This is a genomic window from Azospirillum sp. B4 (genome assembly GCF_000333275.1).
Taxonomy (GTDB): Bacteria; Pseudomonadota; Alphaproteobacteria; order Azospirillales; family Azospirillaceae; genus Nitrospirillum.
Map to the genome: position 1 here is coordinate 1 of NZ_BACU01000452.1, position 57,671 is coordinate 57,671.

Sequence of the window (57,671 nt, forward strand, 5' to 3'; positions counted from 1 at the left end):
GTTCGGGGGCGTCCAGTCCAGCACCTGGCCGTCCGCCGTCACCAGGCGGACCTTAGCACGTTGCCGTGCAGCGCCTTGAAGTCCACCCCGGTGCCATGGGTGGCGGTGGACAGGGCGCCCGCCAGCGACTGCTTGTTGATGTCGGGCAGGTTGGGCATTTCCTGGCCGATGGCGGACAGGGCGGGGCCCAGGTCGGCCAGCCGGGTGCCGGCGCGCACGCTGGCCGTCAGCGCGTCGGCGTCATGGCCGTCCAGCCCCGCCATGCGATCCAGCGTGACCAGCGTGCCGGGCGTCGGCACCAGGGGCATGAAGGAATGGCCCGCCCCGACGGCACGGATGGGCCCCGGGGCCTTGCGCACCAGATCGGCCAGTTCACCCTCGTCCGCCGGGGCGGCGCGGCTGGCGGGATAGGCCGTCTGGATGCCCGACCAGTTGCGCCACAACAGGTGGCCGCCGGCATCGGTGGCGGGCGGGGCCGGCGGCTCCGGCTGCACACCCACGCGGGATGCCGCGACGCCGCCGGCGGCCAGCGCCGTGCCGCCCATCAACAGGAACAGGGTACGCCGTGTCAGCATGGTTGGGTCCGGTTCCCCCTTGTCGTTCAGCTCGGTTTGTCCTGACCCGCCATGAAGCGGATCAGCGCCTGGTAGTCGTCAGCGGTGCAGGAGAAGCACTGGCCACCCGCCGGCATGCCGTTGAAACCCGCCAGCGTGTGTTTAAGCAGCGTGTCCGGCCCCTTGGCCCAGCGCGGCTTCCACGCGGTGGCGAATCCCACCAGTGGGGCGCCGGCGTCCGGATTGGCGTGGCAGGCCTTGCAGCTGGCCTCATACAGGCCGGCCAAGCGCCCGTCCCCCGGCCGCCGCGCCGCCAGGACCTCGGCCGGCGGCGGCGCCTCGGGCGCCTTGTCGCAGGCCGACAGGCCGGCCAGCGCCGCCAGCAGGATCAGCGTGGGCAAGCGCCCCCGTTTCGGAAATTTTCCGCGTGCCAGACCCATGAAACTCCCCGTCGCCGTCCGTCTTCGCGAATACGGCGTTAGTCATCACTAACTATGTGTTAGTGATAGCTAAAGGGGCTGCCAAGGGCAAGGGATTTCGCGGAGGGTGGCGCGTTCAGCCGGCCCCACCCAGCGCCAGCCAGATATCCGCCGTCATCTCGGCATCCGCCCGGGACTTGTGCCGGTAGTCACCGGTCACGCTGACGCTGCCGTCCGGGTGACGCCGCCGCTTGTGCCGGGTCCAGACGGCGCAGCCCAAGCGCTCCGCCACCAGCGGCAGGCGGGAGCGTTCATCCGGCCAGCGGCGGCGGGCCAGTTTCTCGGTGCAGACGACCGGGTTGGACAGGGGCGGCAGGCCGGCCGCGGCCAGTTCCTGGTTCAGCACGGCGATGTCCCCGGCGGCGCCGTGGAACACCAGCGGATCGGCGCCGATGAAGGCCAGGATCTCGCCCGCCACCTCGGCGAAGCTGGGGCAGTCGGCGATATCCTGGGGCCGGACGCCGTGCACGCCGATGGCGATGGGGTTCAGCGGACACGCCGGGTTGATGCGCCAGCTGCACGCCTCGCGCACATGCCCGCCGGTGCCGGAGGGGGAGATGGCGACGGCCGTAACCTCGATTACGCTGCGCCCGTCCACCGGCCGGAAGCCGGTCATCTCGATATCCATGGCCACCCAGCGGCCGGCAGGAAGCTTGCCCACGTTTCCGTCCCAAATCCCATGACGCCCGGCTGAACCCGGTCTTCCCCTATACAGGCCATGGCCCCCGAAAGGAAATCAGTCATACCCGCGCCCGGCCGCCCGCCAGGCCTTGGTATGGTCGATGAAGGCCCTGAGGCCGGCCGATGGCAGGCGCTGGCTGGGGTAATACAGCGCCATGCCGGGGGAGGATGGGATCCAGTCGGCCAGGACGCGCGTCAAACGGCCCGCGGCCAGGTCCGCCGCCACGGCGCGCAGGTTGACGTAGGCAAGGCCGGCGTCGGCGCGGGCGGCCCGCAGGGCCAGATCATGGTTGCCCACGATCAGACGGCCGGGGACGTCCAGGCGCGTTTCCTCCCCGCCCCGCGCGAACTCCCAGCGATAGAGGGTGCCGCTGGGCAAGCGGGCGCGGACACAATCGTGGGACAGCAGGTCAGCCGGCGACCGGGGGATGCCACGGGCCTGGAGATAGGCGGGGGTGGCGACGACGCCCCAACCCTCCTCCACCCCCAGGGCGATCGCCACCATGTCCTCCGGCACCGCCTCCAGGGTGCGGAAGCCAGCGTCGAAGCCCGCCGCGACGATGTCGACCATGCGCCCTTCCGTCACCAGGTCCACGCGCATGTCGGGATAGCGGGCCATGAAGTCCAGCACCAGGGGCAGCACCCGCTCCGCCCCGCCCTCCGACGTGTTTAGGCGCAGCAGGCCCGCAGGGGTGTCGCGGAAGCGGTTCACCGTTTCCACCGCGTCGGCGATTTCCCGCAAGGCCGGGCGCACCCTGGCCAGGAACTGCTCCCCCGCCTCGGTCAGGGCGACGCTGCGGGTGGTGCGGTTGAACAGGCGCACGCCCAGCTGCCGCTCCATCGCCGCCACCCGGTGGCTGAGCGAGGAGGGGGAGACGCCCAGCGCCGTGGCCGCCGCGCGGAAGCTGCGATGGTCGGCCACCGCCGCCAGGGCGGTCAGCTCGTTCAAGGCCAGGTTGGCCGGCGATTCCGCCACTGTCCGAAACCTTTCATCACGTCATGCGGTATTGAGCGGATTATCGCATCAATGACGGCGGCTTACATCCCGGTCTCGACACACCAAGGAGACTTCCGATGTCAGCCCCATCCCAAAGCATTCCAGGCAAGACCGTCCTCATCACCGGCTGTTCCTCCGGCTTTGGCGAGGCCACGGCGCGCCTGTTCGCCGATCGCGGCTGGAACGTCGTCGCCACCATGCGCACGCCCGATACCCACCGGCTGCCAGCCCGGGAGAACATCCTGGTCACCCGCCTGGACGTGCTGGATCCGGCCAGCATCGACGCCGCCATCGCCGCCGGCATCACCCGCTTCGGCGCCATCGACGTGCTGGTGAACAACGCCGGCTTCGGCCTGTTCGGCGTGTTCGAGGCGACCCCTCGGCCCAAGGTGATGGAGCAGTTCGCGGTCAACGTCTTCGGCGTGATGGACGTCACCCGGGCCCTGCTGCCCCATTTCCGCCAGCGCCAAACAGGCGTGGTCATCAACGTCAGCTCTGGCGCCGGAATCTTCACCCTGCCCATGATATCGCTCTACTGCGCCAGCAAGTTCGCGCTGGAAGGCTTTTCCGAAGCGTTGTCCTATGAGCTCGCCAGCGTCGGCGTGACGGTGAAGATCGTCGAGCCCGGCGGTGTCACCAGCACCCGTTTCGGGGAGCGTAGCGAAGCGGAGGCGGCGACGGCGACCGACCTGGCCGACTACCGCCCCTTCGTCGCCGCGGTACAGGAGACGTTCACCGGCCTGCGCGCCGCCCGCGCCGGTTCCACCGCGCAGGAGGTGGCGGAAACCATCTTCACCGCCGCCACAGACGGCACGGACCAGCTGCGCTATGTCGCCACGCAGGACATCAAGCCGTTGGTGGCCGCCCGCCGCGAAACCTCGGAGGAGCGATACATGGCCCTGATGCGCGGCCAATTCATGCCACGCTAAGGGCCGGGTGGCCTCCGTCGCATGGTGGGCGAAACCGAGCGGCCCGGCCGGTCAACCACGGTGGCGCAGGCCGCCCATCCACATCTGGGTCAGCGCATGACACACGGCCTCCGGCGACATGCTGGGGTCGTCCAGCGCCATTTCAACGGCGGCGTAGCCCGCGTCCACCGCGATGCGGGTGCGCAGCCGCAATTCGGCCGGGTCCATCTCCGGCACCAGCGGCATCAGGGCCCGGCAGATGCGCTCCGTCACCGCCTCGTGCGAAGCCAGGCGGATCGCGGTCATCGAGGGCACGGCGCGCAGCGCCCGCATGATCCATACCGCCCCCGGCACGGCGGCCGTGGCCTCGATGGTGGACAGCAGGAACTGGTAGTGGTTCTGCATCAGCTCATCGAAGCCGGCGGGCGCGCTACGCTCCAGCCATTCATAGAGGATGTCGTTCTGCGACTCCATCAGGGCGCCGCCGAGGGCAGCCAGCAGATCGTACTTGTCCTTGAAATGGCGGTAGAAGATGGGCGGCGTCACCCCGGCACGGCTGGCGACCTGGTTGGTGGATATGCGTTCTATCCCCACCTCGCCCAGCAATTCGGCGCCGGCCTGCATCAGCCTTAGACGCATGGCGGCGGCTCGGGCGGTGGCGGGGAGGATGGGTGCGCTTCCTGGGGCGGCGGCGGTGTCGGCGACAGTCACGGGCTAAGGCAATGGCGATGGGGTTGAACGGGGAAGCGCCGATGGCCGGAAAGCGGCGCGGCGCCTACTGCGCCCCATGACTACAGCGTCCCGCCACGGAACGCCATCGCGGATCGTGGGCGGCCTCATTCCGGGCGGCTGGTCCATCCGTATGGATAGGCCGGCAGGGTACTGGATTCCCCGCATCGGAATGTTACTCTTTGGCGACGGGAGCAGAGACAGACGGGATGCGCTATGACGAGCGTCACCGACAACGCCCCCCATGAAGATGGGGAGAGCATCAGCGTGGACACCAGCGACCCAACGGTCGCTTGCCTTTCCATCGTCAGCTGGTCCATGGCCATCGCGGCCCTGGCCGCCATCGTCCTGCTGGCCGTCATCCTGCTGCTGCTGGGCGTCTCGCAGTACACCTTCCTGATGGTGTGGTTCATCGGCGCGCCCTTCGCCGCCGCCGGCGCCGCCCTGGCCGTCCTGTTCATTCAGCTGGGCCACGCGGCGGAGCGCCGCCGTCACTGAGCGTCAGTCCGCCATCGTCGAACGGGACTGGGCGCCACCTTGTGAGGGGTCCGCCGCACGAGGGCTCATTTACGGGGGCGCAGGCCGTTCAGGAACAGGCGCACCACCTGTTCAACATAGACGCGGCGATACGCGGTATCGCCCAGGCGGGCCGGGTTGATCTGGCCTTCGAACGAATACCCGGCCGTGACCATGCCAAAGAAAATGCGGGCGGCGGTGCCCGGGTCATCCACGACAATAAGCCCCTGGCCGGCGGCCCGCCGCAGATAGTCGGCGACCTTCTCGCGCGACTGGTCGGGACCGGTGCGGAAAAAGCCCTCCAACTGGTCGGGGAACAAGCGCCCCTCGGCCACCAGGATGCGGTTCATGGCCATGACGTCGGGCTGGACCAGCGCCTCCAACAGCGAAGTGCCGAATTGCAGCAGCACCTCTTCCGGCGGGCCGCAGCTTTCGGCGATGTCGTTCATCAACTGACCGATGTGGATGGTCACCACCTCGAGCACCGCCAGGAACAGCCCTTCCTTGCCGCCGAACAGGTCGTACAGCGTGGCGCGGGAACCGCCGGACAGGGCCACGATGTCACCCAGGGTCGCGCGTTCGAATCCCTTTTCCATGAAGACCTTCAGGGCCGCGTCCAGCATGGCGGTGCGGCGCGCCTCCGCCCGCCGGCCCAGCTTGGGTGCGTCCAGCGGGGGCGGAGCCGGTTGAGACGGAGGGGCCGCGCCAGGGGTTGAGGCGGTCTCGGAAGGATAGTCGGCAACTGGTGCGCCGCGGTGTGAGGGGCTGGTCATCTTAATTTCATAGCTTAATCAATGGTCCGGTGACGGGCATCACAGGACTGTACTGTATAATACAGTACGTAACACCCATTCGGCAAGGTCAGGGCTTCCGTAGGATGCACCCTTGCCTATCTCTTTTCCCGTTCCCTTACCACTTCCGGTTTGTTCCTGATCGAGGCGCGTTTCCGCCGACATCCGGACAAGGCGGGTTGGGGCGGACTTTCGTCGAAGAGGCATTGATGACGTTCCATGTTCCTAAAGTGGCCCTGGTGGTGACGCTGACGGTGGCGGCGGTCGCGCTTGCCGGATGCGGCGAGAAGAAGCAGGCGCCGCCCGCGCCAGGCCCCATGTCGGTGGGCGTCGTCACCATGCAACCGCAGCCGGTGACCCTGTCCACCGAGTTGACCGGCCGCACCTCGGCCTTTCGCGTGGCGGAAGTGCGCCCCCAGGTCAGCGGCGTCATCCTGAAGCGGCTGTTCACCGAGGGCGGCGACGTCAAGGCCGGCCAGCAGCTGTACCAGATCGACCCCGCCCCCTATGAGGCGGCGCTGGCCAGTGCCAAGGCCAGCCTGGCCCAGGCGGAAGCGACCGTGAAGTCGGTCAAGGCCAAGGCGGAGCGCTACGCCGACCTGGTCACGGTCAACGCCGTGTCCAAGCAGGACTATGACGATATCACCGCCAGCCTGGCGACCGACCAGGCGGCGGTGGACGCCGCCCGCGCCCAGGTCAAGACCGCCCAGATCAACCTGGACTACACCCGGGTTTACGCCCCCATCTCCGGCCGTATCGGCCGTTCCAGCGTCACCGAGGGCGCGCTGGTCACCAGCGACCAGACCACGGCGATGGCCACGGTGCAACAGCTGGACCCGATGTATGTCGACGTCACCCAGTCCAGCGTCGACCTGCTGCGGCTGCGCCAGGAAATCGCCGCCGGCCATGTGAAGGGCGCCACGGCGGGCGACGCCCCCATCAGCCTGCTGATCGACGGCCTGGGCAACCAACCTTATGGTGAGCCTGGCCGTCTGCAATTCGCGGACGTGACCGTGGACCAGACCACGGGCATGGTCACCCTGCGCGCCACCGTGCCCAACCCCAGGGCGGAACTGCTGCCCGGCCTCTTCGTGCGGGCGCGGGTGGAGGAAGGCGTGCGCGAGGGCGCCATGCTGGTACCCCAACAGGCGGTGGTGCGCGGCGCCGATGGCGGCACCACCGTCTGGGTGGTGGGCCAGGACAACAAGGCGACCGTCCGGCCCGTCACCACCACCCAGGCCCAGGGCGACAAGTGGGTGGTGACCGGCGGCCTGAACGCCGGTGACCGCGTCGTGGTGGAAGGCGTTCAGCGCCTGCGTCCCGGCGCCGAGGTGAAGCCGGATGAGGTGAAGCCCCAGGCGGCCGCCTCCGCCACCCCGCAGCCGCTGTAAGGCAGGGCCCACCCCATGTCAAAATTCTTCATCGACAGGCCCGTGTTCGCCTGGGTCATCGCCATCGTCATCATGATGGCGGGCGCGCTGGCCATCAACACCCTGCCCATCGAGCAGTTCCCCCGCATCGCCCCGCCGTCGGTGGCCATCACCGCCAGCTATCCCGGCGCCTCGTCCAAGACGCTGGAGGACACGGTCACCCAGGTGATCGAGCAGAAGATGAACGGCATCGATCATCTTCGCTACATGAGCTCCACCAGCGACAGCTCGGGCAATGTCACCATCACCCTGACCTTCAACGCCGAGGCCGACCCCGACATCGCCCAGGTACAGGTGCAGAACAAGCTGCAGCTGGCCACACCGCTGCTGCCCACCGAAGTGCAGCAACAGGGCGTGCAGGTCAGCAAGTCGGCCAAGAACTTCCTGATGGTGCTGGCCTTCTACTCCCCCACCGGGCAGTTGAACGACACCGACGTCGGCGACTTCGTCGCGTCCAATCTTCAGGATCCCATCAGCCGCCTGGACGGCGTGGGCGACATCACCCTGTTCGGGCCGCAGCACGCCATGCGCGTCTGGCTGGACCCGAACAAGCTGGCGGCCGTGCAGATGACGGCGGCGGACGTGACCACCGCCATCGGCGTGCAGAACAAGGCCGTGTCGGCCGGCCAGGTCGGCGGCCTGCCCTCCGTCAAGGGACAGCAGCTGAACGCCACCATCATCGCCCAGACCCGGCTGGAAACGCCGGAGCAGTTCGCCGACATCATCCTGCGCGTGAACCAAGACGGGTCCAAGGTCCTGCTCAAGGACGTGGCGCGGGTGGAGCTGGGCAGCAACAACTACGAAACCCAGGCGCGCTACAACGGCCACCCGGGTGCCGGCCTGGCCATCAAGCTGACCACCGGCGCCAACGCGCTGCAGGTGGAAAAGGCCATCAAGGCCAAGATCGACGAACTGCGCCCCCTGTTCCCCGAGGGGTTGGAGGTCGCCTACCCCTACGACACGACGCCGTTCGTGCGCCTGTCCATCCATGACGTGGTCGAAACCCTGCTGGAAGCCATCGTCCTGGTCTTCATCGTCATGTTCGTGTTCCTGCAAAGCTGGCGGGCCACGCTGATCCCCACCATCGCCGTCCCGGTGGTGCTGCTGGGCACCTTCGGCGTGCTGTCGGTCTTCGGCTTCACCATCAACACCCTGACCATGTTCGCCATGGTGCTGGCCATCGGCCTGCTGGTCGACGATGCCATCGTGGTGGTGGAGAACGTGGAGCGCGTGATGGCGGAGGAGGGCCTGTCCCCCCGTGAGGCCACGCGCAAATCCATGGGGCAGATCACAGGCGCCCTGATCGGCATCGCCCTGGTGCTGTCCGCCGTGTTCGTGCCCATGGCCTTCTTCTCCGGCTCCACCGGCGCCATCTACCGCCAGTTCTCGCTGACCATCGTGTCGGCCATGGCCCTGTCGGTGCTGGTGGCCCTGGTCCTGACCCCGGCCTTGTGCGCCACCTTGCTGAAGCCCGCCGCCCACCATGGCAGCGGTGCCGTGGAAACCGGCGCCTTCGGCTGGTTCAACCGCGGCTTCAACCGCCTGTCCAACGGCTATGGCAACGCCGTGGGCCATGTCAGCCGCCGGACGCTGCGCTATCTGCTGGTCTATGGCGTCATCGTCGCGGGCATGGTTTTCCTGTTCATGCGCATCCCCAGCGGCTTCCTGCCGGATGAGGACCAGGGCTTCCTGTTCGTGCAGGCCGCCACGCCGCCCGGCGCCACCGCCGAGCGCACGCTGGAAGCGGCCAAGGCCATGGAAAAGCACTTCCTGGTCGACGAGAAGGACAACGTCAGCGGCCTGTTCACGGTGGTGGGCTTCAACTTCGCCGGCCGTGGCCAGAATTCCGCCTTCGCCTTCGTCAACCTGCGCGACTGGTCGCAACGGTCCCGGCCCGATCAGAAGGCCGGCGCCATCGCCCAGCGGGCGATGATGAAGCTGATGGCCTACCGTGACGCGTCCATCTACACCATCCTGCCGCCGGCGGTGATCGAGCTGGGCAACGCCTCCGGCTTCGACTTCGAACTGGTGGACCGGGCCGGCCTGGGCCATGAAAAGCTGATGGCCGCGCGCAACCAGCTGCTGGGCATGGCGGCGCAGAGCCCCGTGCTGATGCAGGTCCACCCCAACGGCCTGGAGGACGTTCCGGAGCTGCGGGTGAAGGTCGACCAGACCAAGGCCACGGCCCTGGGGCTGTCGCTGTCCGACATCAACAGCATCCTGTCCACCTCCTGGGGGTCGTCCTACGTCAACGATTTCCTCGACAAGGGCCGCGTGAAGAAGGTCTACGCCCAGGCGGACGCCCCCTTCCGCATGCTGCCCAGCGACATCAGCCGGTGGTACGTGCGGGGATCCAGCAACCAGATGGTGCCGTTCTCCTCCTTCACCACGGCCTATTGGCAGTACGGCTCACCCCAGCTGGAGCGCTACAACGGCGTGTCGTCGCGTGACATCCAGGGCGTGCCGGCCCCCGGCCACAGCACCGGCGAAGCAATGGCGGAAATGGAAAAGCTGGCGGCCAAGCTGCCCCCGGGCATCGGGTACGAATGGACCGGCCTGTCGTATGAGGAACGGCTGTCGGGCTCGCAGGCCCCCGCCCTCTACGCCATCTCGCTGGCCATCGTCTTCCTCTGCCTGGCGGCCCTGTATGAAAGCTGGTCCATCCCGGTGTCGGTCATGCTGGTGGTGCCGCTGGGCGTCATCGGCGCGGTGGCCGCCGCCTCGCTGCGCGGCCTGGACAACGACGTCTACTTCCAGGTCGGCCTGCTGACCACCATCGGCCTGTCCGCCAAGAACGCCATCCTGATCGTGGAGTTCGCCAAGGAACAGTATGAGGCCGGACACGACCTGATCACTTCCGTGGTCACCGCCGCCAAGCAGCGCCTGCGTCCCATCCTGATGACGTCCTTCGCCTTCATCCTGGGCGTGCTGCCGCTGGCCGTGGCCAACGGCGCCGGCTCCGGCGGGCAGAACGCCATCGGCGTGGGCGTGATGGGCGGCATGCTGTCGGCCACCTTCCTCGCCATCTTCTTCGTCCCCGTCTTCTTCGTCTCGGTCCTCCGGCGGTTCGGCAAGCGCCCCCCCGCTGCCACCCCGGGCAACGACACCGCAGGACATCCGTGATGACCGTGTTCCCGACCCCCAAACGCATCGCGGCCATCACCGCCCTGCTTTTGACGACAGCTTGTTCCCTGGCGCCGGACTACACCCGGCCGCAAAGTCCCGTCCCCAACGCCTGGCCCACCGGCCAGGCGTATGAACCGGCGGATGCGCCCGGCAAGCCCTCACCCCTTCAGGGTCCCGACAGCTGGAAGGCCGTGTTCCGCGGCCCCCGGCTGCAGGCCCTGATCGCCAAGTCGCTGGAGAACAGCCGCGACCTGCGCGTGGCCTTGCTGAACATCGAGGTGGCGCGGGCGACCTACCGGGTGCAGGACGCGGCCACCCTGCCGACGCTGAACGCCGGTGGCAGCACCACCCGCTCGCGCACCCCGGCCTCGCAAAGCCTCACCGGGCGGCCGGTCACGGCCAACAGCAGCCAGGCGCAGGTCAGCGTGACCTCGTACGAGCTGGACCTGTTCGGCCGGGTCCACAGCTTGTCGCAACAGGCGCTGGAACAGTACCTGGCGACGGCGGAGGCCACCGCCACCACCCGCCTGTCCCTGATCGCGGAGGTGGCGAACGCCTACCTGACCCTGGTGTCGGACCGCCAGTTGCTGGCCCTGACCCAGGACACGCTGAAGGCCCAGCAGGCGACGCTGGACCGCACCCAGCGCATGTTCGACCGGGGCAGCAGCTCCGCCCTGGACCTGGCGCAGTCGCAGACGTCCGTCGATACCGCCCGCGCCAACCTGGAGCAATACACCCGCCTGGTGGCGCAGGACCGCAACGCCCTGGAACTGCTGGTCGGGGCGCCCCTGACCGACGCGGAGATCGAGGGCACCAGCCTGGACGACCAGGACGTGCTGGGCGACCTGCCTGCCGGCCTGCCGTCCGATCTGGTGCTGCGCCGGCCGGACATCCGCGAGGCGGAGCACACGCTGAAGGCGGCCAACGCCAACATCGGCGCCGCCCGGGCGGCCTTCTTCCCCCAGATCACGCTGACCGGCAGCTACGGCACCGCCAGCGCCGGCCTGACCGACCTGTTCGCCGCAGGCAGCAGTTCCTGGAGCTTCGGCCCCAGCGTCAGCCTGCCCATCTTCGACAACGGGAAGAACCAGGCCAACCTGGACATCGCCAAGGCCGACCGCGACATCGACGTCGCCAACTACGAGAAGGCGGTGCAGACCGCCTTCCGCGAGGTGGCGGACGCCCTGGCCGCGCGTGGCACGCTGGACCGCCAGTTGGCGGCCCAGACCTCACTGGTGAAGTCCACCCAGCTGACCTACGACCTGTCGACCAAGCGCTACGACCGTGGCATCGACAGTTTCCTGACCCTGCTGGACGCGCAGCGCAGCCTGTACAGCGCCCAGCAGAACCGCATTTCCGTGCAGCTGTCCCTGCTGGAAAACCGGGTCACCCTGTTCAAGGTGCTGGGCGGCTCGGAAACCGCGCCGGTGACGGAAGCCAACTGAACAACCAGGTGTTATCCTCCTGCGCGGCCTCAAACGCCCGCAGGAGGAAGCACCCTATGTGCCCCACCGTCACCGTTTCCGTCAGCTATCGCCACGCCCGAGCCGCCATCGACTGGCTGGCGGAGACCTTCGGCTTCGAGCGGCACGCGGTTTATCCCGGCCCGGGCGACACCATCCTGCATGCCGAGCTGACGCTGGGCACCGGCATGATCATGATCGGCACCTTGCCGGAGCGGGGCACCTTTTACGGCGATCTGGTGCGCATGCCGGACGAGGTCGGTGGCTACTGCACCCAGAGCATCAACCTGGTGGTGCCCGACCCCGACGCCGTGTGCGGCCGCGCCAAGGCCGCCGGCGCCGTCATCGTCTCCGACATCGAGGATAAGCCCTATGGCGGCCGCGGCTTCAGCTGCCGCGATCCGGAGGGGCACCTGTGGCACGTGGGCAGCTACGATCCCTGGGCGATGAAGGAATAGCGATACTAGTAATAATGGAAACCACAATCGCTTTTAAGGCGGTCGGAACTCATGGACTGAATGAGCTTGTCAGGTAGAATCATACCCTTAGCCACGGAGACCGCGACGATTCCAGCGTCGACAGCGTTCAGACCAAGATCCGTGATCGTCGACTTTATGCTTCTACAGAATTGCCGGACGGCACCGTCAATGGAAGCATCAGCGGCGGCCGGAGAAACCGACGTGAGGGTGGCGGTGTACCAGTCTCGCTGCTTCAGGTAACTGGCGACGGTGCCAATATTCTGACTTCCGGAGAAGAGTTGAAATGACAAGACATCATCCGCCTGCGCTTGCGCCTGGGCTGCCTGTGCCGCAGCCCTAAAATTCACGCCACCGCATCGGGAGCCCGCCTCAGCCGCGCACACCTCGACATTGGAGAATATTGACGGCCGCGGCGGCGCAAACTTCAGCGTCCATCTACCCACCAAGATCATTTGCGACCCTTCCCAGTCCCCCTCGTTTATGGGTAGTTTCAATTCAACAGTCAAACCCTTACCGCCAGGCGCCATACTCTCAATATTAATATCCGTCGCAGGTTCTTCTGCCAAACTAACTGTAAATAATTTACTTATTGTCTGATCAAGCGTATTTGCTGTGTCTTGGCTTGACTGCTTTGTAAGTTCTGTTATAACTCCCGCATTGGGAACCAAAGTGCGGGTCGCGTTACGTACGATATCCAAAGTCTTCCCAGCAACCTCAGACGATGGTTCATTATTTGCCTTCAAAAAGAACTGAGTGGAAACGATCGAATTTGATCCATTTTCTTTTACAAGAAAAAATGGGTAGTTCTCCAAATTTTGATATATTGTCCGCGAAAATGCCTCTCCATTCCGGTCGCTTCGGTGGTCTATTACGACAAGTGGGACTGTGATATTGTAGGTTCCGATGGATATCTTGCCAGAAAAATTGACACTGTAATGCTCTCCAAAGAAAAATCTCTCCACCGCCCCCCTCGTTTCATATTTCATGTTGACTGATTCCGAATCACCCTCCATCGATTCAGATGTACTTCCATCAACCATCAATCTCGTGTAAGAGTTTGAAAATATCGACGAATAATTATCTGAAGAAGGCGAATATAGCTTCGTAAAAGGAGTAACATTAAAGAATTTATTGCCCCCATCGTCGTCCTTTACTTTCACGGGCCTTTCCGCTGCCGCTCTAGACTCTGGCGCAAGACTGCCCTTCGCAGGCGGAGAAACAGCTGGCGGAGTAGCCGTCACCGACGGCGGAAGCAAGGAGACGCCATCAGGTAACGCCTCCCGTGCCTTAAACTCCATTAGAGGCCTTTCTTTCTGAGGAGTTGCGCAAGCCCCGACCAGCGTCAGCGCCATCATTGCTCCAGCAATACGCACACTGCTCATTGCGCCCTCCAATTCACAGGACATACGGCATTATGTGCTATCTTACGTAGAATATGCGAGAAAAATATCGCCTAATTTGGCTTACACCAACACTTATACATCTATAGATTGATAATTACCGATACCGCGAAATATTATTTCGCTTGCATCTCCTGCGCCTGAAACGAACGCTCCATCTTCAACCCTACATCGTCTTGCGCGCCGTGATGTAGTCCTGGATCACCAGGGACAGCACGTCCAAGGGCATGCTGCCGGACGACAGGCCGGCATGGTGGAACTCACGGATGTCGAATTTCGGCCCCAGTTCCTTTTTCGCCTGGTCGCGCAGGCGCACCCAGATGGTGTGGCCGATCTTGTAGCTGCAGGCCTGGCCTGGCCAAGCGCAATAGCGGTCGGTCTCGCGCGTCATGGCGCTTTCGGTGTCGCCGGTCAGGTCCACCATGTACTTCACCGCCTGTTCCCGGCTCCACCTCTTGTGGTGCATGCCGGTGTCGATGACGCAACGGCCGGCACGGAACAGCAGGAACTTCAGATAGCCGATGCGGCCCATGGGTTCTTTCTCGTACATGCCCATCTCATCGGCCAGTTGCTCGGCATAGAGCGCCCAGCCCTCGCCATAGCCGGAGAAGAACATGTTGGAGCGGTAGCGGGGGATGCCCGCCGTTTCCTGCGCCAGGGCCACCTGCAGGTGATGGCCGGGGATGCCCTCATGGTACAGGGTGGAGGGCAGCGCCCATTTGGGCCACTCGCCGGTGTCGTGCAGGTTGAAGTAGATGGTGGCCGGCCGCTTCCCGTCCAGCGACGGCGACTGGTAGTAGGCCAGCGGCGCGCCGGCGTCGATCTGCGGCGGCACCGGCTTCACCTCCGCCTTGGCCTTGGGCAGCGTGGAGAAGTAGGCCGGCAGGTGGCTGACCACGTCGGCCAGGCGCACGCCCAGGTCGGCGATCAGCTGGGCCTTGCCCTCCTCCGTCTTCGGGTAGAAGGAGGCCGGGTCCTGGTACAGGGCCTTGATGCGTTCGCCCACCGTGCCCTTGCTCAGGCCCTGGGCCTTCAGCACCGCGTCCAGGCGGGCGGTGATCTCCCGGCCCTGGTCCAGGCCGATCTTGTGCACCTCATCCGGGGACAGGTTGGTGGTGGTGTTGGCGCGCAAGCCGTCAACATACCAGGCGTCGCCGTCCTTGACGTGCCAGACGCCGGCGTCATGCGTCGCCTGTTTGCGCGCCGTTTCCACCGCCGCGATCTGGCGGTCCAGCGCCGGCGCCACCTTGGCGGTGTAGATGCCGGCGGCGCGGGCGGCCCAGTCGCCGTCGATGCCCTTGGCCTTGGCCCGCCTAGCGACGGAGGACACGAGGTCCGACGTGCCAGCATCGACGCGCAGGGCGCGCAGCTGGGTCAGCGTCGTGTCCAGCAGGAAATCGGGCGCCACCACGCCGGCGCCCCGGTCATGGTCCAGGCGTTCGGTATCCTGGTCCAGGGCGGTGGCGAAAGCCTCCAGCCGCGCCAGATAGGCCTCGGCATCGTCCTTGGTGTTGATGGGGTGCTTGGTGTCCAGGAAGGTCGGGGTGGACTGATAGCAGCCGGTCAGCTGGCTGATGGCGTAGGGGGAACGCTCCCCCGGCCGGCCGAAATCGAAGCGCTTGTAGGTTTCCAGCCGGTTGGACAGGACGTAGGCGACACAGTCGTAGTTCACCGCGTCGATGCCGCCCAGGGCCCGGCGGTCGATGCCGGCCAGGCGGCGCATCTGGCTGGCGGCGGCCTCGCGCTCCACGGCCAGGCCGGCGGCCGAGCGGTCACCCAGGCGGCTGCGCAGGCCCGCCAGATCGCCGACGTCCAGGCCCAGGCTGGTGGCGGCCTCAGGGCGGCGCCGCAGATCTTCCTGGAAGAAGGTCTCCAGCAACGCGGTCAGCGAGGCGCCGGCACCGGTGGCCGGCGTGGACGTCTGCGCCATGGCGGGCGTCCACGCGGGCATGGCGGCGGACAGGGCCACGGCGGAACTGCCGGCCAGGAAATGGCGACGATTGAACATGAAGCTCTCCCACCTGTTTGGGGCAGAGTATGCGCAAATTTTTGATGGGTGAAAGTCGGGGCTTGCCATCAAACATGCACCCTCCCGTTTTGACGGCCGGGCGGGGGCATGTATCCATTATAAATTGTTCAAATGCCGCGCAATCACCACCACCGGCTCGGGAACGCCATCAGGCACTCCACCGAATCGGGTAGATGCCCCGCTAAAATGAACCCGCGCGCCGGTGGGGGGACGGGGCTTGAATGTGCTTCCGCCGCCGCCTAGAGTGCGGCATCAGCAACCCCCGAATCCCCAGTTAAAATCAGGCGCTCTACGCCGCATGCTAGGAAAAGCAATGCCGTCCCGCGATATCGACGTGGCGCCCACCCCGGATCTAAGCAAAAAGCAGACCCCGATCCAGAAGCGGTCCATCGATACATTGGAAACCATCCTGGCCGTCACCGCCACCCTTTTGGGTGAGGTGGGGATTGAGCGGCTTTCGACCAACCTGATCTGTGCCCGCGCCGGCCTGACGCCACCGGCACTATACCGTTATTTCCCCAACAAGTACGCGGTGCTGAAGGAATTGGGCGTTCGCCTGATGGGGCAGATGAACGACACCTATCTGGCCTGGGTGAAAGCCAGCCATCCCGTGCCCACGCGCGACACGCCGGAGCAGCAGGCCGACCGCCTGCGCCAAATCCAGGAAATCATCAACAGCACGACGCGGGACTTTCCCGGGGGGATTTGGATTTTGCGGGCCTTGCGCGCCGTCCCGGCTTTGCAACAGGTGCGCCTGCAGTCCCATAACTTCGTGGCCGAGCGGTCCTTTCAAGAGGTCCGTAGCCACTATCCCAACACCAGCGAGGCCGAACTGCGCCTGGCGACCCGCCTGACGGTTGAGGTCATGTACAGCGCCACGGAAATGGTGTTCGACGAGCCCGGCCTGGACGACGACCTGATCAATCGCGAGATAGCGGACATGGTGGTCCGCTACTTCGCCAAGTTCGCCGAGCGCGAGGCGGCGCTGGCCGCCGCAGGCTAACGCGGTCGCCCAGCAGGAACCCGGGGAACGCTTTGGTGGCGTTCCGCCATAGGCAGAACACGCCTTTCTTGTTCCAATAAATTAAGCAACATCGACATAAATTCGCAATAACCATACGGTAGTCTTCGCTACCGAAAGCGATTGCTCTCGAATAAACGTATAACATCCATAGGTAGATTTGGGTCCGGCTGGCATTCGCCTGCCTGTGATTGGCGTATGCGCCCATCGTATGGGCGCATACCAAAGCAAATCATGCCTTTTTATGGCCCCCTCTTCTTTCAGGAGGGTGATGCTTTGGTGTCATTTTAATTTTTCAATTTTCCTTCTTATTGCAAGGACACGCTGAGCCCTGGGGCTCGGCGTCGTCCCAACCAGAATCGGCCACGCCCATTTCCTGTCGGATGGGTGAATGGCCCCTCTTGACCTGATGGAGCCCCCTTATGCGCCGCCTGCTTATGCTCAGCGCGTCGGCCCTCGCACTGGCCGTCCCCGCGATCACCCTGTCGTTCGCCCACGCCGCCGACGTCACCGTCGCCGATACGCCCGATACCGCCGCCAGCGCTGACGCCGCCACGCCCGAGGTGGTGATCAGCGCGGACCGGGAGCGGGGCACGGCCGCCGGCCTGGCGATCGGCCAGGCCTCGCTGTCGGCGGTGCAGCCGCAGTCCCTGCTGAACAGCCATTTCATCCAGGACGTGGCCTCGCCTATATCCGATTATCTGGCCATCGCCCAGTTCGCGCCCAGCGCCAGCAGTTCCAGCCCCAACGGCATGGGCCTGTCCAGCAAGAACGCCACGGTGCGCGGCTTCCAGGACGGTGAGTACAACGTCACCTTCGACGGCATCCCCTTCGGCGACCCCAACGCCTTCGGCCATGCCACCACCTCCTTCTTCCCGGCCCCCACCCTGGACCATGTGGTGGTGGACCGCGGCCCCGGCACCGCCAGCACGGTGGGCAACGCCACCTTCGGCGGCACCATGGCCCTGTCCTCCGCCACCCCGGCGGAGACCTTCGGCGGCAAGGCCATGGTGGGCTTCGGCAGCGGCGGCGGCTTTGAAGGCAACGGCGCCGTGAACACCGGCGCCATCGCCGACACCCAGGGCACCCGCGTCCTGCTGGACTATGACCACACCCAGTCGGACGGGTTGCTGGACTATGCCGGCCTGAACCGCGACAACGCCCTGGTCAAGGTGCAGCAGCCGGTGGGCGCCAGCACCACCGTCACCCTGTTCGCCGATTACAGCGACCTGACCTGGAACAACTTCACCCAGCAGACGCGGGCGGCCACGGCCAAGTACGGTAAGTCGTTCGCCAACCTCACCGATGATCCGAACTCGCAGCAGTTCAAGGACTACAACGTCGACCACCGCAAGGCGGACTTCGAATATGTCGGGGTGCAAAGCGACCTGGGCGTCCTGCGCCTCGATAACAAGGCCTACACCTACGCCCTGGATGACAAGGCCATCGCCGGTGCCGACCAGACCGGCGCCACCCCCAACGCAGCCCTGCTGTCCACCGGCGTGCCCGGGGTCCATAACCAGGGCTACTACCGGGCGTGGGGTGACATCGCCAAGCTGGAAAAGGACGTGGGTGAGGGCTTCCTCGCCACCACGATCCGGGCCGGTGTCTGGGCGGAGCATGCCCGCGACACCCAGTTCCAACAATCCTACAACCTGGCCACCGGGGCCATCAGCGCCCTGACGCCCTATAAGAAATATGGCAGCGTCATCAACAACTACGTCACCGAAAGCGACACGACCCAGCCCTTCGTGGAGCTGGAATGGCACCCGCTGCCCGACCTGACCATCATCCCCGGCTTCAAGCACATCGATTTCTCGCGCACCTTCCAGGGCACGCTGAACTTCGCCGCCCACAACAACCGGGGGGATTACAGCGCCGACCTGGGCTCCACCATGATCAACTATCGCGTCAACGACCAGATCGCGGTGTATGGCCAATGGGCCATGGGCTTCCAGGCGCCGCAGGTCAGCGTGCTGGAAAGCACCGGGTCCAGCGCCAACCGCGTCAGCCCGCAGCAGACCATCAACTACCAGACCGGCATCGTCTACAAGACCGACCGGCTGGTGGCCGACCTCGACGGCTATTACATCAACTTCCGCAACAAGGTCAGCAGCGACCTGGAGACGGTGAACGGCATCGCCAACACCACCGTGTACTTCAACCAGGGCGGCGTCATCTACAAGGGCATCGAGGCGGAGGTGACCTACACCCTGATCGACGGCCTGGCCGTCACCGCCAACGGCAGCCTGAACAGCGCCGCGGTCAAGGCCACCGGCCTGCAGATCGCCAACGCCCCCAGCAGCACGCTGGCCTACGGCCTGATGTACGACAAGGACGAATGGTTCGGATCCTTCCTGACCAAGTATGTCGGCACCCGCTACGCCGGCACCGGCCAGCGCGCCGACAACAACCCCAACGTCAAGCTGCCCGACTATCAGTTCAGCGACGTGGTGGTGGGCTACAAGATGGGCGACCGGCTGAAGGTCAGCTTCATGATCAACAACCTGTTCAACAACCGCACGGCCACCGAGGGCAGCGGCAACCTGACCAACCCCACCTTCTACTACCTGCCGGGCCGCAACTACATGGGCACCGTCACCGTCGGCTTCTGACCAACCGACCGTCTCTTGTCTCTAGCCGGAGCGATGCGCCGATGTTGAAGAAAATCCTGCTGGCCTCCACCGTCCTGCTGACCCTGTCCACCCCCGCCCGGGCGGCAAGCCCCAGCGACGCCGTCTATCCCTATCTCGGCATCGATTGGGGTGGGGAGGTGTTCGTGGGTGCCGCCCTGCCCTTCGGCATGGTCAAGGTTGGTCCGGATATGGAGACCTTCGACGGCTGGCGCATCGGCTCCGGCTATGCCGGCACGGGGCGGGTGCTGGGCTTCAGCCACCTGCACCTGAGCGGGGCCGCCGGCAAGTACGGCAACATCCTGGTGGCCCCCGTCACCGGCGACGTCACCCCCGCCGACATCAAGTCGGTGCGGGTGGATGAGGTGGCCAAGGTCGGCTACTACGCCGCCACCCTGACCCGCTACCAGACGCGGGCGGAACTGACGGCCACCCCGCGCGTGGGCCTGCACCGCTACACCTTCCTGGCCAGCGGCGATGCCCACGTCACCGTCAACCTGGCGGCCATCCTGGGCAAGGGGCCGGGATCGGAATCGCAGAAGTTCCTGGGGGCCGAGATCAAGGTCGTCTCGCCCACCGTGATCGAGGGGGTGGGCCGCTACACCGGCGGCTGGAATGAGGGCGGGGAGTACAAGGTCTATTTCCATATGGAGGTCGACCACCCCGCCACGACGGTGCGCACCTGGACGGGCGCCACCCTGTCCCCGGATGCCACCGCCAAGGTGGAGAGCGACCAACCCATCGGCGCCAGCTTCGACTTCAACGCCCAACCGGGCATGGTGGTGCAGGTCAAGGTGGGCCTGTCCTTCATCAGCGCCACCCAGGCCCGCCGCACCGTGGAGAAGGAGGCGCCCGGCTGGGACTTCGACGCCATCCGCGCCCAGGCCACCGCCACCTGGGACAGGGCGCTGTCACCCATCACCGTACAGGGCGCCAGCGACGACCAGCGTCGCCAACTGTACACCGCCCTCTACCACACCATGCTGATGCCATCGGACCGCACGGGCGAGAACCCCGGCTGGACATCGGCCGAGCCCTACTATGATGACTATTACACCCTGTGGGACACCTTCCGCACCTCCGGCCCCCTGTTCACCCTGATCGCGCCGGAGCGGCAGCGCGACCTGGTGCGCTCCTTGATCGACATCTACCGGCATGAGGGCTACCTGCCCGACGGGCGCAGCGGCAACGACACCGGCCGCACCCAGGGCGGCAGCAACGCCGAGGTGGTCATCGCCGACGCCTATGTGAAGGGCCTGACCGGCATCGACTACAAGACCGCCTATGCCGGCATGCGCAAGGATGCCGAGGTCCCGCCCCCGGATCCGCGCAAATGGGGCCGCGGCGGCCTGATGGAATACAATGCCAAGGGCTATCTCAGCCTGGCCAACGAGCGCTCCGGCTCGCGCACCGTGGAGTACGCCTACGACGACTTCGCCATCGCCACGCTCGCCTGCGGCCTGGGCCATACGGAGGAGGCGACGCTGTACGCCCAGCGCTCCGGCAATTGGGCCAATCTGTGGGATCCGAGCCTGACCAAGGAAGGGGTGAAGGGCTTCCTGCGGCCCAAGAACCCCGATGGCGGCTGGGCGGAGCCCAACACCCTGAAGCGCGGCACCTGGCCCGACTTCTTCTATGAGGCGGATGAGTGGACCTATTCCCTGTTCGCGCCGCATGACGTGGCCAGACTGGTGGCCCTGTCCGGTGGCAAGCCCGGCTTTCTGCGGCGGCTGGATACCCTGTTCCTGAAGCGGCATTTCGACATGTCGAACGAGCCGGGCTTCCTGCTGCCCCTCTATTACAATTGGATCGGCCGGCCGGACCGCACCGCCGACATGACCGTCTACGCCCTGGAGCGGGAGTTCCTGGGCACCCACGGCGGCATCCCCGGCAACGACGACTCCGGCGCCATGTCCAGCTGGCTGATCTTCCAGATGCTGGGCTTCTTCCCCAACGCGGGGCAGGACATCTACCTGATCAGCACCCCCAGCTTTCCCGAGGCCGACCTGGACCTGGGCAACGGCAAGCACTTCCGGATCATCGCCCACAATGTGGATGCGGAACGGTTCAACCGCTACGTCCAGTCCGCCACCCTGAACGGCCAGCCCTTGGAAACCAACTGGTTCCGCCATGGCCAGATCAAGGACGGCGGCGTGCTGGAATTGACCATGGGGCCGGAGCCCACGCGCTGGGGCACCGGCACGCCGCCGCCGTCGCTGTCCGACACGAACGCCGACCGGCCGATGCTGTGCGTCAGCCCGTCACAGCCCTGATGCCGCCCCCCCCCCCCGGCCGTCACGGACCTGAAACCTTTCGCGGTTAAGCCTTCGCCGACCCTATTCCAGGAAGACGCCCCCCATGCCTTTCCCCCGTTCCCTGCTGCTGGCCGGCACCGCCGCCCTGGGCCTTGCCGCCTGCACCCACCAAGCGCCTGAGACCGTGGTGGCGATGAACCAGATCCAGGTCATCGGCACCCACAACAGCTATCACGCCGGCATCGCCCCCCAGGAATCGGTACTGTGGAAGAAGACTCATCCGGAACAGTACGCGGCCCTGGATTATCGCCACCAGCCGCTGACGGCGCAGCTGTCGGCCGGCGTGCGCCAGGTGGAGTTGGACGTCTATGCCGACAGCCGGGGCGGCCTGTACGCCCATCCCGCTGGCCCGGGGTTGGTGGCGCAGGCGGGGCTGCCGGCTGACCCGCCCTTCGACCCTGACCATGTCATGGACAGGCCGGGCTTCAAGGTCATGCACGTCCAGGACCTGGACTACCGCAGCACTTGCCAGCCCTTCACCCGGTGCCTGGCGGAAATCCGCGCCTGGTCGCAGGCCCACCCGGGCCATGTCCCCGTCTTCATCCTGCTGGAGACGAAGGAGGAGGCGCTGTCCTCCCTGCCCTTCCCCACCGTGACGCCGGAGGCGCTGACCCCCGCCAGCCTGGACGCCCTGGACGCTGAGATCCTGTCGGTGTTCAAGGCGGACGAGATCATCACCCCCGACCAGGTGCGGGGCACGGCCGCCACCCTGAACGCCGCCGTGCGCGAACACGGCTGGCCCAGCCTGGAAGCGGCGCGGGGCAAGGTCGTCTTCCTGCTGGACCAGAAGAAGATCACCGCCCGCTACCTGGACGGCCATCCCAGCCTGAAGGGCCGCGTCGCCTTCACCAACGCCGAGGCCGGAACCGACGACGCCGCCTTCATCGAGATGAACGACGGCCCGGCCAACGCCATCGCCGCCCTGGTGCGCCAGGGCTATCTGGTGCGCACCCGGTCGGATGCCGACACCAAGGAGGCCCGGGCCAACGACACCCGCCGGCGCGAAATGGCGCTGATCAGCGGGGCACAGATCGTCAGCACCGACTATCCGGCGTCCGAACCAGCGGCCAGCGGCTTCGTCGTGGCGCTGCCGGACGGTCTGGCCGCCCGCTGCAACCCGGTGACGGCCGGCCCGGGCTGTGTGTCGGCGCGTCTGGACCGGTAGGGAGGGCGCTTGCCAGGGGCCTGAAACCGATATCTATTCTTTGCCGCCAACAATAAGCATGGAAGCGGCAGGCTGATGAAGAAGACGACACTGGCGGCGGCGCTGGCCCTGGGCACAGCGCTGGCCACGGCAAGCACGGCGCTCGCGGGCGGCGCCAAGACCGAAGGCATCAAGGTCGACCTGACCCGCCCGGACTGGGTGGCCTTCCGCAACCTGTACCAGCAGCTGGTGCAGACCAACACCACCCTGTCGTCCGGCAGCTGCACGGCGGCGGCGCAGAACATCGCCGCCAAGCTGACGGCCATCGGCCTGAAGAAGAGCGACGTGCGCGTGCTGGTGCCGGAAGGCCGGCCCAAGGACGGCGCGCTAGCGGCGGTGCTGCCGGGCACCGACACGTCGGCCAAGCCCCTGCTGCTGCTGGCCCACATCGACGTGGTGGAGGCCAAGCGCGAGGATTGGGAGCGTGATCCCTTCACCCTGGTGGAGGAGAACGGCTATTTCTACGGGCGCGGCAGCAGCGACGACAAGGCCATGGCCGCCGTGTTCGCCGACCTGCTGATCCGCCTGCGCCAGGAAGGCTTCCGGCCCAAGCGCACCATCAAGCTGGCGCTGACCTGCGGCGAGGAGACGTCGGACACCTTCGACGGCGTCGCCTACCTGCTGGCCCACAACCGCGACGCGGTGGAGGCGGAATTCGCCCTGAACGAGGGCGCCGGCGGCCGCCTGGACAAGGACGGCAACTACCTGGCGCTGGAGATCCAGGCGGGGGAGAAGGTCTACCAGGACTTCACGCTGGAGACGACCAACCCCGGCGGCCACAGCTCCCGGCCATCCAAGGACAACGCCATCTATCACTTGGCGGCCGGCCTGAACCGGCTGGCGGCCTTCGATTTCCCGGTGGCGCTGAACCCGGTGACCAAGGCCTACTTCACCGCCATGGCGCCGGTGATCGGCGGCGCCATCGGCGCCGACATGCTGGCCATCACCAAGGACAACCCGGATCCGGCGGCGATCACGCGCATCAGCCAGGATGCCGGGTGGAACAGCACGCTGCGCACCACCTGCGTCGCCACCATGGCGAACGCCGGCCACGCGCCCAACGCCCTGCCCCAGCATGCCCAGGCCAACGTCAATTGTCGCATCCTGCCGGGCCAGCCGCTGGAGGACGTGCGCCAGACCCTGATCAAGGTGCTGGACGACCCGGCCATCAAGGTGACAGCGGTGGGTGAGCCCAGCCCGGTGTCACCGCCGCCGGCCCTGACCCCCACGGTGCTGGACCCGGTGAAGGAAGTGGCGGCTAAGATGTGGCCCGGCGTGCCGGTGGTCCCCACCCAGTCCACCGGCGCCACCGATGGCCGTTTCCTGAACGCCGCCGGCATCGCCACCTACGGCCTCAGCGGCATGTTCCGTGATCCCGACGGCAGCGGCGTCCACGGCCTGAACGAACGCATCCGCGTCCGCTCGCTCTTTGAAGGTCGGGAGTTCCTGTACGGCGTGGTCAAGAAGTACGCGGGTTAAAAACCCGACAACCTATGAAATGAGCCGGCCATCGCCGGCTCATCCACTCTCCTCTGCCATTCATGGCGTGGGGGCTGGATTGACCTTGAAGACGACCGGCGCCCAGGCACGTCCGAACTGGTCGACGAAGGTTATGACGTGCTGGCTCGGCGTCTCGGTGTACTTCTTCGGCATGGCGAAGGACACCGACCCACCGCCCGCGCCGTCCGGCACGCACCGCGCGGGCACTTTCGTGTCATCAATATAGACGGCGCCGCAGACAGGGTCCCCTGTGACCGCCAGCCACACACCGTTGTCACCGCTGGCCTGGGCATTGAAAGCTTGGCCGACATAGACCTCCTTCGGTCCATAGTTCAATACTGTACGCTGGATTTCCTGCACCATCTCGAAACTTGTGGGCAACGGCTGCATCCACGCCATAAAGTAAAGGTTGTGATAGTTGCGTATGCGATAATATAAATCGTGGGGAATGCTCAAAGAAACAAGTAAAATCGAGATAAGAGCACCCGGTTTTCTCGGAAGAAATTTTGATATTATTGAAAAAATTAAGACGATTAAAAATATATAAGGCGAATAAATCCATCTATATTCCTGCCTAAAAGTAATAGATGCCGTCATGGCAAGACAGAAGAAAGCGACAATTGACACCAAGGCAATATTCTTATCGATGAAAATACTTCCTATTTTCCTGAAGTCCATTGAACGGATCAGGCCCAACACAATGACGCCCACTGTGACAACGCAGATCGCGCCACTCAAAATCTTGATTGGCAAAGGCGCTAGGACGAAATCCTCGCTACTAAGATAACTATCACCGACATTGATTCCCAAGGTGTTGGCGACGGCGCTTAGGAAGAAGTGGATAATCTGCGGCGCATTGAACTCAATGAACTTGCCTCCCGTCCCGACAAAGAATTGGGATTTCGCCACAAAGGTCTTCAACAAGGGATTGGAGATGGCGATCACGGCATAAAGCGCGATGAGGCGTAGCCGGCCCCGAACGGGCAGGAAATCACTATCCCCATATGTAGCAAGCAGAAGAATGGCTGGGAAAAAACAAACAATATATCGCTCATGGGTAAAGGTACACAGGCCCAGCACAAGGGCGGCCGCTGCGAATTGGCCTTCAGACCTGCGCTGGATCGCCATCATGAAAAGCAGAAGCGACGACAGCAGCATGAAAAGCGCCAAGCCCTCCAGCATGCCGCCAATACCTTGCCACATTTGGTAATATGCAAATCGGGCAAAAGCGAAGCAGACAGCCGCGCACCACGCCTGCAGACGTGACCGCGATACGTAAAATATAATGGATGCGACCAGGAACGTTGTCAGTAGCTGAATGGCGACATTCAGGAGAAGATAACTCTGGAAATCCCGCCCGAAAATACTGGCAAATACATAGAATATAGCACCAAACACTGGTCGATATTTCGCAAAAGGCGACCCGAAAAGAATCTGCCGCCAGTCAGAATACATCTGGTGGGTTTCAAAAAGACTTAAATTGACAATGTCATCTCCCGTCACTGGCACAAATGAGAACGGAAGATACCAGAACAGAATTCCAGCAATCAAAATAGAGAATAGGAAAATATCGATGAAAAATCCCTGGGCATTCGCGCCATTTTCGGATTGCGTAACGGCCCTGAATTGAGTCATGCAACAGCTCCAGTCCATATCGATACAAAGCACCCGGCACAAGCAGGCCAAAAATATTGAATTATTGATTCAAAATGTTGCAGAATCACTCACCGCGTGCCATGACAAGCCTGCCCATTCATGATCACCCTGGACAGGTTTTTTCTAAACAACAGGGCGTTAAATAGCCAGCACATATTGCTGGAACCGAGGTGCCGAAAGCCACCCAACATCGCGCGTCGGCATTCCTTATGGCGAATGCTCCCATGACCAGCCGGGAAGAAATTGTTCGTTGCCCTCGCCCACGGACTCCGATAGCGTTGTCGGGCTTTACTGGCTTTGGTTAATTTCAGTTATTGACAACGGCTGAAGCATTGGGGGTATCAGCGCGATGTCCACTACTCGTAAATAGCGCAGACCATCCCATGGCATCCAGCCGCCCGCCCACGGCGCAAGAATTTCATCAGCGACGGCTCTACCCACAAGAAGGATGACGGCTTTCCAGCCGCGATGACTGACATGAAAATGAACAAGAAATCTTCTTATGTCTATATGTGTGCCCTTGCCTCACTTGCCCCCATTTTGCTTTACAGCTACTATATCATCAATACCTCTGTCGACATCCCCTTCCAAACCAGTTTTTTTTTCCTGACAAATTTACGGGCCTATTACGACGGCACACTGACGCTAGCCGATTTGACCGTCCCGTTTGGTGAACATCGTGTCATTGGTTGCAACCTGATATTCCTGGCGAACGCTATTCTGTTTGGCCTCAATACACGTATCGAACATTATATATTCTTCTTATGTTATGCGGCGATGATGGTCGCCATATTCATTCCCTATGTGGCCAATCATGCCTCCCTGACAACTGGCAAACAAAATCGCCATATGGTCAGCTTCTTTATTCTGACCCTGTTCATGGCTATGATCAATATGTCTCCCATACAGTACTATGACACTGGTATGGGGGTTCAAGTCATCATTGGATTGTTTTTCTCAATACTATATTTCCTGGCCGCGGATCACCTGCTGCGCCAAGGCCCGAACGCAACGCGGACCGCCCTGCTGATCGCGGCCGCCTTCATGGCCTTCATCCTTTTCGGCAGCGGCTATAGTGCCGCCGCGATCATCGCGACCCTGGCCTTCGTTGCCTACCGCTGCCTCATCCTGGGCAATCGCGGGCGGGCGGAAGCACTGGTGGCCGCCGTCACATTTATTAGCCTGCTACTATATGTGAAGATGCCGGGCGGTGTGCCACTTCACGGAGGCGCGCCAGAAAATGGCGGCAGCGGATTGATCTCTCGCGCCTTGTCGTGTCTGACCCATCCGGTCCTGTTCGGTGACTATATCCTCGTATCCCTCGGGTCCTCCATCATTGGCCACCGCCCCCTGGAGGACATGCACACCGGCCTCGGCATCTACCGGGTCATCGGCGCGGTGGTTCTGTTGCTGAGCCTGTGGGGCCTCTACAAGTTCCACACCCGCCGGACGATCTTCTCCAACGCCCTCCCGGCCCTTCTGATCGTCTACGGGTTAGCCGACATTGCCATCGTCTGCTTCGGGCGGTGGGAATATATCCTGGAGAATGGCGCAGCCTGGGGCACCGGCGCTTGGTACATCTATCACCACAAGCTGTGTGCCATCGGCGCCTTCTGGATCATGGCCCTATTGCTAGCCGACCGGCCGGACAGCGAAGCGGCGTTGCCGGTGGGAGAGCGGGGTCCGGTGGTTCTGGCCGCCGCATCGATCATCGGCATAATCGGGCCGCAGGTCATGGCCGACGTGCACATGATCAGAACTGTGCCTTATATCTATCGGTTCACGGCACAAGCCGTTCCCTACGCCTATTTCCCGGATCTGCTGCCGGGCAAGCCGGACGAGACATCGTTGTTCCTGTGGCCGGTGGCCCAAACCCGGAAGGATTTGGCTTTCCTGCGGGCGCACAATCTAGGCCCCTATCGCCCGTCCCTGGACTTCGGCCACACCAAAGCCACCGGTGAGCTGGGTGAAGGCTGGTACGGTGACGGCTGGATCGGAGCCAGCGCCTTGGGCGTCTTCAAAAGCGGCTCATCGGGGGAAATGACCATAAGCACCTTCGTGACATCGACATTGATGCCCGATGGCAATGGGCTGGAGGTCTTCGTCAACGGCACCTCCGTCTACAAGGCGACCTTCGCCGCCGACCAACAGGTCCTGCACCGCATCCCGGTTCCGCCGAATACCATTATCGGCGTCAAGATCCAGCCCACCCGCACCATGAGCCCCAAGGAAGCGGGCCTGAATGGCGACACCCGTGAACTGGGCATGATCGTCCAACGCCTGGACGTCAACTGAGACGGGCTGGGTAGAACCACCGCTCTGGCGGGTCCCGTCCAGTCCATCCGGATGGGCCTTCCTGTTTCAACGCCGGCTCTGGCTTGACTGACACCCATGAAAAACCCCGCCGGAAATCGGCGGGGTTTCCACTCTTCAGGACGGCCCTCTGCCCCTGGCCTCAATGGACCGGGACAGAAGGCGGCCAAATCAGCGCCCCATGCGCTTATAATCCACGAAGGCGTTGCCTTCCGCCCATTCCGCGTCGTCCAGATAGGGGAACTGGTCGTTCAGGGGGCGGCCCATTTCCACCTTCGGTTCGATCTGGGTCCGCTCGTCCAGGATGATGTCCAGGAAACGGATGCCCTTGGGCGCGAACATCTCGGGCGTGATCTGGTCCGGACGTTCGATGCGGTGATATTCGATGCCATAGGCATGGGCGATCTTGCCGAAGTCCGGCTGGCTATAGCCAGTGCCGGTGCCGTAGTAACGGCCATTCATGTACGCGTCCTGGAACTGCTTGATGATGCCGTAACCGCCGTTGTTCATGACCACGATGGTCATGTCGAGGTTGTAGTGCACCACCGTCTGCAGTTCCTGCAGGTTCAGCTGGAAGCCACCATCGCCGGAGAAACACACCACCTGCCGATCGGGCGCCGTCAGCTTGGCCCCGATGGCGGCGGGCAGCGAATACCCCATGGGGGAGTTGCCGCCAGCGGTGAAGACGGTCTGGCCGGTCCGATGGAAAATCTGGAAGAACCAGCAGAGCGCGGCGCCGGTGTCGTTCGGAATCACCGCGTCGCGATCCACCAGCTGGTTGACGCGGCGGATGACGTCGTAGGGCGACTGGCTGCCGATGGAGGCGGCATAGCTGCTCTGGCACTTGCCGACATAGCGTTCCTGCATCAGTGCCACATGCTCCAGCCAAGCGTTGCTGGGCCGGGGCATGCGCACCTGCTCCAGCACCGCCGGCAGGTTCTTGAAGTCCAGCGCCGCCGTGACGTAGCCGTTGTTCTTGTACTTCGCCAGTTCCTCGACGTCGATGTCCAGGACGATGACACGGGCGGTGGGCGCGAAGTTCTTGGTGTTGCCGGTGCGCTGGCGGTTATCCAGGCGGCTGCCCAGCACCAGCATGACATCGCAATTCTGGATCAGGAAATTGCCGCCCCGGTTGCCGTAGACGCCCACCGTGCCGCAATAGTTGGGCATGGTATGGTCGAAATAGGTCGACCCGTTCCAGCTGGACACCATGGGCACGCCCGTGGCCCGCACCCACTGCTCCACCTCCGGGCCGACGCCAGCCAAGCCCACACCGGCACCCCAGTAGATCAGGGGGCGGGAAGCGCCCTCCAGGGCCTGATTGATCACGGCGGCGATACCGGACAGCTCCCCATCCGCCGGCAGCGCATCCAGCACCGGCGCCACCGGGAGGAGATCGCCCACCTCGGTCTGCTGCAAATCCATGGGCACGTCGATCAGGACAGGCCCCATGCGACCGGTGACGGCTTCCTGATAGGCCTTTTCCAACTCGACCCGCAGGTCCTCCGGCGTATGCACCTGCACCGCGTACTTGGTGATGGGCCGGGCCATCTCGACGATCTTGGTTTCCTGGAAACCGATCTGCCGAGGCGATGCCCCGCCCAGGATCTTGCTTTCCCTCATATTCACCTGGCCGGTGATGTGAAGGGCGGGAATGGAGTCGAAGTAGGAGCAGGCGATGCCCGTCAGCAGGTTGGTCGCCCCCGGGCCCGACGTGGCCATGGCGACACCGACGGTACCGTTCGTGCGCCACACGGCGTCGGCCGCCATGGCCGCCGCCTGCTCATGCTGCACGCAGATGTATTCCAGGTCATCCCGATTGCCGATGGCATCGATCATGAAGGTCGCAGCACCGCCCGTCATCAGGAAGACGTGCTTGATCCCCTTGCTGGCAAGAAAGGCGGCGATGTATTCGGCTCCGGTCATGCCTTGTGCGCTCCTGCTCATACTGCTGATCCGTCGGGCGGCCGTTCGATCTGTGGCGCCCCGGAATCTTCGCGATCCCGCATGGATCGCCTGTCTAACACAGCAGGGCCCGACGCCCCACATCTTCAGCGGACCGCCGGTCAGCCTTCCGCCAGCTTGTCGGACGTAGCCGTCTCCGCCGACGCTGTGGTGGCGCCGGAGAAGTTGATGCGTTCCCGCTCGAAAACCACCGGCTTTTCCCGGACGCGGCTGTAGATGGCCAACACGTATTCACCAATCAGTCCGGTGAAGAACAACTGCACGCCGCCAAAGAAGAAGGACGCGACGATCAGGGTCAGGATCCCAGGTTCGGCCACCTTGTGATAGAAGATGATGCCGATGAGGAAGTTGGTAATGGCGTAGACCAGGCTGAAGGCCGCAGCGCAGAAGCCGGTGATCAAGCCGAACCGCAAGGGCGCGGTGGTGAAGGAGATGATGCCGTTCATGCCCTGGTCAAACAAGGCCGACAGGCGGTTCTTCGAAAAACCCCGTTTGCGGGCGCGCCAGCGATAGGGAATGCCCACCGCCCGGCCGCCGCATTCGAAGGTCATCATGCGCATGAAGGGATAGGTGTCCCGGATACGGCGCATCGCTTCCACCACCCGGCGGTCGGCCAGCTGGAAATCACCCACCCCGGGCGGGATCTGGATTTCGGAGAAGCGGGTCAGGATGTTGTAATAGAAGCCCCGCACCGATCGCATCAGCCACCCCTCTTCCCGGGTGGCACGAATGCCGTAAACGATCTCGTAGCCCTGTTCCCACAGCTTCACGAAATCAGGCAGCAGCTCAGGCGGATCCTGCAGGTCGGCTGGCAGGAACAGCAGCACGGCGTCACCCGTGGCGGCCATCACGCCGTTATAGTTGTTGCGCAGGGGCCCGAAGTTGCGCGCGTTCACGATGATGCGGGCGCACGTGTCCTCGGCGACGATGCCCTTCAGGATCTCCAGCGTCTTGTCGGTGGACGCGTTGTCGCAAAAGACATGTTCCCGCTCATAGCCGGGGAGATGCTTCTCAAAGATCTCCTTCACCACCGAATAACATTCGGCGATGTTTTCCTCTTCGTTATAGCAGGGAGTGACGACGGAGATTTTTTTCACCGGATGCCCCTAAAAACGAGAAATTTATTGATGCAGAAAGACAGGACCACCATTGCCGGCAGCAAAACCAACTGCCCCCAGATCGCCGGCACTCCGCTGTGGTCCAGAAAGTCCAACGCCCACAAATTGATAACAAAGCAAACCGCATAGCCGCCAATGAAGAATGGGAGGCGGTGCATTTGACGACTGCCGAAGACAATACGACCGGTCGTCATGAAATTGAACAGCACGCCCACGACCGTCGCAATCGCCAAGGCCATCCGATGATCGCCCAGCGTCAGCATCAGCACCGCGAAGATGGCATAGCCAAACAGGGTGTTCCCGATACCCACAATGACGAAGCGGATGAATTCAAGAAGTTGCCGGCTCTTGGCTTCATCGGCCAGCAGGGTACGGATTTGCGCGGGCAGCCGCCGAAGCAAGGCCGGCGGAATCGTCCATTTCGCCGAAGGCCTGCTCACATCCACACCCTGGAGGCCCACATCCTCGTTACCCATCCTGCGCTGCCCGCTGGAGATGCCACGCGACGGTGGCACCCAGGCCGTCGGCCAATGACGTCCGGGGGCGCCAACCGGTCGCCGCGATCAGGCGCGAAACATCCGCTTCAAGATGCATGACCTGGTCCGGTCGGTAGGGTATCTCCCCCACCCCCAAGCGTACCGCCGGGTTGATGAGATCACGGATCCGGCTGATGGTCTCGATCAACGGTGGGGCATCGCCGGCGCCCAGATTGAAGACGCCATCCGCATCGCCACTCTCCGCCACGGCGACGATGGCCGCGGCGGCGTCATCGACGAACAGATAGTCCCAGCGCTGCTCACACCCCGTCAGCGGCGGCGACTGCCCCTGGCGGATGCGTTCGATCAAGGATGGAATCATGAAACTGGGGTTGTCCCGCGGCCCGAACAGCGAAAACACGCGCAACCACGCCCAGCGCATGCCGGCCTGTCGGCAGATGCGCTCCGTCGCCAGGGCGGAAGCCAGCTTGGCGACCCCGTAGAGCGTGGTGGGGTGGGGAGGCTGACCCTCGTCCACCCGGCGGTTGGCCGGTCCATATTCGGCCTGCGAGCCGATGCCGATGAAACAGCGCGCACCGGCCCGGCCAGCCATGGCCGCCAGATCACCAGCGGCGGTGATGTTGTGCAGCTGGGCGGTGCGGTCCCGGTCAGCCCCGCCCACACCCGCCCAGCCGCTGTGGATGACGACGTCGGGCTGGAAGGACGTCAACGAACCCTCCAGGTCCGCCACCGCCTCCAGCGCCCCTTCGATGAGGGAAACCCGCCCCTCCAGGCCGGGCAGCGGCCTGGCACTTGAGCGCACCATGGCCGCCACCGTATGGCCCCGGTCCACGAGCAACCGGGCGGTGGGCAATCCAAGGAAGCCACTGGCCCCCGTGATGGCGATGCGCACGAGGAAATCCTTTCCGAGGGATGCCCGTTAGCGGCGCACGAAGGACCGGATGGTATCGACGACGTAGTCGATGGCCGGTTCGCCCAGGCCCGGATAGACGCCGATCCAGAACGTCCCGTTCATCACCACATCGCTGTTGGTCAGTTCGCCAACCACCCGGCGCGGGCGCCCCGCCATATAGGGCTGGCGCAGCAGGTTGCCGCCGAACAGCTGGCGCGTGCCGATGCGGTGGGCATCCAGGTGCATCACCAAGGCACGGCGGTCGAATGCCGCGTTTTCGCGCACGGTGATGGGGAAGCCGAACCAGGACGGGTTGGAGTGCGGCGTGGCTTCCGGCAGGATCAGGACATCCTGCAGATCGGCCAGCCCCTGCTTCAACTGATTGAAGTTGCGTCGACGGGCGGCGATGAAGCCGTCCAGGTGATCCAGCTGCGACAGGCCCACGGCGGCCTGCATGTCGGTGATCTTCAGATTATAGCCGATATGGGAATAGATGTACTTGTGGTCGTAGCCCGTCGGCAGTTCGCCCAGCTGCCATTGGAAACGCTTTCCGCAGGTGTTGTCCTTACCCGGCGGGCAGTAGCAGTCGCGGCCCCAGTCGCGCACGGATTCCATGGCGCGGCGCAGCAGCGGACGGTCGGTGAAGACGGCGCCACCCTCACCCATGGTGATGTGATGGGCGGGGTAGAAGCTGAGGGTGCCGATGTCGCCGAAGGTGCCGACCAGCTTGTCCCGGTACGTGGCGCCCAGGGCGTCGCAGCAGTCCTCGATGACCCAGAGGTTATGCTTGCGCGCGACCTCCATGACCACATCCAAGTCGAAGGGGTTGCCCAGGGTGTGGGCGACCATGATGGCCCGGGTGCGGTCGCTGACCGCCGCCTCAATCTGGCGGGGATCGATATTATAGGTCGGGATGTCGATATCGACGAAGACGGGCGTCAGGCCGTACTGCAGCGCCGGGTTGACCGTGGTGGGGAAACCGGTGGCGCAGGTGATGACCTCGTCACCCGGCTTCAGTGCCCGGTCCTTCAGCAAGTGAGATGTCAGGGCCGAGAACGCCACCAGGTTGGCGGACGAACCGGAATTAACGGTTAAGACGTGCTTGCGCTGCAACACCTCGCCCAGGCGCGCCTCGAAGGCATCGTTAAAGCGGCCGGTGGTCAGCCAGAAATCCAGGGCGCTGTCGACCAGGCTCTGCATGTCATGAGCATCGTACACCCGCCCGGATACCGGGACGGACGAAGTACCGGATACGAAAGGCGCGGGCTTGTGCATAAGGTCATAATATTCGCTGACCAATCCCATGATCTGCTCACGCAGGGCCTGAGCCTTTTCCTTGGATGCGTCCACTGACATTACCCCAACCTTTCATACTTCGAGAACATAACATTAAGAAAAAGATCAGAGCGCTTGACCTGATTGGCTCATATACGCGTCGATCTGCCGTAGGGTCACCGCGCGCATGTCAGCGCCCGCCTGATAGGCCTTGAACCATTCCACCGTCAATGCCACGGCCCGGCGATAGTCGTAAACCGGCGTCCAGCCCAGCCGCACCTTGGACTTTGTGCAATCCAGGTGCAGGAAATGGGCTTCATGCAGACCGGCCGGATCACCGACCTGCCGCCAGGCGGCGCCATCGCCCCAAGACGCCACCGCCGCATCCACGATCGAGGAGACCGGCTGATTGCTGTCGCTGCCCGGACCAAAATTCCAACCTTCCGCGAAATCGGCCCCATTGTCGCCCAACAGCAGCCCCGCCAGCAGCAGATAGCCGTAGAGCGGCTCCAGCACATGCTGCCATGGCCGCACGGCGCCAGGATTGCGGATTTCCAGCGGACGGCCGTCCATGAAGGCGCGCACGGCATCCGGCACCAGACGGTCCATCGCCCAGTCGCCGCCGCCAATCACGTTGCCGGCCCGCACCGAGGCCAGCGCCACGGAGGACTCCGCCTTCTTGAAATACGAATCGCGGAAGGCCGAAACCACCAGCTCGGAACACCCCTTGCTGTTGCTGTAGGGGTCGTGGCCACCCATGGGGTCGTGTTCACGGTAGCCCCAGATCTGCTCGCGGTTCTCGTAGCACTTGTCACTGGTGATGGCGACGACAGCCTTCACCCCGGTGGACCGGCGCACCACGTCCAATAGGTTGGCCGTCCCCATCACGTTGGTCGAGTAGGTACCCAGCGGGTCACCATAGGACGCGCGCACCAGCGGCTGGGCCGCCATATGGATGACGACTTCCGGCCGTGCCCGCTGGAACGCGGCCTCCATGGCCGCGAGATCGCGAATGTCACCGATGACGCTGTCCATGCCGTCGGCGACGTTGGCCAGCTCGAACAGGCTGGGCGTGGTAGGCGGGGTCAGGGAATACCCCGTCACCTTGGCGCCCAGCGCTGACAGCCATAAACTCATCCAGCTGCCCTTGAAGCCGGTATGGCCCGTCAGGAAAACCCGACGACCACCCCAAACAGAACGCAGGTTCACGACCATACCTTCCATTCCGCCTTGCCCGACGCCCAACGCTCTTCCAGGTAGTTCTTGTCCCGCAGGGTATCCATCGGCTGCCAGAAGCCCTCATGATAGAAGGCGTTCAGCTGGCGCTGCCCCGCCAGGGTCTCCAGCGGCTCCCGCTCCCATATGGTCGCATCGCCCTCAACCAGGTCGATCACCTTGGGCGACAGCAGGAAGAAGCCGCCGTTGATCCAGCCGACCTCGTTCACGGGCTTTTCCCGGAACGACAGCACCTGCGACTGGTCATCGATGTCCAGCACACCGAAACGGTTGGGCGGGCGCACGGCGGCCACGGTCGCCAGTTTGCCATGCCCCTCATGAAAGGCCTTCAGGGCGGTGATGTCGATATCTGAAACGCCGTCACCATAGGTCAGGGCAAAGTAAGGCTCGTTGGCGACATAAGGCGCGACACGCTTCAGGCGACCGCCGGTATTGGTGCTGGCCCCGGTTTCCACCAACGTCACGCGCCACGGCTCGGCCGTCTCGCGATGCACTTCCATTCGATTCCCTTCCATATTGAAGGTCACGTCGGCCATATGGAGGAAGTAATTCGAGAAATACTCTTTGACTACATATCCTTTGTAGCCAAGACAAATGACAAAATCATTAAACCCATGAGCCGAATAAATCTTCATAATATGCCAAAGAATGGGCCGGCCACCGATTTCGATCATCGGCTTCGGGCGCACTGAAGACTCTTCGGAAATACGCGTGCCTAAACCACCGGCTAGAATGACAACCTTCATGGAGAAATCTTTCCAATTTAGTGGCAATGGTTTTGGTACTGGTTTCACGTCGGGTTGCGATTTTCCAGACGCTCCGTTCACCCTAACTTTCCCGCAAGCTCAAGTACCGTCTCCATCGAAATCCGCCGTCAGCATTCAGCTTTTACCTGGCGTCAACCCAAAAAAATTAAACCGCCTCAGCGTGAGAGATATACGGACAATCTAGCCGCTTTCCGATAAAGTATTGTCCGGCCCCAGTCAATCTATCACTCGGCCGGCCACTCACTCAACCGGGGTTCCGTCAATGGCCCCTACCAGCTGTCGGCGCATGGTTTCCCGCGAGAAATTGGCATGGGCGAAGCCCGGCTGAGCCGCCGCCTGCCGTTCCCACGCGGTTGGGTCAGACAACAGCGCCACAACCCCCCGCGCCACATCCGCCGCATCGTCGATAACGGTGCAAACCTGCTCCAGGCCGGCGAGGCCCTGCGCGCCCACCGAGGTGGTCACCAGCGGCACGCCGTGCTGTAACGCCTCCACCACCTTCGACTTAATGCCGGCTCCCACACGCAGCGGTACGACGGCGACTCGCGCCCGGGCGTAATGCTGTTCCAGTTCCTCGGCGCTGACCCAACCTGTCACCTTGACGCGGTCCGATGCCAGTGCCTGAACCGCCGCGGTGGGATGCGACCCCACGAGGGACAGGACGAGGTCCGGCAATGACGCCCAGACCAGGGGCATGATCTCATTCACCAGCCACAAGGCCGCATCGACATTGGGGGTATGGGCGAAGCCGGCGACGAACAGGAGGCCCGACCGATCGTCGAAACCAGCGCCGGCGCCTTCCACCGGGTCGACGATATAGGGCGCCACCAATCGGACCGTTGCCGCCGGCAGCTGGGCCGTCGCCAACGTCACCTCATCGATAGACGGATAGAGGGCGCAGTCAACCTGCGTCCAGATCGTCTTTTCCTGCAATTCCGACTGAATGGAGGCCAAGTGAACCGCGGTGTCGCCGGTGCGCGCATACTCCAGGGCGAGGCGACGATAATGGAGATCGTGTCCGTAGTAGACCACCCGCGCCGCCGTATGCGCCTTGACGATGTGCAGGTACTTCAAGGTCGTCGGCGGCCGGCTGGTGAGGACGGCGTGCAGCTGGCGACCATTTTCCGCCAGCCACCCCTGGAAGCCCTCGGGCGTGGCCAGGGCACCATAGAGGATTTCGATACCCCTGTCCTGCAAAGGGGGAGCATAACGCGAACTCATGTAGCCGTTCTCAGGCAGGAACTTCACGCCGTATCCCGCTTCCAGCAGGACCTCCAGGAAGGCGAACACCGTCCGCGAGCCGGCATCGCGATCCGGTTCGGGCAGATAGTGATCGATGACCAGGACGATCTTGCGATCGAAACTGCGTTCGCGGGCCCGGAAGACGTTTTCGCCGTTGGACAGATTTTCCTTCTGCAGGGTCTTGCCCCAGGTCCGCAGCAGGCGCCGCTGGTTCGCCACCTGGTAGGCCTTGATGCCCGAGCCCGTGTCCGTCCCATGCGACACCCCTTCGTAGTGAACGACGGTGGAGCGGGGCTGATAGTAGACCTTGCGCCCGCCGGCGCGGGCCTTGAACGCCAGGTCGGAGTCCTCGCAATAGGCCGGTGAATAGGCCGGATCGAAGCCGCCCACCGCCTTGAAAAAGGCGGCATCCACCAGGATGGATGCGCCGGAGCAGTAATCGACCTCACGGGTATAGTTGTATTGGGGCAGTGACGGGTCGCCATTGCGGCCATAGTTCCAGCCGGAACCGTCCTTCCAGATGATGCCCCCGGCTTCCTGCAGCTGGCCATCCGGGTAAATCAGCTTGGACCCCACGATCGCCGCGTCTGGATGGAGATCGAAGGTGCGCAGCAGCGGATCCAGCCACCCGTCGGTCACCTCGGTATCGTTGTTGAGGAAATGGAAGTATTGCCCCCGTGCCTGGCCCGCCGCCTTGTTGCAATTGCCGATGAAGCCCAGGTTCTCCGTATTTTCAATGAAACGCAGCCCTGGAATTCCGCGCAGATAAGGCAGCGCCGGGTCACCAGAAGCATCGTCGATGACGATCACCTCGATGGGCGCCGCCGCCGGATACTTCATGATGGATGCCAGGCACCGCAGCGTGTAGTCGACCTTGCCATAGGTGGGGATGATGACGGATACCAGCGGCTGAGCGCTGTCAGACAGGCGGAGGCCGGCAGCGACACTGGACAGGTGGACGATGTTCTGCAGATCCTCCAACCTGGCCTGCAGGTTTGCCACCTCGACCTGCTGTTGCTCCCATTCCATTCGAATGTCGCGAAGGGCAGCGTTCTCCGCAGCAAGGCTATGAATCGCCTCCGCCATACCGGCCCGCTCGCCGCGCAGCTGGTTCAACTCCTGACGTTGCGCGCCACACACCTCTAGGAAATTTGCTTCGAGGCGCTGCAACACCGGCTCGGGCTGGAACGTAGCAGCGGGCGGAGCCTCGACTGCCGCCGGCCCCCGCGGCGCCATCTTCGCGGCATAAAGCCGCTTCAACCCACTGATGTCCCCTTTCACCAGGCGCCCGACCACCCGCCAGGGCAGAGTCAAGCGCCAGGAACTGGACCGGTACATCTGATCGACCTGCAGCCGGGCCAAGGCCAGGGCCTGGCGCTCACTTGCAAGGGCATCGAACAGGGCGGTTTCAGATCGCGCCGCATCAACCAGCCGATCAGCATAGTGCTGATCCAGCCGTTGCACTTCCGCATCCCAGTCCGCCACGAGTTGGGCCAACATGGCTTGGCGCGCCGCTTCCGCATCCGCCAGTTGAAGCTGCAGGCGCTGTATCTCCGCCTGATTGCCACGCTGAGTTTCATCTAGGATCAGGCGCAACTGCTCAATCTCGGCGGAACTGCGGCTCAGTTCCGCCTGCGCGCCGGCCATGCGCGCGGCATCGACCTCACTCTCCAGTTCCGCTATACGCGCCTGGTATGAGAGATAGAGCGCCTTGATTTCCGCCGTCAGGCGATCGATCTCCTCCTGGCCGTTCTGCTGGCTGGCCATCAACTCCGCGGTGACGCGCGCGATTTCCGCCTGGTGGGTGGCATGAACCTCGGCGATATGCGCATTCAGCTGATCGGGATCGGGTTGGGAGGTTCGCTGGCTCGCCGCCAATGTCTCATTGATCCGCGCGATTTCCGCCTGGTAGGCCGCATGGATTTCATCGAGATGGTCTTTCAGCTGGGCGGCCGCCGTCTGGCCTTCCCGCTGGCTCTTCGACAGTTCGTCGATCAGGCGGTCGATTTCCGCCTGAAGAGAATCCCGGACAGCCGCCAGTTCCGCCTGATAAGAGGTGTGAGCCTCCACCAGAAGGGCGTTAAGCCGGGCGATTTCGGCCTCCCCTCGGCTCTGGCTCGCCGTCAGCTCCGTATTGAGGCGCGCGATCTCCGCCTGATAAGAGGCATGGACCTCTTCCAGATGGGTATTCAGCGGCGCAATTTCGGCCCCGCCTCGGCCCTGGCTCGCCGTCAGCTCCGTATTGAGGCGCGCGATCTCCGCCCGATAGGAGGCATGGACCTCCTCCAGATCGGAATTTAGCCGCGCAATTTCGGCCTCCCCTCGGCCCTGGCTCGCCGTCAGCTCAGTATTGAGGCGCGCGATCTCCGCCCGATAGGAGGCATGGACCTCCTCCAGATCGGAATTTAGCCGCGCAATTTCGGCCTCCCCTCGGCCCTGGCTCGCCGTCAGCTCAGTATTGAGGCGCGCGATCTCCGCCCGATAGGAGGCATGGACCTCCTCCAAATGGGAATTCAGACGGTCCACCTCCGCCTGCCCCGTTTGCTGGCTGGCGGTCAACTCCGCGTTAAGACGCTCGATTTCTGAGCGGGACGTGTCGTTGATTTCATCAATATGGGTGTTTAGCCGGTCCACCTCCGCCTGGTCGACACGCTGTATGTCCGCAATCTCAGCGTTCAGGCGCGCGATCTCCTTCCGCGCGTCCACCAGCGTTTCCTCGGCGTCCATGCGCGCGCGGTCCAACGCGAAGAAATGGGTGGGGGAATGCATGATGCTATGGGAAAGCGGCGGCAGCGGCGCTTGAGCCGCGACCGCGATGTAATAGGGCGTGCTGGGAACGCCAATGGTGCGCTGGAACAGGATACCGTCCCGGGTCTCAAAACCCTCGACGCTGGCCGGGACCGTTTCCCCCTCGCCCATGATGACGGAGCCCCAGAGCGAACGCTGTTCGAATAGCGCCACGTGCGGGAAGCCGGTTCGCAGCAGCGTCAAGAACTCTTGCCGATTCAGCTCCCGGAAATGGAATGGATTATGGTGGTCGTGCTGGTCCGTATAGACATCCCGGTTGGGAGAGGAAATGACCAGCATGCCACCCGGCCGCAGGACACGGCTCACCTCCGCCAGGAAGGCTTCCTGGGCGGTGAAATGCTCCAGCGTTTCGAAACTGACGACGATGTCGACCGATTGATCATCAATGGGCAAGGCCGCGGCGTCACCCTGCCGATAGGACACGCGCTCGGTCAGGTAATTTAAGTTGGCGAATTCCACCGCCTCCCGGTCGATGTCGACACCGATGACGGAGCGCGCCACCTGCCCAAGAAGAGAGCTGCCGTAGCCCTCGCCACTGGCGATATCCAACACGTCCTTGTTCGCACAGAATGAAAGCGCGAAAAGATAACGGTGGTAATGCTCGTGCTGGATATCTCCGACGAGCCCGGAAACATAGCGTTCGCCCGTAAACTCCATTGCGGCTTTGGGCGCCGGAAACCTGAAGGCCGACCTGTTCCCGATGCGTGGCTGTGATTTCGCGGCTGCGGGCTTCACCGTCGTCTTCACCGGATCCTGCGAAACAGCAGAAGAAATGCCAAAACCAACAGTATCTTCCAAAGAAGCCATTATCACAATCCAGCTATTTCAGGTTTATGAAACGAAATATTTCGATTCGGCGGCAACAAACCCCATCAATGCGTCAACACATCCCCCAGACACAAAAATAGCTACGCCGTTCCCCCGCGTAGTATCGCTTGCATATCATGCGGTCAACAGTCCATGGGCACCAGCCATTTTTCCATGCCTGTCCATCGGAGATGGGGCGGCCATACCCCTGGGGCTTGCCATCCCGACCAGCGAATGGCCGGTGGCGGCGACCATTTATAATTTGGATGCATTCGTTGAACCGATAGAGTATGAGCGGCAGAGGTTGCCAATCGATTCTGTCCAGTGGCCGGCACATTATGCCAGCTGATCAATGCCCTTCCTGCATTGAGTCATGGAATTGCGATATTCTCTCGTAATAGATTTAGAGGGGGTACCATGTTAACGACCCGTCATCAGCCCAAGACCGGCACCCTGGTGCGCGCCCGCGCGCCGCTGCGCCTGGGCTTGGCCGGCGGTGGCACGGACGTCTCGCCTTACTGCGATCTGCATACCGGCGCCATCCTGAACGTCACCATTTCCAAGTACTCATACGCGACGCTGGAAATGAGGGGTGACGGCAAGATCGTTTTCGAGGCGCTGGACCGGGACGAGACGACGACCTACGACACCGCGCCCCATCTGGTACCGGACGGCAAGCTGGATTTGCACAAGGCGGTGTACAACCGCATCGTCACCGACTATCTGGGCGGCGCCCCCCTCTCGCTGCGGCTGCGCACCAGTTCGGACGCCGTCGCCGGTTCCGGCCTGGGCTCGTCCTCGACCCTGGTGGTGACCATGGTCCAGGCTTTCGTGGAAGCCTTCGCCCTGCCACTGGGCGAATACGACGTGGCCCACCTGGCCTATATCATCGAGCGCAAGGACCTGGGCCTGAAGGGCGGCAAGCAGGACCAGTACGCGGCCACCTTCGGCGGCTTCAATTTCATGGAGTTCTATGCCGAGGACCGGGTGATCGTGAACCCGCTGCGGGTCAAGGACTGGATCGTCAGCGAACTGGAATCGTCCCTGGTGCTGTACTTCACCGGCGTTTCCCGCGAATCCGCCAACATCATCGCCGAGCAGGTCAGCAACGTCGAAACCGGCCAGCAGGCCTCCATCGACGCCATGCACGCCCTGCGGCGTGAGGCGGTGGCCATGAAGGAGCATCTGCTGCGCGGCGACGTCCCAGCCCTGGGCCGCGCCCTGCAGGCGGGCTGGGAAGCTAAGAAGCGCAGCGCCAAATCCATCTCCAATTCCAACATCGACGCCGTCGACCAGGCGGCGCGCGAGGCCGGGGCCTTCGCGGGCAAGATGTCGGGCGCCGGTGGTGGCGGTTTCATGTTCTTCCTGGCGCCGCCCGAATGCCGGCAAAAGGTCATCAAGGCGTTGGAGCGGTTCGGCGGCACGGCGTCCGCCTGTTATTTCACTTCCGAAGGGGCGAAAGCGTGGAGAGCGTGATGATCGAAGCGATCCAAGGGGAACTGGGCGCCACCATCCAGGTGCTGCAGGCCATGCAGGCGGACCGCGACCTGTGCCAGCGCGTCGCCGATGTCGTGGATCTGAGCGTCGCCGCGCTTCAGGCCGGCAACAAGATCCTGTTCGCCGGCAACGGCGGCAGCGCCGCCGACGCGCAGCATTGGGCGGGCGAACTGGTCAGCCGCTTCAACTATGACCGGCCGGGCTTGGCCGCCATCGCCCTGACCACCGACACCTCCATCCTGACGGCCATCGGCAACGACTACGGCTACGACTACAGCTTCGCCCGCCAGATCGAGGCGCTGGGTCGGGAGGGCGACGTGTTCTTCGCGCTCTCCACCTCGGGCCGGTCCAAGAACATCGTGCGGGCCCTGGCCGCCTGCAAGGAGCGGGGGGTCAAGACCGTGGGCTTCACCGGCGCCACCGGCGGCGACATGCTGACGCTGTGCGATCATTGCCTGCGCATCCCATCCACCCACACGCCGCGCATCCAGGAGGGCCATGAGGCCCTGGGCCACATGATCTGCGGCCTGATCGAGCAGCGCATCTTCCCCAAGGCGGCATGATGCGCGAAGCGGTCATCCTGGCGGGCGGGCTGGGCACACGCCTGCGCTCCGTGGTCAGCGATCTGCCCAAGTCGCTGGCCGCGGTCGCCGGCCGCCCGTTCCTGACCTGGCAGCTGGAGCAGTTGGCCGACCAAGGCTTCACCCGGGTCGTGCTGGCGGTGGGCTACATGCACGACAAGGTGACCGCCACCTACGGCGACAGCTTCGCCGGCATGGCCATCCACTATGCCGTGGAGGAGGACGCGCTGGGCACCGGCGGTGCCATCTGGCAAGCCGCCCGCCTGACGGTGAGCGAAGCCTTCTTCGCGCTGAACGGCGACACCTATTTCGACCTGCCGGCCGATGGCATGGAAGCGGCGTTGGGCGATCCGGCGACCGACATGGCCATGGCCGTCTGCCATGTGGATGATTGCGGGCGCTACGGGCTGGTGGACATCACCGACGGCCGGCTGGCCGGCTTCCGGGAAAAGGCGCCGGGGCGGCCGGGGGCCGTCAACGCCGGCGCCTATCTGTTCCGGCGGTCGCTGCTGGACCGCTGGCCCCTGCCGGAACGGTTCTCCATCGAGACAGACTTCCTGCAGCCACGCCTGTCGGAGCTGAGGGTGGCGGCCGTGCCGGTGCGCGGCGACTTCATCGACATCGGCATTCCGGAAGACTACGCCCATTCCCAGACGCGCATTCCCGAATTGAAGGCCCTGCGCCACCGGTAAGGGCGCCCCGGCGGCGGTCCCGACGGGGCTGGCCCCCGTGGAACCTACTTGCCGCCACCCAGCATCTTCACGATGGCCGAGAAGTCCAGGTGGCCGTTGCCTGCAGCGGAGAACAGGGCGTACAGCGCGGCGGCGTTGGCGCCCATAGGCGTGGCGGCCCCGCTGGACGCGGCCGCCGCTTGGGCCAGCTTCAGATCCTTCAGCATCATGTCGACGGCGAAGCCGGGGGCGTAGTCGCGGTTGGCGGGCGAGGTGGGCACGGGGCCGGGCACCGGGCAGTAGGTGGTGAGCGACCAGCACTGGCCGGAGGAGGTCGAACTGACGTCGAACAGCTTCTGCCGGTCCAGGCCCAGCTTGTCGGCAAGGGCGAAGGCTTCCGACACGCCGATCATGGTGATGCCCAGGATCATGTTGTTGCAGATCTTGGCCGCCTGGCCGGTGCCGGGGCCGCCGGTGTGCACCACGGTCTTGCCCATCTGCGCCAGATAGGGACGCGCCCGTTCCACCGCCTCCTCCGTGCCGCCGACCATGAAGGTCAGCGTGCCGGCGGCGGCACCGCCGGTCCCGCCGGAGACGGGGGCGTCCACCAGGACGAAGCCGCGCGCGGCGGCGGCGGCGGCCACGGCACGGGCGCTGTCGACATCGATGGTGGAGCTGTCGATGAACAAGGCGCCCGGGGCGGCCGTGTCGAAGACGTTGCCCGCGTCCTCATAAACACTGCGCACGTGACGGCCGGCCGGGAGCATGGTCACCACCACCTCCGCCCCTCGCGCCGCGTCGCCGACGGAACCGGCGATGGTGCCGCCGGCCTCGGCCAGCGCCGCCAGGGACTGCGGCGCCAGGTCGAAGCCCACGACGGTGTGCCCGGCCTTCAACAGGTTGCGGGCCATGGGCAGGCCCATGTTGCCCAAGCCGATGAACGCGATGCGGCTCATGGTCATTCCTCTCCCGTAATGATTATTCTTCAACCCATCGCCAGCAGGCGGCGGGCGATGATCAGGCGCATGATCTCATTGGTGCCTTCCAGGATCTGGTGCACCCGGACATCGCGCAGATAGCGTTCCAGCGGGTATTCGCGGATGTAGCCGTAGCCGCCGTGCAGCTGCAGCGCCTCATTGCACACCTGGAAGCCCACGTCGGTGGCGAAGCGCTTGGCCATGGCGCACCAGGTGGTGGCCTCCGCATCGCCGGCATCGAGGGCGGCGGCCGCGCGATGCACCATGAGACGGGCGGCCTCCAACTCCGTCGCCATGTCGGCCAGACGGAACTGCAGGGCCTGGAAATCCGCCAACTTGCGGCCAAAGGCCTCGCGCTCACCCATGTAGCGGGTGGCGAGCTCCAGGCAGGCGCGGGCGCCACCCAGGGAGCAGGAGGCGATGTTGATGCGGCCGCCGTCCAGTCCCTTCATGGCGATGCCGAAGCCCGCCCCCTCATCCCCCAGCCGGTTCTCCACCGGCACACGGGCGTCCTCGAAGATCACCTGGGCGGTGGGCTGGCAGTTCCAGCCCATCTTCTTCTCTTTCTTGCCGAAGCTGAGGCCGGGCGTGCCCTTTTCCACCACCAGCGCCGAGATGCCCTTGGGGCCAGGACCGCCGGTGCGCACCATGACGACGTAGAGGTCGGAGACGCCGGCGCCAGAGATGAAGGCCTTGGAGCCGTTCAGCACGTAATGGTCCCCGTCGCGCACCGCCTTGGTGCGCAAGGCGGCGGCGTCGGACCCGGACCCCGGCTCCGTCAGGCAATAGCTGGCCACGCTGTCCATGGTCATCAGGCCCGGCAGGTACCTGGCCCTGATCATGTCTTTCCCGAAACGATCTATCATCCACGCCGCCATGTTGTGGATGGAGAGGAAGGCCGCCGTGGCGACGCAGCCGGCCGACAGCTCTTCGAACAACAGGGCCGCGTCCAGGCGGGTGAGGCCGGAGCCGCCATGCTCCTCCCCGCAATAGAGCCCGCCCATGCCCAGGGCCGCTGCGGCGCGCAGCGCGTCGAGGGGGAAGATCTCCTTCTCGTCCCACTCGGCGGCATGGGGGGCCAGATGCTCGGCGGCGAAGTCCCGCGCCATGTCGCGGAACGCCCCCTGCTCCTCCGTCAGGTTGAAGTCCATGGGCCAGTCCTCCCGGTTCTTGTTCTTAAGGCGGCCTGGCGTCAGGCCATGTTCAGCATGATGGTCTTCTTGTGGGTGAAGTGCTCCAGCATGGCCTCCAGGGTCGCCTCCTTGCCCAGGCCGGAGGACTTGACCCCGCCGTAGGACAGGTTGGGCTGCACCACCAGGTTCTGGTTCACCTGCACCAGGCCGGCCTGCAGGCGCTGGGTGGCGTCCAGCGCCGTCTTCAGGTCACGGGTCCAGATGGTGGCGGCCAGGCCGAACTCGCTGTCATTGGCCTGGGCGATCACGTCCTCATACTCCGTGAAGCGGATGACGCAGGTGACGGGGCCGAAGATCTCCTCCCGCGCCAGGCGGCTGTCGTTGGTCATGCCGGTGAAGATGACGGGGCGGACGTAGAGGCCCCGGGCCAGCGCGGCATCGGTGGGCAGGGCCGAACACTCGTGCGCGGTGGCGCCGGCCGTGCGCTTGCCCTCCGCGATATAGCCCTGCACGCGGTCGAACTGCTGCGGTGAGACGATGGTGCCGATGTCCGTCCTCTCATCCAGCGGGTCGCCCATGACCATGGCGTCCACCTTGGCCTTCAAGGCGGAAACGAAGGCGTCGTGCAGGCTGTCGTGCACGAAGATACGGCTGGCGGCGGTGCAGCTTTGCCCCTGGCGGGTGAAACGCATGCCGCTGACCGCACCGGCCACCGCCTGGTCGAGGTCGGCGTCGCCCATCACGATCATGGGGCTCTTGCCGCCCAGTTCCAGGGTCACGGGGATCAGCTTGTCGGCCGCCGCACGGCTGACGATGCGGCCGGTCTCCACCGAGCCGGTGAAGGTGACCTTGGCCACCTTGGGATGGGCCACCAGCGGCGCGCCGCAATCGGGGCCGAAGCCGGAGAGGATGTTCAGCACGCCCGCCGGCAGCACCTGGGCCATGATCTGGCAGGCGCGCAGCACGGCAAAGGGCGCCTCCTCCGCCGACTTCACCACCACGGTGTTGCCCGCCACCAGCGCCGGCGCGATCTTCAGCGCCATCAGCATCATGGGCACGTTCCAGGGGATGATGGCGCCGACCACGCCCAGCGGCTCACGCACGGTCAAGGTCAGCATCTTGGGATTGAAGGGCACCGTCTCGCCCTTCAACTCACCGCCCAGGCCGCCGTAGAAGGTGAAGGCGTCGGCCAGCACCCCCGCCTCGACCCGGCTTTCGGTGCGCAGGGCCTTGCCCGTCTCCAGCGCCACCAGGCGGGCCAGTTCCTCCGTATGCGCCGCCAGCAACCGGCCGCATTCCGCGACCAAACGGCCCCGCTCCCGCGCTGGTGTGGCCTTCCATGCCACACCAGCCTGCACGGCCGCGGCCACGGCGGCATCCACGTCCGCCGCCTGGCCATAGGCGGCGCGGCCCATGACCTCGCCCTTCGCCGGATTGACGACATCGAAGGTCCGGCCCGAGGCACCGGCCACCAGTTGGCCGCCGATCAGCTGCTTGCCCGACAGCTCAGCGGCCAGGGCATGGGGGTCAAGCTGCGGGGTCAGGATGCTCATGGGCTTCACTCCGGTTTGTTCATGCCTCACGGGGCCACCCAGTCAGGGGCGGCATCATACCGACACATAGGGCGGCCGGCCGCGAAGCAGGTCAGTATCCAGGGGAACACCCCGCGCGACATAGGCGCAAGTGCGCGCCATGGCTGTGCGGAAATGCCCATGCCGTGATGGCTGGGCTTACGAAAATCGGCACAAGGGAAACCGGCGATCCCAAAGGCATAGGCCCGGCCGGGTCAGGAGGGGCCGGAACGCCCCTTCATGTAACGCCATTAAAATTTGTTACCGCTAACAAAAGTCGCTTGACGACACGGCGGGATATAAATATTACTTATCCCAACGCACGGCCTCAGGGCCGTTCGACAAGATGGGGAACGGAACACCCGAAGATGCGGCGCACCCCGAGGGACGCGCCCGGCACGGCTGACCGCCTGCCACCTTCTGGTTCCCCATCGCCCGAGTTTCGCCGGCCCGCCGGCAGATCGCATCTGGCAAGTCCTGCAGAGGCCCGCTCATGGTCCGGCAGGGGTTACCCGATGGCCCTGTGAGAACCCTCCCGTTCCCAGGGTCTTATCTCCCCAAGCCGGGGCGCGCGTCGCCCCGGCTTCTTTTTTGCCCGCGTCTTGGAGCCCAAGTTCCTGATTCCCTTGCGGCATCCGATACGCCAGGATGGCGCCGGGGAAAACATCGGGGACTGTACAACCATGCGTCGGCATCTGTTCGCCACCGCCGCCCTGGCGGCGGCCCTCTGCGCCTCAACCACCTGGGCCAAGGCGCCGGCGGGCGTCATCGACCTGGCCACCCAGACCGTCCCGGCCGCCATCGGCACCGACCCCACCCCCGATCCCCAGCACCCCGCCCGCATGGCGGTGCTGCACATCCCCACCGGCGCCCGCAGCGGCCACCCGGTGGAGATCAACGGCGTGGCCTATCTGGCGGCGGGGGCCGGCCCCCATCCCACCCTGCTGCTGCTGCACGGCCTGCCCGGCAATGAAAAGAACCTGGACCTGGCCCAGGCGGTGCGGCGCGCCGGCTGGAACGTGGTCACCATGAACTATCGCGGATCCTGGGGCAGCCCGGGCAGCTTCCGCTTCGCCAACAATCCGGAGGACGCGGCCGCCGCCCTGGCCTATCTGCGCGATCCCGCCCATGCCCAGGACCTGGGCATCGACACCTGGCACCTGGTCATCGCCGGGCACAGCATGGGCGCCTGGGCCGCCACCCAGGCCGCGGCCAAGGACGGCAAGCTGGCCGGCCTGATCCTGATTTCCATGGGTGACATGGGCATCGTCGCCCACCTGCCCCATGACAAGCTGGTGGCGCTGACGGCGGACAACCGCGAGGCGCTGGACGGCGTCACGGCGGAAAGCATGGCCAAGGACCTGGAAACCCATGCCGAGGCCTTCGCCACCGGGCCCCTGGCCCCCGCCCTGGCCGGCACGCCCCTGCTGGCCCTGACCTCGGACGACGGCCTGGCCAGCCACACCGACGCCCTGGTGGCCAGCATACGCGCCCATGGCGGCACGGGGATCACCACCGGCCACGCCGCCACCGACCACGGCTGGTCCGACCACCGCATCGCGCTGGAGGCGGCGGTGATCAACTGGCTGCGGAAGCTGGGCGGCTGAGGGCGCGGGCGGTCGTGGGTCTCCACGGCACAGGGCGAAATCCCGCGCCGCCAATAACACGCACCACCATCACACATACGGATCCGGCGTCCCCATGTGGTCCTGGACGTAGCGGCGGATCCCTTCCTCCAGCTCGGTGAAGGGGCGGTCGTAGCCGGCGGCGCGCAGGCGGCCCATCTCCGCCTGGGTGTAGTACTGGTACTTGCCCTTCAGATGGTCCGGCATGGGTATATAGTCGATGCGCGGCGCCCGCCCGATGGCGGCGAACAGGGCGTGGGCCAGGTCGTTCCAGCTGCGCGCCTTGCCGGTACCCAGGTTGAACAGGCCGTTGACGCCGGGGTTGTCATACAGCCACAGCATGACGTCGACGGCATCCCCCACCCAGATGAAGTCGCGCATCTGGCCGCCGTTGGGGTAATCCGGCCGGTCGGAGGCGAACAGGCGCGCCGGCTCCCCCGCCACGATCTGGGGATGGAGCTTGGCCGCGAGGGAGCGCATGCCGCCCTTGTGGTACTCGTTGGGGCCGTAGACGTTGAAGAACTTCAGGCCCACCTGCTGGGGCGGCCGCGGCACCGCCTGGTCCAGCGCCGCCCGCACCCGCCGGTCCAGCAGGTGCTTGGACCAACCATAGGGGTTCAGCGGCCGCAGGGCGGCCAGCGCCTGGGCGGAAGAGTCGTCGTCGAAACCCTGGGCGCCATCGCCATAGGTGGCGGCGGAGGAGGCGTAGACCAGGCGCACGCCCTGGGCGGCGCACCACGACCACAGGTCCAGCGTCAGGCGGAAATTGTTCTCCACCACCCGGTCGGCGTCCGTCTCCGTGGTCGCCGAAATGGCGCCCATGTGGAAGATGATCTCCACCGCGTCGCCGTTGCGGTCCAGGAATTCCGGCAACTGTTCCGGCGTCACCAGGTCATGCAGGTTGCGCTTGGCGATATTGCGCCATTTGTCGCCCTGGCGCAGGCGGTCGACCACGACGATCGGGCCCAGGCCCCGCCGCTCCAGGCCGGCGACAAGATTGGAGCCGATGAAGCCGGCACCGCCGGTCACGATGATCATGCGCTGTTTCCCACACGAAAAATCCGCGCCCGCCCCGTTGCCAGGGGATGGACAGGAGCTTGATAGGGGACCCCGTCCCCAAGGACAAGCCGTCCCGAACGCGGGTCAGGGAGGGATGGATCAGCCCGGCACCCGTATGCGCCTGGCGATGCCGGTGGTGCTCTGGTTGGGCACCAGGTCCACCAGGGCCACGCGGCCGCCATTGGCCTGCACCACGTCGGCGCCCACCACCTGGTCGATGGTGTAGTCCGCCCCCTTGATCAGCACGTCGGGCATCACCTCGGTAATCAAGGCCAGGGGCGTATCATCCTCGAACAGGGCCACGGCATCGACCGAGCCGAAGGCCGCCAGCACGATGGCCCGCGAGCGTTCGTCCTGGATGGGCCGCTCCGGACCCTTCAGGCGGCGCACCGAAGCGTCGGAGTTGAGGCCGACGATCAGACGGTCGCAGGTGGCCCGGGCGGCCGCCAGCAGCTGCACATGGCCGGGGTGGATCAGGTCGAAACAGCCGTTGGTGAAGCCGACCTTCAGCCCCAGGCGGCGCCACCGCGCGATCTGCTCCCGCAGCTCCGCGCCGCCCAGCAGCTTGGACAGGCTCTGGCGGTCATCCTGCTCCGCCAGCGCGTGCAGCAGTTCGGCCGGGCTGACCACGGCCGTGCCCACCTTGGCCACCACCAGGCCGGCGGCGACGTTGGCCAGCTGCACCGCGTCACCGATGTCCGCGCCGGTGGCCAAAGCGGACGCGATGACCGACACCACCGTGTCGCCCGCGCCGGAGACGTCGAAGACCTCCTTGGCCTCCGCCTGGACGTTCAGGGACGTGCCGTCGCCCCGCACCAGGGTCATGCCCTCCTCGCTGCGGGTGATCAGCATGCCCTCGATGCCATGGTCCCGCATCAGGGTGCCGGCGGCGGCCACGATCTCCTCCGTCGTGCGCGGGCTGTGGCCCACGGCCAGCGCCAGCTCCGCCCGGTTGGGCGTGACCAGGGTGGCGCCGCGGTAGATGGAATAGTCAGCACTCTTGGGATCGACGATCACCGGCTTGCCCGCCTCACGCGCCAGGCCGATCAGTTCCTTCAGCACGGACGGGGTGAAGACGCCCTTGCCATAGTCGGACAGGATGACGACGTCGACGCTGTCCAGATGGGCGGCCGTGGCCGTCACCAGGCCGCGATGGGTGTCCGCCGCCACCGCCTCCTCGCTATCCCAGTCGGAGCGCAGCAGGTGATGGCCATCGGCCACGAAGCGCGTCTTTTCCGAAGTGCGGCGCCGGACGTCCACCTGAAGGATGGAGGTGACCTGGGCGTCGGCCGCCACCAGCTGGCTGACGCGCACGCCGGTGGCATCGCCGCCGATGACTCCGCCGAACACCACGTGGCCGCCCAGGGCGGTGATGTTGCGCACCACGTTGCCGGCGCCACCCAGCATCACGTCCTCCTGCGCGTTGCGCAGCACGGGCACCGGCGCCTCGGGCGAGATGCGCCCGAACTTGCCGCGCACGAAGCGATCCAGCATGACATCGCCGATGACCATGACACGGCCCCCCGTGAGGGTTTCCACCGGGGAAATCCAAACCGGCAAAGCGGTTCATGGCATTTTCCATCCCTAGCTCAGAACAACGCCACATATGCATCCCACCCTAGCACACCGCCCACGGCGGGTGCCAACCGGGCGGGCGCCCCTTCCCTCACCCCCGCCGCGTCAGGCCGACGCCCCCCAGGGCCAAAGCGAAGCCCGTCAGCTGCACGGGCGTCAGCGTCTCATGGAACAGGAGGAAGGCCTCCACCGCCGCCAGCGGCGGGACCAGCAGCAGCAAGGCCGTGGCACGCGTGGCCTCGCCATGGCGGACCATCCAGACCAGCAGGGAGACGCCGATGACGGAGGGGCCCAGGACGGCCCAGCCCAGCGCCGTCCACAGCACCGGGTGCGGATCCCAATGCGGCGTGCCGACGGTCAGGAACAGCAGGCCGACCACGCACAGGGCGCCCAGGTTCTGCAGCGCGCCGGCCGGGCGCAGGTCGTCCCCGGCCACGGAGGATTTCTGCAGCAGGGTGCCGACGGTGATGGACAGGACGCTGAGCAGGGCCAGGACCGCGCCCAGCGGCGGCAAGCCGCCCGACCCAGGCACCGCCGCGGCGTGCAGGGCCAGCTTGGGCACCAGCACACAGCCGACGCCGGCGAAGCCGATGCCCAGGCCCGCCCAGGCGCGCGGGCTGAGCCGCTGGCGAAACACCAGCGTGGTGATGAGGGCGGTGAACAGGGGTTGCAAGGCGCCCATCAGGGCCATGATACCGGCGGCCAGCCCCTGGGCGATGGCCCAGTAGGAAAAGCCGATGTAGACGCCCTGCATCAGGGCGCCCGCCAGAAGATGCATGCCCGCGCCACGGCCCCGGGGCCAGGAGACACCGGCCGCCAGCGTGGCGCCGGTGAAGAGGAGGGCGGTCAGGCCGAAGCGCGCCACCAGGAACAGCTGCACGTCGGCATAGGGCAGCACCGCCCGCCCCACCAGGAAGCCGGTGGACCAGATGACGATGAACAGCCAGGGGGCGGCCCATCCCAGCAGGCGAGCCCGGAGGACAATGGACGCGGCACCCCTCACGGCAGGGCGGCCGCCAGGGCCCGGATATGGTCGGGTCCGATGCCGCAGCAGCCGCCGACGATGGCGGCGCCGGCGTCCACCCAGCGTCGTGCCCAATCCAGATAGCTGGCCGGCGTCAGATCGGCCCGAAGCTCGTCCAGGCCATCGTTGGCCGCCGCGTCCTTGGGCTGCGGCGGGAAGGCGTTGGCGTATACGCCCAAAGGCAGCGGCGCGCCGGCGGCCGCCCCCTGGGCCGCGGCCAGGGCCGGCCCCATGACCTCGGGCTGGCTGCAGTTGAACAGCAGGGCGTCGGCCCCCAGGGCCAGCGCCGCCTCGGCGGCCTGGGCCACCGCCTCGCCCCCGCGTAGGCGGGGATGGACGGCGGCGTCGGCCGCCTCATCCTCCAGCGTGAAGGACAGCCACAGCGGCCGGGCGTCAGCGCCCAGGGCCGCGCGCACGGCCCTCACCTCCGCCACCGCGCTTTGGGTTTCCGCCAGCCACAGGTCGACATGGGGCGCCAGTCCCCGCACCAGGGGGGCCAGCAGATCCGCCGCGCGGGCGGCATCGAACAGGTCGGCGCGGTAGGAGCCGAACAGGGGCGGCAGGGACCCCGCGACGCGGGCGCCGGCCTTGGCGTCCGCCGCCTGCCGGGCCAGCCGCCCGGCAAGGGAGGCCAGGGCCCCGCCCTGCGCGGCGAACCTTTCCTCCCCGATATGGAAGGGCACCAGGGCGTAGCTGTTGCTGGTGATGATGTCGGCGCCCGCATCCAGGAAGGCGTCGTGCGCGCGGCGCACGTAGTCGGGCGCCTCGATCAGCGCCAGGGCCGACCATTCCGGCTGGCGGAAGGGCGCGCCCATGCGCTGCAATTCCCGGCCCATGCCACCGTCCAGCAGGATCGTGCGTCGTCCCATCCAACCCCTCCCTCGTTCAAGCTGTCGTCCTCACACCCCATCCAGCGCCAGCACGGCGAAGCTGGCCAGCCAATGCTCCCCCATATAGTCGCTTTCCAGATGCGGCAGGGCGTCGGCCAGGTGCGCGTCGGCCGCCGCCAGGGCCTGCGCGGCCGCAGGCTCGGCGGGGTCCAGCTGGGCGGCGATGGCGCGCCAGCACCAGGCGCGGCTGAGGTTCAGACCATCCAGGTGGGCGATGGTGCCATCGCTGCGGTCGCTGACGGTGGCGGGGGTGAACAGGGTTTCCGGCAAGCCCGACGCCACGCCCGGCAGCAGACGGGCGAACCAGGCGCGGAACTCCTCACGCGGCAGGACGGCGGCCATGCAGGCGGCGGAGGTCAGCACCGGCGACAGGAAGTCGGTGCCCGACGGCTCCCACACCTGGGCGTTGACATCGTCGCCATACCAGGCGCGGGCGGTGTGGGTGATCAGGCCGGCCAGGCCGTCGTCGCCCCGCCGGCGGGCATAGGCCATGGCCAAGGTCAGGGCGAAGGCCGTGTTGATGTGCAGGCCGGTGCGCACCGGGTATGTGGCCTTGGGCAGGTAGGCCTTGAGCCTGGCCACGATCTCCGCCGTCAGGGGCGCCAGCGCCGTGGCCCAGGCGGTGCCCACCGCCCCCATGCCGGTGCGGCGCAGCTCCGCCACCAGCAACAGGTACCAGGCCCAGCCGTAGGGCCGTTCAAAGGTTTCGGTGTTGGGCCGCTGGAAATAGGCCAGCTCCCCGGCGACCTTGTCGGCCGTGTAGCTGTCGGCGAACAACGCCCGGATGCGGTCGGCCACCGGGCTGTCAGGATAAAGCCGCAGGATGCGGGCCAGCAGCCAGTGGCCGTGGACGCAGGAGTGCCAGTCCAGGCTGCCGAAGAAGATGGGATGCATGGCGCGCGGGGTGCGCGCATCCTCCGGCCCATTCAGGAAATGGGTGATGACGTTGGGGTATTCGCGGGTGACGTGGCCCAGCGCGATCTCGGCGAACTGGACGGCGTGGGCCTCGCCAAGGCCCGGGAAAGCGCTTTCGGTCATTTGGGAAACCCCAGGAATTGGATCAGCAGGGTGTTGGCCGCCAGGACCAGCAGGGCGGTGGGAATCTGCGCCCGGATGACGGCGTTGCGGTCCGGCAGCTCCAGCAGGGCGGCCGGCACGATGTTGAAATTGGCCGCCATGGGCGTCATCAGCGTGCCGCAGAAGCCCGACAGCATGCCGATGGCGGAGATGACGGCCGGGTCGCCGCCGAAGCGGCCCACCAGCAGCGGCAGGGCGATGCCCGAGGTCATGACCGGGAAGGCCGCGAAGGCGTTGCCCATCAGGATGGTCAGCAGCGCCATGCCCCCGGTGTAGGCGCACACCAGGGGGAAGCGGTGGTCCAGGGTCAGGTACTGGCCCACCAGCAAGGCCACGGCGTCGCCCACCTTGGCCAGCGCGAAGATGCCGCCCAGCGCCGCCAGCACCTGCGGCAGAATGGCGGCCCAGCCCACCAGTTCCACCAGGCGCCGCGCGTCGCGCAGCGGCATGCCCGGCCGCTGCCGGGTGAGGACCACGGTGGCCACCACCCCGGCGACGATGCCCAGCGCCAGCCAGATCAGCGTGCCCTGCCTGGGATCCACCAGCGGCTGGCCGTTCCAGGTGAGGTTCGGCCCCCAGATGGTGCCCAGCAGCGCCACCAACGGCGGCAGGAACAGCAGGGGGAACAGCCAATAGCCCCAGCGACGGGCCTGTTCCTGCCGCGCCTCCAGGGGCGCGCAGGCCTCCGTCCCCCGGCCCATCAGGCCGAAGCCGCCCAGTGCCGCCAGGGCCAGCAGCAGGACGCCGTTGCCCAGGTCGCCAAGATAATCGCCGGCCAGGAAGCTGAGCGCCAGCAGGGCCCAGAACAGGCCGGCGCCCAGGCGCCGGGGGTTGCCGACGTCACGGGCCGCGCGCCAGGCGATGGCGGCGAACATCAGGCCGGCCAGGTCATAGGCGACGCCGATACCGATCATGGCGTCCCCGCCTTCAGGCGACGGTCGAGCAGCAGCAGGCGGCCGCCATGCACCACCACCGCCACGATGGCGGTGGGGATGGCCCAGACGGACACATCCAGCGGGCTGACCTCGATGCCGTTGGCGGCCAGGTAGCCCTTGATCAGGATGACGGAACCGATGGCGACGAAAATGTCCTCGCTGAAGAACAGGGCGATGTTCTCGGCCGCCGCCGCGTGGGCGCGGACCAGGGCGCGTTCCGGCGGCGCCAGGGCGCGGCCCAGATTTTCCGCCGCCACCGCCTCGCCCATGGGGGCCAGCACGGGGCGCACCATCTGGGCGTGGCCGCTGAGATCCTTGGCCCCCAGGGCCGCCAGCACCTGGCGGAGAACGAAGAACACCAGGTAGGTGCGGCCCACCGTGGCGGCCTTCAGCCCACCGATCAGGCGCTGGGCCTGCACCTGGATGCCCAGCCGCTCCAGCAGGCCGATCAGCGGCAGGAACAGGTAGACCAGGCAGATGTAGCGGTTGGCGTTGAACAGCCGGCCGAAGGCGGCCGTGATCTCCACCACGCCCATGCCGGCGGCCAGGCCCGTGCCATAGGCAGCCGCCACCGCCACCAGCAGCGGGTTCAGACGGACGGCGAAGCCGGCGGCGACGATGGCGATGCCGACCAGGCTGAGCATCAGGCGTCGCCCTCGCCCAGGGGGCCATATCCCCCGCCGCCGGGCGTCTTCACCAGGATGGCGTCGCCCGGGTTCATGGCCACGGTGTCGGTGGCGGCCAGCACCTGGACCGTGCCGTCGGCGCGGTGCACCTCCGTCACGCCGGGCGCGCCGGGATCGCCACCCCGCAGGCCGAAGGGCGGCACGCGGCGCCGGTTGGACAGGATGGCGGCGGTCATGGGGGCGCGGAAGCGGATCAGCCGTTCCACCCCGTCCCCGCCCCGGTGGCGCCCGGCCCCGCCGGAGCCACGGCGGATGCCGAAGCGCTCCACCAACACGGGGTAGCGCACCTCCATCACCTCGGGATCGGTCAGGCGGCTGTTGGTCATGTGCGTCTGCACGGCACTGGTGCCGTCGAAGTACGCCCCCGCGCCGGAACCGCCGCAGATGGTCTCGTAATACTGGCGGGCGTCGTCGCCGAAGGTGAAGTTGTTCATGGTGCCCTGGGCGCCGGCCATGACACCCAGGGCGCCGTAAAGCGCGTCCACCACCACCTGGCTGGTCTCCACATTCCCGGCCACCACCGCCGCCGGATAGGCGGGGTTCAACAGGCAACCGGCCGGCACCTTCAGCGCGATGGGCTTCAGGCACCCCTCGTTCATCGGAATCTCGTCATCCACCAGGGTGCGGAAGACGTAGAGCACGGCGGCGCGGCAGACCGACAGCGGCGCGTTGAAGTTGGTTTCCAGCTGGGCGCTGGTGCCGGTGAAGTCCACCAGGGCCTGGCGGGCGTCGCGGTCCACGGTCACGGCCACCTGCACGACGGCGCCGTTGTCCATCTCATACCGGAAGGTGCCATCCTTCAGCACGTCGATGACGCGGCGCACCGCCTCCTCGGCGTTGTCCTGCATGTGGGCCATGTAGGCCTCGACCACGTCGCGGCCGAACTGCGCCACCATGGCGGCCATCTCCTCCGCCCCCTTGGCGCAGGCGGCCACCTGGGCGCGCAGGTCGCCGATGTTCTGGTCGGGGTTGCGCGCCGGGTAACGCCCGCCGGCCAGCAGGGCCCGCGTCTCCTCCTCCAGGAACCGTCCGCCCTCCACCAGCAGGAAGTTGTCGATCAGCACGCCCTCGTCTTCCACGGTGCGGCTGTTGGGCGGCATGGAACCGGGGGTGATGCCACCAATGTCCCCCTGGTGGCCACGCGCGGCGACGAAGACCAGCAGGCTGCCGTCGGCATCGAACACCGGCATGACCACGGTGACGTCCGGCAGGTGGGTGCCACCATTATAGGGCGCGTTCAGCATGTAGACGTCGCCGGGCCGCATGCCCCGGCCGTCCTGGGACCGCGCCTCGACGATGGCGCGCACGCTGTCGCCCATGGAGCCCAGGTGCACCGGCATGTGGGGCGCATTGGCGATCAGCCCGCCCTTGCGGTCGAACAGGGCGCAGGAGAAGTCCAGCCGTTCCTTGATGTTGACCGAATAGGCGGTGTTCTGCAGGGCGTAGCCCATCTGCTCCGCCACCGCCATGAACAGGTTGTTGAACACCTCCAGCATCACCGGGTCCACGGTGGTGCCAATGGCGGTGCGGGGCGTCAGG

Annotated in this window: 44 protein-coding genes (1 of these 44 running past the window's edge); 16 read left to right on the forward strand and 28 right to left on the reverse strand. The window is 65.4% G+C overall.

All coding sequences use genetic code 11. The features are described from left to right. Positions 1 to 38 precede the first annotated feature (38 nt). The 4 genes from I55_RS19530 to I55_RS19545 all read right to left on the reverse strand — a co-directional run bounded on the left by I55_RS19530 (position 39) and on the right by I55_RS19545 (position 2,690). Positions 39 to 575: an FAD-binding protein gene (locus tag I55_RS19530; RefSeq protein WP_049974295.1), complete on the reverse strand. Its 537-nt coding sequence runs from the start codon at positions 573 to 575 to the stop codon at positions 39 to 41. Between the two features lie 26 nt (positions 576 to 601). After that, positions 602 to 955, reverse strand: a complete 354-nt coding sequence (locus tag I55_RS19535) for a cytochrome c5 family protein (RefSeq protein ID WP_199902652.1) — start codon at positions 953 to 955, stop codon at positions 602 to 604. Between the two features lie 154 nt (positions 956 to 1,109). Beyond that, entirely contained in the window at positions 1,110 to 1,694 is a 585-nt protein-coding gene (locus tag I55_RS19540) for a 3'-5' exonuclease (protein WP_049974296.1), read from the reverse strand. A 75-nt stretch (positions 1,695 to 1,769) separates the two neighbouring features. Further along, positions 1,770 to 2,690 (reverse strand): LysR family transcriptional regulator, encoded by a 921-nt coding sequence (locus tag I55_RS19545; protein ID WP_199902653.1) that lies wholly within the window; start codon positions 2,688 to 2,690, stop codon positions 1,770 to 1,772. A gap of 98 nt (positions 2,691 to 2,788) precedes the next feature. Here I55_RS19545 and I55_RS19550 point away from each other — a divergent pair, with 98 nt between their 5' ends. Beyond that, positions 2,789 to 3,640: an SDR family oxidoreductase gene (locus I55_RS19550; protein WP_044562259.1), complete on the forward strand. Its 852-nt coding sequence runs from the start codon at positions 2,789 to 2,791 to the stop codon at positions 3,638 to 3,640. A 51-nt stretch (positions 3,641 to 3,691) separates the two neighbouring features. On the opposite strand, the gene I55_RS19555 is transcribed toward I55_RS19550, so the two are convergent. Next, positions 3,692 to 4,258, reverse strand: a complete 567-nt coding sequence (locus I55_RS19555; RefSeq protein ID WP_083901259.1) for a TetR/AcrR family transcriptional regulator — start codon at positions 4,256 to 4,258, stop codon at positions 3,692 to 3,694. Between the two features lie 306 nt (positions 4,259 to 4,564). Between I55_RS19555 and I55_RS19560 the strand changes: the two genes are divergently transcribed. Further along, positions 4,565 to 4,846, forward strand: a complete 282-nt coding sequence (locus I55_RS19560; RefSeq protein ID WP_044562260.1) for a hypothetical protein — start codon at positions 4,565 to 4,567, stop codon at positions 4,844 to 4,846. Positions 4,847 to 4,911: 65 nt separating this feature from the next. On the opposite strand, the gene I55_RS19565 is transcribed toward I55_RS19560, so the two are convergent. After that, positions 4,912 to 5,637: a TetR/AcrR family transcriptional regulator gene (locus tag I55_RS19565; RefSeq protein ID WP_083901260.1), complete on the reverse strand. Its 726-nt coding sequence runs from the start codon at positions 5,635 to 5,637 to the stop codon at positions 4,912 to 4,914. Between the two features lie 227 nt (positions 5,638 to 5,864). Here I55_RS19565 and I55_RS19570 point away from each other — a divergent pair, with 227 nt between their 5' ends. The 4 genes from I55_RS19570 to I55_RS19585 are packed head-to-tail and all read left to right on the forward strand — an operon-like array spanning position 5,865 to position 12,132. Further along, complete coding sequence (locus I55_RS19570) at positions 5,865 to 7,046, forward strand: efflux RND transporter periplasmic adaptor subunit (RefSeq protein WP_049974299.1); 1,182 nt, start codon at positions 5,865 to 5,867, stop codon at positions 7,044 to 7,046. 15 nt (positions 7,047 to 7,061) lie between these two features. Then, positions 7,062 to 10,208, forward strand: coding sequence for an efflux RND transporter permease subunit (locus I55_RS19575; protein WP_044562261.1), 3,147 nt, complete (start codon positions 7,062 to 7,064; stop codon positions 10,206 to 10,208). After that, complete coding sequence (locus tag I55_RS19580) at positions 10,208 to 11,656, forward strand: efflux transporter outer membrane subunit (protein WP_044562262.1); 1,449 nt, start codon at positions 10,208 to 10,210, stop codon at positions 11,654 to 11,656. Before I55_RS19575 ends, I55_RS19580 begins: the two co-directional genes overlap by 1 nt. 56 nt (positions 11,657 to 11,712) lie before the next feature. Beyond that, complete coding sequence (locus I55_RS19585) at positions 11,713 to 12,132, forward strand: VOC family protein (RefSeq protein ID WP_044562263.1); 420 nt, start codon at positions 11,713 to 11,715, stop codon at positions 12,130 to 12,132. 5 nt (positions 12,133 to 12,137) lie between these two features. On the opposite strand, the gene I55_RS36135 is transcribed toward I55_RS19585, so the two are convergent. Together I55_RS36135 and I55_RS19595 are read right to left on the reverse strand one after the other, a co-directional pair. Then, positions 12,138 to 13,535 carry a hypothetical protein gene (locus tag I55_RS36135; RefSeq protein WP_148293847.1) on the reverse strand — a complete coding sequence of 466 codons (1,398 nt, stop codon included), beginning with the start codon at positions 13,533 to 13,535 and terminating at the stop codon, positions 12,138 to 12,140. A 184-nt stretch (positions 13,536 to 13,719) separates the two neighbouring features. Then, positions 13,720 to 15,561 (reverse strand): DUF885 family protein, encoded by a 1,842-nt coding sequence (locus tag I55_RS19595; RefSeq protein WP_044562265.1) that lies wholly within the window; start codon positions 15,559 to 15,561, stop codon positions 13,720 to 13,722. 334 nt (positions 15,562 to 15,895) lie between these two features. Here I55_RS19595 and I55_RS19600 point away from each other — a divergent pair, with 334 nt between their 5' ends. From I55_RS19600 to I55_RS19620, 5 genes are all read left to right on the forward strand, one after another. Further along, positions 15,896 to 16,585: a TetR/AcrR family transcriptional regulator gene (locus I55_RS19600; RefSeq protein WP_044562266.1), complete on the forward strand. Its 690-nt coding sequence runs from the start codon at positions 15,896 to 15,898 to the stop codon at positions 16,583 to 16,585. A gap of 440 nt (positions 16,586 to 17,025) precedes the next feature. After that, a complete protein-coding gene (locus I55_RS19605) occupies positions 17,026 to 19,218 on the forward strand; it encodes a TonB-dependent receptor (protein WP_044562267.1) in 2,193 nt (730 codons plus the stop codon). Between the two features lie 41 nt (positions 19,219 to 19,259). Next, a complete protein-coding gene (locus I55_RS19610; protein ID WP_044562268.1) occupies positions 19,260 to 21,509 on the forward strand; it encodes a GH92 family glycosyl hydrolase in 2,250 nt (749 codons plus the stop codon). 85 nt (positions 21,510 to 21,594) lie between these two features. Further along, complete coding sequence (locus I55_RS19615; protein ID WP_044562269.1) at positions 21,595 to 22,716, forward strand: phosphatidylinositol-specific phospholipase C1-like protein; 1,122 nt, start codon at positions 21,595 to 21,597, stop codon at positions 22,714 to 22,716. 75 nt (positions 22,717 to 22,791) lie between these two features. Further along, positions 22,792 to 24,234: a M20/M25/M40 family metallo-hydrolase gene (locus I55_RS19620; RefSeq protein ID WP_044562270.1), complete on the forward strand. Its 1,443-nt coding sequence runs from the start codon at positions 22,792 to 22,794 to the stop codon at positions 24,232 to 24,234. Positions 24,235 to 24,294: 60 nt separating this feature from the next. Here I55_RS19620 and I55_RS19625 read toward each other — a convergent pair whose 3' ends face one another. Next, positions 24,295 to 25,890, reverse strand: a complete 1,596-nt coding sequence (locus I55_RS19625) for a glycosyltransferase family 39 protein (protein WP_044562271.1) — start codon at positions 25,888 to 25,890, stop codon at positions 24,295 to 24,297. Between the two features lie 498 nt (positions 25,891 to 26,388). Here I55_RS19625 and I55_RS19630 point away from each other — a divergent pair, with 498 nt between their 5' ends. Further along, positions 26,389 to 28,206: a hypothetical protein gene (locus I55_RS19630; protein ID WP_148293849.1), complete on the forward strand. Its 1,818-nt coding sequence runs from the start codon at positions 26,389 to 26,391 to the stop codon at positions 28,204 to 28,206. A 189-nt stretch (positions 28,207 to 28,395) separates the two neighbouring features. Here the strand turns inward: I55_RS19630 and I55_RS19635 are convergent, their stop codons facing one another. From I55_RS19635 to I55_RS34910, 8 genes are all read right to left on the reverse strand, one after another. Then, complete coding sequence (locus tag I55_RS19635) at positions 28,396 to 30,150, reverse strand: thiamine pyrophosphate-binding protein (protein WP_044562273.1); 1,755 nt, start codon at positions 30,148 to 30,150, stop codon at positions 28,396 to 28,398. A 140-nt stretch (positions 30,151 to 30,290) separates the two neighbouring features. Next, complete coding sequence (locus tag I55_RS19640) at positions 30,291 to 31,286, reverse strand: glycosyltransferase family 2 protein (RefSeq protein ID WP_044562274.1); 996 nt, start codon at positions 31,284 to 31,286, stop codon at positions 30,291 to 30,293. Beyond that, entirely contained in the window at positions 31,283 to 31,783 is a 501-nt protein-coding gene (locus I55_RS19645; protein WP_083901263.1) for a GtrA family protein, read from the reverse strand. The genes I55_RS19640 and I55_RS19645 overlap by 4 nt, the downstream gene beginning before the upstream one ends. Further along, a complete protein-coding gene (locus tag I55_RS19650; RefSeq protein WP_044562275.1) occupies positions 31,776 to 32,696 on the reverse strand; it encodes an NAD(P)-dependent oxidoreductase in 921 nt (306 codons plus the stop codon). Before I55_RS19650 ends, I55_RS19645 begins: the two co-directional genes overlap by 8 nt. Before the next feature lie 27 nt (positions 32,697 to 32,723). After that, positions 32,724 to 34,052 (reverse strand): lipopolysaccharide biosynthesis protein RfbH, encoded by a 1,329-nt coding sequence (gene rfbH / locus I55_RS19655; protein ID WP_044562276.1) that lies wholly within the window; start codon positions 34,050 to 34,052, stop codon positions 32,724 to 32,726. A gap of 45 nt (positions 34,053 to 34,097) precedes the next feature. Then, positions 34,098 to 35,180: a CDP-glucose 4,6-dehydratase gene (rfbG, locus tag I55_RS19660; RefSeq protein WP_252181217.1), complete on the reverse strand. Its 1,083-nt coding sequence runs from the start codon at positions 35,178 to 35,180 to the stop codon at positions 34,098 to 34,100. After that, on the reverse strand, positions 35,177 to 35,953 hold the full coding sequence (gene rfbF, locus I55_RS19665; RefSeq protein WP_044562278.1) for a glucose-1-phosphate cytidylyltransferase: 777 nt from the start codon (positions 35,951 to 35,953) through the stop codon (positions 35,177 to 35,179). The genes rfbG and rfbF overlap by 4 nt, the downstream gene beginning before the upstream one ends. 261 nt (positions 35,954 to 36,214) lie before the next feature. Beyond that, on the reverse strand, positions 36,215 to 40,831 hold the full coding sequence (locus I55_RS34910) for a glycosyltransferase (RefSeq protein WP_083901265.1): 4,617 nt from the start codon (positions 40,829 to 40,831) through the stop codon (positions 36,215 to 36,217). A 417-nt stretch (positions 40,832 to 41,248) separates the two neighbouring features. On the opposite strand from I55_RS34910, the gene I55_RS19675 reads away from it, so the two are divergent. From I55_RS19675 to I55_RS19685, 3 genes are read left to right on the forward strand one after another with little or no spacing between them, the layout of a single operon-like run. After that, positions 41,249 to 42,307, forward strand: coding sequence for a dehydrogenase (locus tag I55_RS19675; RefSeq protein WP_044562279.1), 1,059 nt, complete (start codon positions 41,249 to 41,251; stop codon positions 42,305 to 42,307). 53 nt (positions 42,308 to 42,360) lie between these two features. Next, positions 42,361 to 42,891, forward strand: a complete 531-nt coding sequence (locus tag I55_RS19680) for an SIS domain-containing protein (protein ID WP_376739205.1) — start codon at positions 42,361 to 42,363, stop codon at positions 42,889 to 42,891. Further along, positions 42,888 to 43,601 carry a nucleotidyltransferase family protein gene (locus I55_RS19685; protein ID WP_049974302.1) on the forward strand — a complete coding sequence of 238 codons (714 nt, stop codon included), beginning with the start codon at positions 42,888 to 42,890 and terminating at the stop codon, positions 43,599 to 43,601. The genes I55_RS19680 and I55_RS19685 overlap by 4 nt, the downstream gene beginning before the upstream one ends. Positions 43,602 to 43,645: 44 nt before the next feature. On the opposite strand, the gene mmsB is transcribed toward I55_RS19685, so the two are convergent. Genes mmsB through I55_RS19700 form a run of 3 tightly spaced genes read right to left on the reverse strand, consistent with a single transcriptional unit; the run spans position 43,646 to position 47,243 of the window. Continuing rightward, entirely contained in the window at positions 43,646 to 44,536 is an 891-nt protein-coding gene (gene mmsB, locus I55_RS19690; protein WP_044562298.1) for a 3-hydroxyisobutyrate dehydrogenase, read from the reverse strand. Between the two features lie 29 nt (positions 44,537 to 44,565). Further along, complete coding sequence (locus tag I55_RS19695) at positions 44,566 to 45,708, reverse strand: acyl-CoA dehydrogenase family protein (protein WP_044562281.1); 1,143 nt, start codon at positions 45,706 to 45,708, stop codon at positions 44,566 to 44,568. 41 nt (positions 45,709 to 45,749) lie between these two features. Beyond that, on the reverse strand, positions 45,750 to 47,243 hold the full coding sequence (locus I55_RS19700; RefSeq protein WP_044562282.1) for an aldehyde dehydrogenase family protein: 1,494 nt from the start codon (positions 47,241 to 47,243) through the stop codon (positions 45,750 to 45,752). Between the two features lie 701 nt (positions 47,244 to 47,944). Here I55_RS19700 and I55_RS19705 point away from each other — a divergent pair. Further along, the gene (locus I55_RS19705; RefSeq protein WP_049974303.1) at positions 47,945 to 48,868 is read left to right on the forward strand and encodes an alpha/beta fold hydrolase; all 924 of its coding nucleotides are present in this window, start codon (positions 47,945 to 47,947) and stop codon (positions 48,866 to 48,868) included. A gap of 69 nt (positions 48,869 to 48,937) precedes the next feature. Here the strand turns inward: I55_RS19705 and rfaD are convergent, their stop codons facing one another. The 8 genes from rfaD to I55_RS19745 form a co-directional block, all read right to left on the reverse strand. Then, on the reverse strand, positions 48,938 to 49,924 hold the full coding sequence (rfaD, locus tag I55_RS19710; protein WP_044562283.1) for an ADP-glyceromanno-heptose 6-epimerase: 987 nt from the start codon (positions 49,922 to 49,924) through the stop codon (positions 48,938 to 48,940). A gap of 120 nt (positions 49,925 to 50,044) precedes the next feature. After that, positions 50,045 to 51,505, reverse strand: coding sequence for a D-glycero-beta-D-manno-heptose-7-phosphate kinase (gene rfaE1, locus I55_RS19715; protein ID WP_376739204.1), 1,461 nt, complete (start codon positions 51,503 to 51,505; stop codon positions 50,045 to 50,047). A gap of 106 nt (positions 51,506 to 51,611) precedes the next feature. Beyond that, the gene (locus tag I55_RS19720) at positions 51,612 to 52,523 is read right to left on the reverse strand and encodes a DMT family transporter (protein ID WP_199902654.1); all 912 of its coding nucleotides are present in this window, start codon (positions 52,521 to 52,523) and stop codon (positions 51,612 to 51,614) included. Then, positions 52,520 to 53,413: a homocysteine S-methyltransferase family protein gene (locus I55_RS19725; protein WP_044562284.1), complete on the reverse strand. Its 894-nt coding sequence runs from the start codon at positions 53,411 to 53,413 to the stop codon at positions 52,520 to 52,522. The genes I55_RS19720 and I55_RS19725 overlap by 4 nt, the downstream gene beginning before the upstream one ends. A 30-nt stretch (positions 53,414 to 53,443) precedes the next feature. Next, positions 53,444 to 54,472 carry a DUF2891 domain-containing protein gene (locus I55_RS19730; protein WP_044562285.1) on the reverse strand — a complete coding sequence of 343 codons (1,029 nt, stop codon included), beginning with the start codon at positions 54,470 to 54,472 and terminating at the stop codon, positions 53,444 to 53,446. Beyond that, positions 54,469 to 55,425 (reverse strand): DUF979 domain-containing protein, encoded by a 957-nt coding sequence (locus I55_RS19735; protein ID WP_044562286.1) that lies wholly within the window; start codon positions 55,423 to 55,425, stop codon positions 54,469 to 54,471. Before I55_RS19735 ends, I55_RS19730 begins: the two co-directional genes overlap by 4 nt. Then, on the reverse strand, positions 55,422 to 56,090 hold the full coding sequence (locus I55_RS19740; RefSeq protein WP_044562287.1) for a DUF969 domain-containing protein: 669 nt from the start codon (positions 56,088 to 56,090) through the stop codon (positions 55,422 to 55,424). Before I55_RS19740 ends, I55_RS19735 begins: the two co-directional genes overlap by 4 nt. Further along, on the reverse strand, positions 56,090 to 57,671 hold the end of the coding sequence (locus I55_RS19745) for a hydantoinase B/oxoprolinase family protein (protein ID WP_044562288.1). It continues 2,057 nt past the right edge of the window; only the last 1,582 of its 3,639 coding nucleotides appear in the window; its start codon lies beyond the right edge, outside the window — the gene reads right to left on this strand; it ends in the stop codon at positions 56,090 to 56,092. Before I55_RS19745 ends, I55_RS19740 begins: the two co-directional genes overlap by 1 nt.

Coding starts and splice junctions, on each gene's coding strand:
- I55_RS19555 (WP_083901259.1), bottom strand. CDS start 4,258: ATGCGTCTAAGGCTGATGCAGGCCGGCGCCGAATTGCTGGGCGAGGTG.
- I55_RS19565 (WP_083901260.1), bottom strand. CDS start 5,637: ATGACCAGCCCCTCACACCGCGGCGCACCAGTTGCCGACTATCCTTCC.
- I55_RS19600 (WP_044562266.1), top strand. CDS start 15,896: ATGCCGTCCCGCGATATCGACGTGGCGCCCACCCCGGATCTAAGCAAA.
- I55_RS19550 (WP_044562259.1), top strand. CDS start 2,789: ATGTCAGCCCCATCCCAAAGCATTCCAGGCAAGACCGTCCTCATCACC.
- I55_RS19605 (WP_044562267.1), top strand. CDS start 17,026: ATGCGCCGCCTGCTTATGCTCAGCGCGTCGGCCCTCGCACTGGCCGTC.
- I55_RS19635 (WP_044562273.1), bottom strand. CDS start 30,150: ATGACCGGAGCCGAATACATCGCCGCCTTTCTTGCCAGCAAGGGGATC.
- I55_RS19740 (WP_044562287.1), bottom strand. CDS start 56,090: ATGCTCAGCCTGGTCGGCATCGCCATCGTCGCCGCCGGCTTCGCCGTC.
- I55_RS19585 (WP_044562263.1), top strand. CDS start 11,713: ATGTGCCCCACCGTCACCGTTTCCGTCAGCTATCGCCACGCCCGAGCC.
- I55_RS19625 (WP_044562271.1), bottom strand. CDS start 25,890: ATGACTCAATTCAGGGCCGTTACGCAATCCGAAAATGGCGCGAATGCC.
- I55_RS19700 (WP_044562282.1), bottom strand. CDS start 47,243: ATGAGCATCCTGACCCCGCAGCTTGACCCCCATGCCCTGGCCGCTGAG.
- I55_RS19575 (WP_044562261.1), top strand. CDS start 7,062: ATGTCAAAATTCTTCATCGACAGGCCCGTGTTCGCCTGGGTCATCGCC.
- I55_RS19580 (WP_044562262.1), top strand. CDS start 10,208: ATGACCGTGTTCCCGACCCCCAAACGCATCGCGGCCATCACCGCCCTG.
- I55_RS19630 (WP_148293849.1), top strand. CDS start 26,389: ATGAAAATGAACAAGAAATCTTCTTATGTCTATATGTGTGCCCTTGCC.
- rfbF (WP_044562278.1), bottom strand. CDS start 35,953: ATGAAGGTTGTCATTCTAGCCGGTGGTTTAGGCACGCGTATTTCCGAA.
- I55_RS19620 (WP_044562270.1), top strand. CDS start 22,792: ATGAAGAAGACGACACTGGCGGCGGCGCTGGCCCTGGGCACAGCGCTG.
- I55_RS19685 (WP_049974302.1), top strand. CDS start 42,888: ATGATGCGCGAAGCGGTCATCCTGGCGGGCGGGCTGGGCACACGCCTG.
- I55_RS19705 (WP_049974303.1), top strand. CDS start 47,945: ATGCGTCGGCATCTGTTCGCCACCGCCGCCCTGGCGGCGGCCCTCTGC.
- I55_RS36135 (WP_148293847.1), bottom strand. CDS start 13,535: ATGAGCAGTGTGCGTATTGCTGGAGCAATGATGGCGCTGACGCTGGTC.
- I55_RS19610 (WP_044562268.1), top strand. CDS start 19,260: ATGTTGAAGAAAATCCTGCTGGCCTCCACCGTCCTGCTGACCCTGTCC.
- I55_RS19675 (WP_044562279.1), top strand. CDS start 41,249: ATGTTAACGACCCGTCATCAGCCCAAGACCGGCACCCTGGTGCGCGCC.
- I55_RS19595 (WP_044562265.1), bottom strand. CDS start 15,561: ATGTTCAATCGTCGCCATTTCCTGGCCGGCAGTTCCGCCGTGGCCCTG.
- mmsB (WP_044562298.1), bottom strand. CDS start 44,536: ATGAGCCGCATCGCGTTCATCGGCTTGGGCAACATGGGCCTGCCCATG.
- I55_RS19615 (WP_044562269.1), top strand. CDS start 21,595: ATGCCTTTCCCCCGTTCCCTGCTGCTGGCCGGCACCGCCGCCCTGGGC.
- I55_RS34910 (WP_083901265.1), bottom strand. CDS start 40,831: ATGGCTTCTTTGGAAGATACTGTTGGTTTTGGCATTTCTTCTGCTGTT.
- I55_RS19725 (WP_044562284.1), bottom strand. CDS start 53,413: ATGGGACGACGCACGATCCTGCTGGACGGTGGCATGGGCCGGGAATTG.
- rfaD (WP_044562283.1), bottom strand. CDS start 49,924: ATGATCATCGTGACCGGCGGTGCCGGCTTCATCGGCTCCAATCTTGTC.
- I55_RS19530 (WP_049974295.1), bottom strand. CDS start 575: ATGCTGACACGGCGTACCCTGTTCCTGTTGATGGGCGGCACGGCGCTG.
- I55_RS19680 (WP_376739205.1), top strand. CDS start 42,361: ATGCAGGCGGACCGCGACCTGTGCCAGCGCGTCGCCGATGTCGTGGAT.
- I55_RS19695 (WP_044562281.1), bottom strand. CDS start 45,708: ATGGACTTCAACCTGACGGAGGAGCAGGGGGCGTTCCGCGACATGGCG.
- I55_RS19730 (WP_044562285.1), bottom strand. CDS start 54,472: ATGACCGAAAGCGCTTTCCCGGGCCTTGGCGAGGCCCACGCCGTCCAG.
- rfbH (WP_044562276.1), bottom strand. CDS start 34,052: ATGTCAGTGGACGCATCCAAGGAAAAGGCTCAGGCCCTGCGTGAGCAG.
- I55_RS19560 (WP_044562260.1), top strand. CDS start 4,565: ATGACGAGCGTCACCGACAACGCCCCCCATGAAGATGGGGAGAGCATC.
- I55_RS19735 (WP_044562286.1), bottom strand. CDS start 55,425: ATGATCGGTATCGGCGTCGCCTATGACCTGGCCGGCCTGATGTTCGCC.
- I55_RS19570 (WP_049974299.1), top strand. CDS start 5,865: ATGACGTTCCATGTTCCTAAAGTGGCCCTGGTGGTGACGCTGACGGTG.
- I55_RS19645 (WP_083901263.1), bottom strand. CDS start 31,783: ATGGGTAACGAGGATGTGGGCCTCCAGGGTGTGGATGTGAGCAGGCCT.